58 protein-coding genes and 4 pseudogenes (2 of these 62 cut by a window edge) are annotated in these 55,478 nt (G+C 64.9%); 22 read left to right on the top strand and 40 right to left on the bottom strand.

Annotated features, from left to right (window positions below):
• The 4 genes from pyrH to rfbD form a co-directional block, all read right to left on the bottom strand.
• A protein-coding gene (gene pyrH, locus FK527_RS00945) for a UMP kinase (protein ID WP_144728765.1) crosses the window boundary here: on the bottom strand, positions 1-405 show its 5' portion. The gene continues 318 nt to the left of window position 1, outside the view; only the first 405 of its 723 coding nucleotides appear in the window; its start codon is at positions 403-405; its stop codon lies beyond the left edge, outside the window.
• 56 nt (positions 406-461) lie between these two features.
• Positions 462-1,385 carry a translation elongation factor Ts gene (gene tsf, locus FK527_RS00940; protein WP_144728763.1) on the bottom strand — a complete coding sequence of 308 codons (924 nt, stop codon included), beginning with the start codon at positions 1,383-1,385 and terminating at the stop codon, positions 462-464.
• Between the two features lie 110 nt (positions 1,386-1,495).
• Complete coding sequence (gene rpsB / locus FK527_RS00935; RefSeq protein WP_144728761.1) at positions 1,496-2,248, bottom strand: 30S ribosomal protein S2; 753 nt, start codon at positions 2,246-2,248, stop codon at positions 1,496-1,498.
• A 397-nt stretch (positions 2,249-2,645) separates the two neighbouring features.
• Positions 2,646-3,539 carry a dTDP-4-dehydrorhamnose reductase gene (gene rfbD / locus FK527_RS00930; RefSeq protein ID WP_144729392.1) on the bottom strand — a complete coding sequence of 298 codons (894 nt, stop codon included), beginning with the start codon at positions 3,537-3,539 and terminating at the stop codon, positions 2,646-2,648.
• A 453-nt stretch (positions 3,540-3,992) separates the two neighbouring features.
• Here rfbD and FK527_RS00925 point away from each other — a divergent pair, with 453 nt between their 5' ends.
• The 4 genes from FK527_RS00925 to FK527_RS00910 all read left to right on the top strand — a co-directional run bounded on the left by FK527_RS00925 (position 3,993) and on the right by FK527_RS00910 (position 7,755).
• A complete protein-coding gene (locus FK527_RS00925; protein WP_144728759.1) occupies positions 3,993-4,598 on the top strand; it encodes a phasin family protein in 606 nt (201 codons plus the stop codon).
• A 165-nt stretch (positions 4,599-4,763) separates the two neighbouring features.
• Positions 4,764-5,552: a TetR/AcrR family transcriptional regulator gene (locus tag FK527_RS00920; RefSeq protein ID WP_144728757.1), complete on the top strand. Its 789-nt coding sequence runs from the start codon at positions 4,764-4,766 to the stop codon at positions 5,550-5,552.
• Positions 5,492-6,265, top strand: a complete 774-nt coding sequence (locus FK527_RS00915) for a tetratricopeptide repeat protein (RefSeq protein ID WP_144728755.1) — start codon at positions 5,492-5,494, stop codon at positions 6,263-6,265. Before FK527_RS00920 ends, FK527_RS00915 begins: the two co-directional genes overlap by 61 nt.
• On the top strand, positions 6,265-7,755 hold the full coding sequence (locus tag FK527_RS00910; RefSeq protein WP_144728753.1) for a cryptochrome/photolyase family protein: 1,491 nt from the start codon (positions 6,265-6,267) through the stop codon (positions 7,753-7,755). Before FK527_RS00915 ends, FK527_RS00910 begins: the two co-directional genes overlap by 1 nt.
• A 20-nt stretch (positions 7,756-7,775) precedes the next feature.
• Here the strand turns inward: FK527_RS00910 and FK527_RS00905 are convergent, their stop codons facing one another.
• From FK527_RS00905 to FK527_RS17755, 4 genes and pseudogenes are all read right to left on the bottom strand, one after another.
• Entirely contained in the window at positions 7,776-8,549 is a 774-nt protein-coding gene (locus FK527_RS00905; protein WP_144728752.1) for a type III pantothenate kinase, read from the bottom strand.
• Positions 8,550-8,636: 87 nt separating this feature from the next.
• Positions 8,637-9,122 carry a rhodanese-like domain-containing protein gene (locus FK527_RS17410; RefSeq protein ID WP_342778952.1) on the bottom strand — a complete coding sequence of 162 codons (486 nt, stop codon included), beginning with the start codon at positions 9,120-9,122 and terminating at the stop codon, positions 8,637-8,639.
• 138 nt (positions 9,123-9,260) lie between these two features.
• Positions 9,261-9,761: pseudogene (locus tag FK527_RS17405) on the bottom strand (MBL fold metallo-hydrolase); the annotation flags it as partial.
• A gap of 97 nt (positions 9,762-9,858) precedes the next feature.
• A complete protein-coding gene (locus tag FK527_RS17755; RefSeq protein ID WP_144729390.1) occupies positions 9,859-10,026 on the bottom strand; it encodes a transposase in 168 nt (55 codons plus the stop codon).
• A 197-nt stretch (positions 10,027-10,223) separates the two neighbouring features.
• Here FK527_RS17755 and imuA point away from each other — a divergent pair, with 197 nt between their 5' ends.
• The 6 genes and pseudogenes from imuA to mgtA all read left to right on the top strand — a co-directional run bounded on the left by imuA (position 10,224) and on the right by mgtA (position 18,674).
• Positions 10,224-10,952: a translesion DNA synthesis-associated protein ImuA gene (gene imuA / locus FK527_RS00890; protein ID WP_144728748.1), complete on the top strand. Its 729-nt coding sequence runs from the start codon at positions 10,224-10,226 to the stop codon at positions 10,950-10,952.
• 12 nt (positions 10,953-10,964) lie between these two features.
• Positions 10,965-12,272: a Y-family DNA polymerase gene (locus FK527_RS00885; RefSeq protein ID WP_144728746.1), complete on the top strand. Its 1,308-nt coding sequence runs from the start codon at positions 10,965-10,967 to the stop codon at positions 12,270-12,272.
• Between the two features lie 7 nt (positions 12,273-12,279).
• Entirely contained in the window at positions 12,280-15,411 is a 3,132-nt protein-coding gene (locus tag FK527_RS00880; RefSeq protein WP_144728744.1) for an error-prone DNA polymerase, read from the top strand.
• Between the two features lie 116 nt (positions 15,412-15,527).
• A pseudogene (locus FK527_RS00875) lies at positions 15,528-15,780 on the top strand (PFGI-1 class ICE element type IV pilus protein PilL2); the annotation flags it as partial.
• Between the two features lie 112 nt (positions 15,781-15,892).
• Positions 15,893-16,063, top strand: a pseudogene (locus FK527_RS00870) (IS481 family transposase); the annotation flags it as partial.
• Positions 16,064-16,091: 28 nt separating this feature from the next.
• Positions 16,092-18,674, top strand: a complete 2,583-nt coding sequence (mgtA, locus tag FK527_RS00865; protein ID WP_144728742.1) for a magnesium-translocating P-type ATPase — start codon at positions 16,092-16,094, stop codon at positions 18,672-18,674.
• A gap of 288 nt (positions 18,675-18,962) precedes the next feature.
• Here mgtA and FK527_RS00855 read toward each other — a convergent pair whose 3' ends face one another.
• Complete coding sequence (locus FK527_RS00855) at positions 18,963-20,801, bottom strand: glutamine--tRNA ligase/YqeY domain fusion protein (RefSeq protein WP_144728740.1); 1,839 nt, start codon at positions 20,799-20,801, stop codon at positions 18,963-18,965.
• Positions 20,802-21,012: 211 nt separating this feature from the next.
• Between FK527_RS00855 and FK527_RS00850 the strand changes: the two genes are divergently transcribed.
• The 7 genes from FK527_RS00850 (at position 21,013) to FK527_RS00820 (ending at position 27,728) form a co-directional block, all read left to right on the top strand.
• Positions 21,013-21,369 (top strand): hypothetical protein, encoded by a 357-nt coding sequence (locus FK527_RS00850; protein WP_144728738.1) that lies wholly within the window; start codon positions 21,013-21,015, stop codon positions 21,367-21,369.
• A 164-nt stretch (positions 21,370-21,533) separates the two neighbouring features.
• Positions 21,534-21,977, top strand: coding sequence for a type II 3-dehydroquinate dehydratase (aroQ, locus tag FK527_RS00845; RefSeq protein ID WP_144728736.1), 444 nt, complete (start codon positions 21,534-21,536; stop codon positions 21,975-21,977).
• A 10-nt stretch (positions 21,978-21,987) separates the two neighbouring features.
• A complete protein-coding gene (locus FK527_RS00840) occupies positions 21,988-22,845 on the top strand; it encodes an alpha/beta fold hydrolase (protein WP_144728734.1) in 858 nt (285 codons plus the stop codon).
• 109 nt (positions 22,846-22,954) lie between these two features.
• Complete coding sequence (locus FK527_RS00835) at positions 22,955-25,849, top strand: valine--tRNA ligase (protein ID WP_144728732.1); 2,895 nt, start codon at positions 22,955-22,957, stop codon at positions 25,847-25,849.
• Positions 25,850-25,905: 56 nt separating this feature from the next.
• Positions 25,906-26,793 carry a UTP--glucose-1-phosphate uridylyltransferase GalU gene (gene galU, locus FK527_RS00830; RefSeq protein ID WP_144728730.1) on the top strand — a complete coding sequence of 296 codons (888 nt, stop codon included), beginning with the start codon at positions 25,906-25,908 and terminating at the stop codon, positions 26,791-26,793.
• Between the two features lie 114 nt (positions 26,794-26,907).
• Positions 26,908-27,450: an NUDIX hydrolase gene (locus tag FK527_RS00825; RefSeq protein WP_144728728.1), complete on the top strand. Its 543-nt coding sequence runs from the start codon at positions 26,908-26,910 to the stop codon at positions 27,448-27,450.
• A 50-nt stretch (positions 27,451-27,500) separates the two neighbouring features.
• Positions 27,501-27,728 (top strand): sulfurtransferase TusA family protein, encoded by a 228-nt coding sequence (locus FK527_RS00820; RefSeq protein WP_144728726.1) that lies wholly within the window; start codon positions 27,501-27,503, stop codon positions 27,726-27,728.
• 81 nt (positions 27,729-27,809) lie between these two features.
• Here FK527_RS00820 and gshA read toward each other — a convergent pair whose 3' ends face one another.
• The 13 genes from gshA to FK527_RS00760 form a co-directional block, all read right to left on the bottom strand.
• A complete protein-coding gene (gshA, locus tag FK527_RS00815; RefSeq protein WP_144728724.1) occupies positions 27,810-29,372 on the bottom strand; it encodes a glutamate--cysteine ligase in 1,563 nt (520 codons plus the stop codon).
• Between the two features lie 110 nt (positions 29,373-29,482).
• Positions 29,483-30,730 (bottom strand): FAD-dependent monooxygenase, encoded by a 1,248-nt coding sequence (locus tag FK527_RS00810; RefSeq protein WP_144728722.1) that lies wholly within the window; start codon positions 30,728-30,730, stop codon positions 29,483-29,485.
• Positions 30,731-30,744: 14 nt separating this feature from the next.
• A complete protein-coding gene (gene acnA, locus FK527_RS00805) occupies positions 30,745-33,558 on the bottom strand; it encodes an aconitate hydratase AcnA (RefSeq protein ID WP_144728720.1) in 2,814 nt (937 codons plus the stop codon).
• 493 nt (positions 33,559-34,051) lie between these two features.
• A complete protein-coding gene (locus FK527_RS00800; protein ID WP_144728718.1) occupies positions 34,052-34,351 on the bottom strand; it encodes an H-NS histone family protein in 300 nt (99 codons plus the stop codon).
• Between the two features lie 368 nt (positions 34,352-34,719).
• Positions 34,720-35,265: a class I SAM-dependent methyltransferase gene (locus FK527_RS00795; RefSeq protein ID WP_144728716.1), complete on the bottom strand. Its 546-nt coding sequence runs from the start codon at positions 35,263-35,265 to the stop codon at positions 34,720-34,722.
• Between the two features lie 73 nt (positions 35,266-35,338).
• Entirely contained in the window at positions 35,339-35,506 is a 168-nt protein-coding gene (locus tag FK527_RS17175; RefSeq protein WP_186298363.1) for a hypothetical protein, read from the bottom strand.
• A 15-nt stretch (positions 35,507-35,521) separates the two neighbouring features.
• Positions 35,522-36,751, bottom strand: coding sequence for an MFS transporter (locus tag FK527_RS00790; RefSeq protein WP_246072612.1), 1,230 nt, complete (start codon positions 36,749-36,751; stop codon positions 35,522-35,524).
• 25 nt (positions 36,752-36,776) lie between these two features.
• Positions 36,777-37,226 carry a dUTP diphosphatase gene (gene dut, locus FK527_RS00785; protein WP_144729384.1) on the bottom strand — a complete coding sequence of 150 codons (450 nt, stop codon included), beginning with the start codon at positions 37,224-37,226 and terminating at the stop codon, positions 36,777-36,779.
• Between the two features lie 78 nt (positions 37,227-37,304).
• Positions 37,305-38,528, bottom strand: coding sequence for a bifunctional phosphopantothenoylcysteine decarboxylase/phosphopantothenate--cysteine ligase CoaBC (coaBC, locus tag FK527_RS00780; protein ID WP_186298347.1), 1,224 nt, complete (start codon positions 38,526-38,528; stop codon positions 37,305-37,307).
• A gap of 25 nt (positions 38,529-38,553) precedes the next feature.
• Entirely contained in the window at positions 38,554-39,771 is a 1,218-nt protein-coding gene (locus FK527_RS00775) for an NAD(P)H-dependent flavin oxidoreductase (protein WP_246072611.1), read from the bottom strand.
• Positions 39,772-39,893: 122 nt separating this feature from the next.
• Positions 39,894-40,886 (bottom strand): Bug family tripartite tricarboxylate transporter substrate binding protein, encoded by a 993-nt coding sequence (locus FK527_RS00770; protein ID WP_144728714.1) that lies wholly within the window; start codon positions 40,884-40,886, stop codon positions 39,894-39,896.
• Positions 40,887-40,970: 84 nt separating this feature from the next.
• Positions 40,971-41,714: a glycosyltransferase gene (locus FK527_RS00765; RefSeq protein ID WP_246072610.1), complete on the bottom strand. Its 744-nt coding sequence runs from the start codon at positions 41,712-41,714 to the stop codon at positions 40,971-40,973.
• Positions 41,715-41,735: 21 nt separating this feature from the next.
• Positions 41,736-42,209 carry a YhbY family RNA-binding protein gene (locus FK527_RS00760; protein WP_144728712.1) on the bottom strand — a complete coding sequence of 158 codons (474 nt, stop codon included), beginning with the start codon at positions 42,207-42,209 and terminating at the stop codon, positions 41,736-41,738.
• 66 nt (positions 42,210-42,275) lie between these two features.
• On the opposite strand from FK527_RS00760, the gene FK527_RS00755 reads away from it, so the two are divergent.
• The 4 genes and pseudogenes from FK527_RS00755 to istB all read left to right on the top strand — a co-directional run.
• Positions 42,276-42,458, top strand: a complete 183-nt coding sequence (locus FK527_RS00755) for a hypothetical protein (RefSeq protein ID WP_144728710.1) — start codon at positions 42,276-42,278, stop codon at positions 42,456-42,458.
• A 37-nt stretch (positions 42,459-42,495) separates the two neighbouring features.
• Positions 42,496-43,152 (top strand): RlmE family RNA methyltransferase, encoded by a 657-nt coding sequence (locus tag FK527_RS00750; protein WP_144728708.1) that lies wholly within the window; start codon positions 42,496-42,498, stop codon positions 43,150-43,152.
• A 65-nt stretch (positions 43,153-43,217) separates the two neighbouring features.
• Positions 43,218-43,649 carry a MerR family transcriptional regulator gene (locus FK527_RS00745; protein ID WP_144728706.1) on the top strand — a complete coding sequence of 144 codons (432 nt, stop codon included), beginning with the start codon at positions 43,218-43,220 and terminating at the stop codon, positions 43,647-43,649.
• Between the two features lie 82 nt (positions 43,650-43,731).
• Positions 43,732-44,383: pseudogene (istB, locus tag FK527_RS17750) on the top strand (IS21-like element helper ATPase IstB); the annotation flags it as partial.
• Positions 44,384-44,549: 166 nt separating this feature from the next.
• Here istB and rplQ read toward each other — a convergent pair.
• The 18 genes from rplQ to FK527_RS00650 form a co-directional block, all read right to left on the bottom strand.
• Positions 44,550-44,933, bottom strand: coding sequence for a 50S ribosomal protein L17 (gene rplQ, locus FK527_RS00735; protein WP_144728705.1), 384 nt, complete (start codon positions 44,931-44,933; stop codon positions 44,550-44,552).
• Positions 44,934-45,019: 86 nt separating this feature from the next.
• Positions 45,020-46,012 carry a DNA-directed RNA polymerase subunit alpha gene (locus FK527_RS00730; RefSeq protein WP_144728703.1) on the bottom strand — a complete coding sequence of 331 codons (993 nt, stop codon included), beginning with the start codon at positions 46,010-46,012 and terminating at the stop codon, positions 45,020-45,022.
• 108 nt (positions 46,013-46,120) lie between these two features.
• Positions 46,121-46,744, bottom strand: a complete 624-nt coding sequence (gene rpsD / locus FK527_RS00725; protein ID WP_144728700.1) for a 30S ribosomal protein S4 — start codon at positions 46,742-46,744, stop codon at positions 46,121-46,123.
• A gap of 89 nt (positions 46,745-46,833) precedes the next feature.
• Positions 46,834-47,238, bottom strand: coding sequence for a 30S ribosomal protein S11 (gene rpsK / locus FK527_RS00720; RefSeq protein ID WP_144728698.1), 405 nt, complete (start codon positions 47,236-47,238; stop codon positions 46,834-46,836).
• 13 nt (positions 47,239-47,251) lie between these two features.
• The gene (rpsM, locus tag FK527_RS00715; RefSeq protein ID WP_144728697.1) at positions 47,252-47,617 is read right to left on the bottom strand and encodes a 30S ribosomal protein S13; all 366 of its coding nucleotides are present in this window, start codon (positions 47,615-47,617) and stop codon (positions 47,252-47,254) included.
• A gap of 22 nt (positions 47,618-47,639) precedes the next feature.
• Complete coding sequence (gene rpmJ, locus FK527_RS00710) at positions 47,640-47,753, bottom strand: 50S ribosomal protein L36 (protein WP_114482899.1); 114 nt, start codon at positions 47,751-47,753, stop codon at positions 47,640-47,642.
• Positions 47,754-47,824: 71 nt separating this feature from the next.
• Complete coding sequence (gene secY / locus FK527_RS00705; protein WP_144728694.1) at positions 47,825-49,135, bottom strand: preprotein translocase subunit SecY; 1,311 nt, start codon at positions 49,133-49,135, stop codon at positions 47,825-47,827.
• A 35-nt stretch (positions 49,136-49,170) separates the two neighbouring features.
• Positions 49,171-49,602 carry a 50S ribosomal protein L15 gene (gene rplO, locus FK527_RS00700; RefSeq protein WP_144728692.1) on the bottom strand — a complete coding sequence of 144 codons (432 nt, stop codon included), beginning with the start codon at positions 49,600-49,602 and terminating at the stop codon, positions 49,171-49,173.
• Between the two features lie 10 nt (positions 49,603-49,612).
• Positions 49,613-49,795, bottom strand: coding sequence for a 50S ribosomal protein L30 (gene rpmD / locus FK527_RS00695; protein ID WP_144728690.1), 183 nt, complete (start codon positions 49,793-49,795; stop codon positions 49,613-49,615).
• 14 nt (positions 49,796-49,809) lie between these two features.
• Entirely contained in the window at positions 49,810-50,328 is a 519-nt protein-coding gene (rpsE, locus tag FK527_RS00690; RefSeq protein ID WP_144728688.1) for a 30S ribosomal protein S5, read from the bottom strand.
• Between the two features lie 17 nt (positions 50,329-50,345).
• Positions 50,346-50,711 carry a 50S ribosomal protein L18 gene (gene rplR / locus FK527_RS00685; RefSeq protein WP_144728686.1) on the bottom strand — a complete coding sequence of 122 codons (366 nt, stop codon included), beginning with the start codon at positions 50,709-50,711 and terminating at the stop codon, positions 50,346-50,348.
• A gap of 11 nt (positions 50,712-50,722) precedes the next feature.
• Positions 50,723-51,256: a 50S ribosomal protein L6 gene (gene rplF / locus FK527_RS00680; protein WP_144728683.1), complete on the bottom strand. Its 534-nt coding sequence runs from the start codon at positions 51,254-51,256 to the stop codon at positions 50,723-50,725.
• Between the two features lie 22 nt (positions 51,257-51,278).
• Complete coding sequence (gene rpsH, locus FK527_RS00675) at positions 51,279-51,674, bottom strand: 30S ribosomal protein S8 (protein WP_144728681.1); 396 nt, start codon at positions 51,672-51,674, stop codon at positions 51,279-51,281.
• 20 nt (positions 51,675-51,694) lie between these two features.
• Positions 51,695-52,000, bottom strand: coding sequence for a 30S ribosomal protein S14 (gene rpsN, locus FK527_RS00670; protein WP_144728679.1), 306 nt, complete (start codon positions 51,998-52,000; stop codon positions 51,695-51,697).
• Between the two features lie 8 nt (positions 52,001-52,008).
• Positions 52,009-52,548 carry a 50S ribosomal protein L5 gene (gene rplE, locus FK527_RS00665; protein WP_144728677.1) on the bottom strand — a complete coding sequence of 180 codons (540 nt, stop codon included), beginning with the start codon at positions 52,546-52,548 and terminating at the stop codon, positions 52,009-52,011.
• 9 nt (positions 52,549-52,557) lie between these two features.
• Positions 52,558-52,878 carry a 50S ribosomal protein L24 gene (rplX, locus tag FK527_RS00660; protein ID WP_144728675.1) on the bottom strand — a complete coding sequence of 107 codons (321 nt, stop codon included), beginning with the start codon at positions 52,876-52,878 and terminating at the stop codon, positions 52,558-52,560.
• 9 nt (positions 52,879-52,887) lie between these two features.
• Complete coding sequence (gene rplN, locus FK527_RS00655) at positions 52,888-53,256, bottom strand: 50S ribosomal protein L14 (protein WP_144728672.1); 369 nt, start codon at positions 53,254-53,256, stop codon at positions 52,888-52,890.
• A gap of 292 nt (positions 53,257-53,548) precedes the next feature.
• Entirely contained in the window at positions 53,549-54,829 is a 1,281-nt protein-coding gene (locus FK527_RS00650; RefSeq protein ID WP_144728670.1) for a glutamate-5-semialdehyde dehydrogenase, read from the bottom strand.
• A gap of 115 nt (positions 54,830-54,944) precedes the next feature.
• Between FK527_RS00650 and FK527_RS00645 the strand changes: the two genes are divergently transcribed.
• Positions 54,945-55,478, top strand: the 5' end (the start) of a protein-coding gene (locus FK527_RS00645) for a flagellar basal body P-ring protein FlgI (protein ID WP_144728668.1). The gene runs 594 nt beyond the window's last position; only the first 534 of its 1,128 coding nucleotides appear in the window; its start codon is at positions 54,945-54,947; its stop codon lies off the right edge, out of view.

Here is a 55,478-nt window from a genome sequence, read left to right as displayed (position 1 = left end):
GGCCGCGAACACCACCACCTTGCCCTCCTCGAGGTACTGCAAGGCCTTGGGGCGTACGTAGGGCTCCACCACCTGCTCGATGGCAATCGCGGACATCACGCGCGCCGTCAGTCCATTCTTTTCCATGGCGTCAGCCAGCGCGAGCGCATTCATGACTGTGGCCAGCATGCCCATGTAATCGGCCGTGGCCCGGTCCATGCCGGCCGAGCCACCCGCGACGCCACGGAAGATGTTGCCGCCGCCGATCACGACCGCCACCTCCACACCGAGGCGCGTGACCTCGGCGATTTCCTCGACGATGCGCCCTATGGTTGCGCGGTTGATGCCGAAGGCGTCCTCGCCCATGAGCGCCTCACCAGACAACTTGAGCAAAATGCGCTTGTGGACTGGTGTGGCAATGGACATGGATCGCTCCCAAAAAGATGGACAGAGGTTGGCAGGGGTTGGCAGACGGACCGCAATCAGGCGGAAGCCTTGGCAGCAGCCACCTGGGCGGCGACTTCGGCCGCAAAGTCGTCCGCCTTCTTCTCTATGCCCTCGCCGACCACGTAGAGCGTAAAGGCCTTCACCGAGGTGCCACGCTCCTTGAGCATCTGCTCCACGGTCTGCTTGTCGTTCTTCACGAAAGCCTGGTTCATCAAGGACACTTCCTTGAGGAACTTCTGCACCGCGCCCTCGATGCGCTTGGACACGATCTCGGGCGACTGCACGGGCTTGCCCTCGGCCTGCGCCTTGGCGGCATCTTCGGCGGCCTTGCCTGCGGCCACGGCGCGTTCTTTCTCGATCAACTCAGCCGGCACCTCGGCGCTGGTCAGCGCCACGGGCTTCATCGCGGCGATGTGCATGGCCACGTCCTTGGCGGCGACTTCATCGCCCTCGTACTCGACCACTACGCCGATGCGCGTGCCGTGCAGGTAGGAGGCGAGCTTGTTGCCACCTTGGAACGCCTTGAAGCGGCGGAAGGTCATGTTTTCGCCGATCTTGCCGATCAGGCCCTTGCGCACGTCTTCCAGCGTGGGGCCGAAGCTGTCCTGGCTGTAGGGCAGCGCGCCGAGCGCCACCACGTCGGCCGGGCCGTGCTTGGCCACGAGTTCGGCCGCGGCCTTGGCCATGGCGATGAAGCTGTCGTTCTTGCTGACGAAGTCGGTCTCGCTGTTGACCTCGATCATGCCGCCCGTGCTGCCTTCGATGAAGATGGCGACCACGCCTTCGGCCGTGATGCGCGAGGCCGCCTTGCCGGCCTTGGTGCCGAGCTTGACGCGCAGCAGCTCTTCGGCCTTGGCCATGTCACCGTCGGCTTCGGTGAGGGCTTTTTTGCACTCCATCATGGGGGCGTCGGTCTTGGCACGCAGCTCAGCCACCATGCTTGCGGTAATTGCAGCCATTTGTATTCCTTCCGTAGTCAATAGCAATAGGGGTGAATCAGATTTCGGGCTCAAAAAAGGGGCCCGCCATGAGCCCCTTTCGTTTGGCGCAGCAGCGCATGGGCCTTGCGTCAGGCCGCAGACTCTTCCACTTCGACGAACTCATCGGAACTTTCGGCGGCAACGGCCTTGACCACTTCGTTCACCGCGTTCGCACGGCCTTCGAGGATCGCGTCGGCGATACCACGCGCGTAGAGCGCCACGGCCTTGGCCGAATCGTCGTTGCCGGGGATCACGTAATCGATGCCCTCGGGCGAGTGGTTGGTGTCCACCACGCCGATCAGCGGGATGCCGAGCTTTTTGGCCTCAGCCACGGCAATCTTGTGGTAGCCCACGTCGATCACGAAGATGGCGTCGGGCAATGCTGCCATGTCCTGGATGCCGCCGATGTCACGCTCGAGCTTGGCGAGTTCGCGGTTGAAGTTGAGCTGCTCTTTCTTGCTCATGTTGTCGAGCCCAGCCTCGATCTGGGCCTTCATGTCCTTGAGCCGCTTGATCGAGCTCTTGACGGTTTTGAAGTTGGTCAACATGCCGCCCAGCCAGCGCTGATCCACGAAGGGAACGCCAGCGCGCCGCGCCTCGGCGGCCACGAGCTCGCGCGCCTGGCGCTTGGTGCCCACCATCAAAATGGTGCCGCGGTTGGCGGTGAGCTGGCGTGCAAATTTCTGCGCCTCCTCGAACATCGGCAGGGTTTTTTCGAGGTTGATGATGTGGATTTTGTTGCGCTGCCCGAAGATGAAGGGAGCCATCTTGGGGTTCCAAAAGCGCGTCTGGTGACCGAAATGGACGCCAGCTTCCAGCATTTCGCGCATGGTGATAGACATAAAAATTCTCCAAAGGTTGGGTCTGAAATCCAGCCCCCTTCTTTGCCCGCCATGCCCGGCCTTGTTCAGGCCATCGACAGCGGTGCAACACCTTTACGGGGCTGGTTTGCGATTGGTTTTGCTGTGGGGCATGCGCCCGCAAGGGTGACGCCCAGAGCAAAACCTGCGGATTTTAGCATTGTCGGCCTCGCCCAACGGCAGACACTACACCGGCTCGTGCACTGAGGCTCCCCTAGGAGCCTGTCGGACTTTGGGCGTCGATAGCGAGAACGCGCCCCAGCGAGGCCAGTTTTTGCCGGATTCGCAGCCCCATAGTGGCGCTATGGGGCAAGAAGCCGGTAAAAAATGGGCCGCTGCGGCGCATTCGCAGCCGACGACTCCAAAGTCCGACAAGCTCCTAGCCCAGGACTTCCATGAGCATGCGCGCAACGCCCTGTTGCCACGGCGGCAAGACCAGGTCGAAGGTGGACTGGAATCTGGCGCAGTCCAGGCGCGAATTGTGCGGGCGCGGCGCCGGCAGCGGGTAAGCGCTCGCGGGGATGGGGAGCAGCTCATTTGCTTTGATTTCGAGAGCTGGCTGCGCTTGCTGCGCCTGCTCCAGCACGTATTTTGCATACGAAAACCAGGTGGCCTCGCCCGCCGCGGCGAGGTGGTACAGACCGGCATCCTGCGGGTGCGTCAGCAGGTGGCGAATGGCGTGGGCGCTGCAGTCGGCCAGCAGCTCAGCCCCCGTGGGCGCGCCCCACTGATCGTCGATGACGGTGAGGCGCTCGCGCTCCTGCGCGAGGCGCAGCATGGTCTTGGCAAAGTTGCCGCCGCGCGCGCCGTACACCCAGCTCGTACGCACGATGAGGTGCCGCGCGCCAGAGTGCACGATGCGCTGTTCGCCCTCCCACTTGCTGCGACCATACACGCTCAGCGGTGCCGGGGCATCGGTTTCGCGCCAGGGGCGGCTGCCGCTGCCATCGAAGACATAGTCGGTGCTGTAGTGCACGAGCCAGGCGCCCAGGCGCGCGGCTTCTTCTGCAAGCACGCCAGGCGCGACGGCGTTCACGGTGTGCGCCAGCTCGGGCTCGCTCTCGGCGCGATCGACGGCGGTGTACGCGGCAGCGTTCACGATGACCTGCGGGCGCAGGGCGCGCACGGTGGCCGCCAGATCGGCCGGGCGCGACAGGTCGCCGCAGTGGTCGCGGCTGTGGCGGTCTAGCATGGTGAGCTGGCCCAGCGGCGCCAGGCTGCGCTGCAGCTCCCAGCCGAGCTGGCCGTTTTTGCCCAAAAGCAGGATGTTCATGGGTGGGTGCAAGTTGGTGGGCGCACGGCGGGTGTGCGCCGCTCGCGTGCAAAAAAGCGCTGGCGCAGCAGCGCCTAGGAGCCTGTCGGACTTTGGAATCGTCGGCTGCGAATGCGCCGCAGCGGCCCATTTTTCACCGGCTTCTTGCCCCATAGTCCCGCTATGGGGCGGCGAATCCGGCAAAAACTGGTCTCGCTGGGGCGCATTCTCGCTTTCGACGCCCAAAGCCCGACAGGCTCCTAGCGAAAGGCGCCGTCGAATCGGCCGCTCGAGCCATTATCCATGCTGCATGGCAGGCCATCGAGGCGTCGCGCAGACGGCACAAAACCGCGCAACCAGACACAGCGCCGCATTCGCGCATTACACTTTCAGGAGCATGCAGCCGCCCATTGTCCTTGGACTGCGTGCCGCTGCGCCAGGAGGGCTTGCTCTTGGCAATTCCTCGGAGGACCTATGGCGAAAAGCTTGCAAAGCGTCGGTAACGACAAGAAAAAGAGCGAAAAAAGTGCAAAAAGCGATGCCCGGCTCGCGCGCACCGTGCAGGACTCGGCGCAGCAGATCTGGCTTGCCGGCTTGGGCGCCTTTGCCAAGGCACAAGAAGAAGGCAGCAAAGTGTTCGAGGCCCTGGTGAAAGAAGGCCTGGACATGCAGCGCAAGACGCAGAAAGCGGCGCAGGACAAAATCACCGAGGCAGCCAACCGCATGGGCTCGCTGACCAGCGAACTGGGCTCGCACACCTTTGGCGGCCTGGACAAGCTCGAATCGATTTTCGAGGAGCGCGTGTCCCAAGCGCTGGGCAAGCTCGGCGTGCCCACGGCCCACGATCTGCGTGCGCTGCAGGATCGCATGGACGCGCTCACGCACAGCCTGAACCGGGCCACGGCCCAGCGCAGCGCTGCCGCTGCGCCCCGCGCCACCACGGCACGCCGCAGCGCCGAACAAGCGCCCGCCGAAGCCGCGCCAACGCAAAAACCGGCGGCTGCGCCCGTTCAGTCCACGCCACGCGCACGCAAAACCGCGGCGGCGGCCAAAAGCGCCGCGCCCTCAGCCAAGACCTGACGCATCGGGCAATGCGCCAGCGGCTGCGTCCTTGCGGGCGGGCGCAGCCGCTGCATGCAGCGCAAGGGCTGCACCAATATTGCTGCATTGCACAAGACAGGCTCGGTTAGAGTAAGCGCTGGAGACAACGAGCAAGGCATCAAGCCCCCATCGAGCGAGCCCACAATGACCAAAAAAGCGCCACGCCGCACTGCTCAGCGCATTCTCGAAACGGCGCTGGAATTGTTCAATCGCTTTGGCGAGCCCCATGTCTCGACCACGCTGCTCGCGGCCGAGCTGCGCATCAGCCCTGGCAACCTTTATTACCACTACGCCGGCAAAGATGCGCTGGTGAATGCGCTGTTCGACCGCCACGCGCATGCGCTGTCGGGCTTGCTGGACGCGAGCAGCAGTGTGCGCCAGATCGAGGATGCGTGGTTTTTCATGCACACGCTGTTCGAGCAAATGTGGCAATTTCGCTTTCTGTACCGCGACCTCAACGAGTTGCTGTCGCGCAACCGCCATCTGGAAACGCACTTCCAGCCGCTGCTGGTGCGCAAAGTCGCGGCACTGCGCACCTTGCTGGGCAACTTGGGCGACTCCGGCGCCTTGCAGCAAGCGCTCGCCCAGGCAGAACTGCAAGCCACCGCCACCAACATGGCCGTGGTGCTGTGCTACTGGCTGAGCTTCGAGTATGTGCGCGACCCGCGCCACGCGCTCGAGCCCACAGGCGCCCAGAGCGCTTTGCTGCGCGGCGCACAGCAAGTGCTGCACCTGCTCACGCCCTATCTGGCAGAACGCCCCCGCGCCCATCTGCGCAGCCTGGCCCAGGCCTATGCCGCACCCTGGCCCGCCGCGCCGCAAATGGCCCATGGCATGCCCCCCGACGCCCCACTTTTTGCAGGAGACCCATCATGGCGCAGTGGACCCCCTTCCCCTACCGAGACCTGTACCGCTTCGACCCCGCGCGCCTGACGCAACTGTGGCCGCGCCTGCACGCAGGCGACGCCGAGCCCTGTCCCGACAATGACAAGCTGCTGCACGCCTGGTTGCTGCTGCACAGCGGCCAGTTCCAGGAGGCGGCCGAGCTTGGGCAGCGCCTGGGCGGCGCGGGCCTCACTGTGGCGAACAAGGCCACGGCGCTCTACGCCAACTACCTCGAACCCAGCGAGTCGGCGCGCCAGGACTTGCTGCTGCAGGTGGCCGAACGCGCCCAGGCACAAGCCGCCGACGCCCCCGACAACCCCAATGCCTGGTTCTGGCGCGCGTATGCGCTCGCCCGCTACGGCCAGAGCATCAGCGTCGCCAAGGCCGTCGCGCAGGGCCTGGGCAACGCGGTCAAGGAGGCGCTGCAAAAAACTCTGGCGCTTGCGCCGCAGCATGCGCACGCGCACATCGCACTCGGCGCCTTCGACGCCGAAGTCATCGACAAGCTCGGGCCGCTCGTGGGGCAGATGACCTTCGGCGCGAAGAAAGAAACCGCGCTCGAGCACCTGCGCCAAGGGCTTGCGCTGCACCCGCAATCGACCATCGGCCTGCTCGAATACGCGAACGCGCTGCTGATGCTCGAGGGTGATGAGAAGATGGACGAAGCGACCAGGCTTTACGAGCAGGCTGCTGCCAGCACGCCGCTGGATGCCTCCGAGCACCTGGACGTGGAACTGGCGCGCGCAGAACTCGAAGGCTGATGCCCACACGCAACGCCGCTACGACGCCGCCCACGCTCGTGTGGTTCCGGCGTGACCTGCGCGACGACGACCACGCCGCCCTCAGCGCGGCGCTGCGCACGGGCGGCGCGGTGTATTGCGCCTTCGTCTTCGACACCGACATCCTTGACGCGCTGCCCAGCCGGCGCGACCGGCGTGTGCATTTCATCCACGGCAGCCTGCAAGCGCTCGACGCCGCCTTGCGTGCGCGCGGCGGTGCGCTGATCGTACGCCATGGCCGCGCCACGCAGCACATTCCGGCGCTCGCGCAGGCACTGGGCGTGGGCGCCGTGCACGCGAACCGCGACTACGAACCCGCCGCCAAGGCGCGCGACGCGGCCGTGGCCCGCGCGCTCGCGGCGCTGGGCATCGCGCTGCACCTGCACAAAGACCAGGTCATCTTCGACGGCGACGCCGTGTGCACGCGCGCGGGCACGCCGTTCACCGTCTTCACGCCGTACAAAAATGCCTGGCGCCAGCGCCTGCTGCAGCAGGCACCGCCTGGCGCACCGCCCGACGAGCTCCCGGACCTTGCCGCGCACGGCTGCGCAGGCCGGCTTGCGAGCCCGCCGCCTGACCTATCCACAGGCGTGCCTGCGCTCGCCGACATCGGCTTTGCAGCGACGAACTTGCCCGAACTCGGCATCACGCCCGGCATGCAAGGCGCGCGGACGCTGTGGGAGGCGTTCGCGCAGGGGCGCATCCAGCGCTACGCAGAGCTGCGCGACTACCCGGCGCGCCGCGGCGTGAGCTACCTCTCGGTGCATTTGCGCTTTGGCACCATCGCGATCCGCGCACTCGTGCGCCAAGCGCTCGCCCTGCGCGCCGACGCCTGGCTCGACGAGCTCATCTGGCGCGAGTTCTATTTCATGATCCTCGACCACTTCCCACATGTGACCGTGCGCGCCTTCAAACCCGCGTATGACGCGATCGCGTGGGACGACTGGCCGCAGGGCCTGGCCGCGTGGCAAGCGGGGCGCACCGGCTACCCGCTCGTCGATGCCGCGATGCGGCAACTGCTGCACTGCGGCTGGATGCACAACCGCCTGCGCATGCTCACGGCCTCGTTCCTGTGCAAAGACCTGGGGCTCGACTGGCGTCTGGGCGAGCGCCACTTTGCCGCGCAGCTCAACGACTTCGACCTCGCCGCGAACAACGGCAACTGGCAATGGGCCGCTTCGAGCGGCTGCGACGCGCAGCCGTACTTTCGCATCTTCAACCCCGTGACCCAGTCGCAAAAGTTCGACCCGCAGGGCAACTTCATCCGCCGCTACGTCCCTGAACTCGCGCGCGTGCCGCTACCCTTTTTGCACGCCCCGCGGACCATGGATCGCCGCACCCAGCAGGCCGCCGGCATCACGCTGGGGCAGGACTACCCGCTCCCCATCGTCGAGCACGCAAGCGCCCGCCAACGAACCCTCGCGCGCTACGCGGTGGTGAAGGCGCCTGGGAGCAAGGTAATTGGAATCTGACCCCAATTACGGTTTTTTGCTCAGTCCGCGTCGCCAAAGCGCCGCAGCGCAATTTGCAGCAGGCCGTCGAAGATCAGGTTCTCGACGAGCTCGAAGGGGCGCGTCATGCTCGGCGCCATCTTCCAGCCTGCGCCGCCGGTCATGAGGCAGGCGGGCTCTGCGCCGCAGTGCTGCAGCAGGTGCTGGTACATGCGCTCGACCGCGCCGGCGATCGCGTAGGTGCTGCCGCTCGTGAGCGCGTCGCTCGTGTTCGTGGGAAAGAGCCGCACCTCGCCCGTGGGCACGTGCAGGCCCGCGGTGCCGGCCTCAAGCGCGCGCAGCATGATGCCGTGGCCCGGCAGGATCAGGCCACCGAGAAAATTGCCCGCAGCGTCTATGCACTCCACGGTCACGGCCGTGCCCACCATCACGAGCACGATGGGGCGTGACGCGCCCTGCGCGAGCACGTGGTGGCGCGCGCCTATCATGGCCACCCAACGGTCTGCGCCCAGGCGCGAGGGGTAGTCGTAGCCGTTGGTCAGGCCCGCTTCCTGCGCCGAGGGCACGACCCAGTGCGGCGTCACGTCCCACAGCTCCATCTGCTCGACCACGCGGCGCCGCGCGATGTCGCCCGCCACCACGCAGCCGAGCATGCGCTTGGGCGCCGGCAGATTCGCCCAACTGCCCTCGGCCAGGCGATCGATGTGTTCGAGGAACTCGGTGCCCTGCGCGAGCAGCGCGGCGCCCGGGCGGTGCGCGTCGTACAAGGCCCACTTGAGGCGCGTGTTGCCCACGTCTATGGCGAGGAATGTCATGGAGCGCGATTATGGGGTTTTGTGCCGTGCGCGCGGCCTCGGGGCGCACGCTGCAAACTTCGCGAGGGAGGGATGCCCCCTGAGCGTTCAGCTCTGGCGCCAGGGCAAGCCATGAAAGCGCCAGCCGCCCAGGCGCCCGCGCTGCGCATGCGTGTCGAGGTCGCCCTCGAAGCCTTCGAGCACGTTGTAGGCCGTCAGGCCCAGCTCGGTGGCGCGGCGTGCGGCGGCGATGGAGCGCACACCGCTGCGGCAGATCAGCAGCGCCGGCATGCCGCGCGGCACGGCGGCGCACAGCAGCGCGTCGAAGTCCGGGTTGGGCAGCATGTCGGGCCACTGCTTCCAGGGCACGGCAAGGGCGCCGGGCACTTCGCCGACCCAGGCGCGCTCGGCGTCGCTGCGCACATCGACGAGCACGCCGCGGCCCTGCTGCACCCACTGCCAGGCCAGCTGGGGCGGGATGTCGCCCGCGTAACCGCTCGCGGGGCGCGGCGCCTGCAGCGCGGCGCCGTCGGCATCGTGGCGCACCTGCGGAGACAGGCCCGAGTGCAGATTCGCTGGCACGGCGGTGTCCATGCGCGCGGGGCGCGGCAGCTGCAGTTGCGCCATGAGCGCGACGAACTCCTCCTCGCTATGGCCCGCGAGGCGTGCGTTGCCGGCTTTCTCGGCGCCTATGGTCGAGTGGCTGCGGCCGCGGTAGTCGTGGCCGGGCCAGACCATGGTGTCGTCTGGCAAGGTAAACAGCTGCTCGTGGATGCTGCGGTACAGCGCTGCGGCACTGCCCGATTGGAAGTCGGTACGCCCGCAGCCGTCGATGAGCAGCGTATCGCCCGTGAATACATGCCCGCGCCAGAGGTAGCACATGCTGCCTGCCGTGTGCCCCGGCGTGTGCAGCGCGCGCAGCGTCTCGGCGCCGAACGCCAGCGTGTCACCGTGCTGCAGCTGCACCGCGGCCGTGCCTATGCCGCAGCCCGCAGGCGCGGCCAGGCGTGCGCCCGTGTGCTCGGCCAGGCGCGCCGCGCTCGTCACGTGGTCGGCGTGCGCGTGCGTCTCGAGCACCCAGCGCAGGCGCAAGCGCTGCGCCTGCAGCACGCCGAGGTCGCGCTCGAGCTGCTCATCGACCGGGTCGATGATGAGCGCCTCGCGCGTGGCCGGGTCATGCAGCACATAGGTGTAGGTGCTCGATGCGGGGTCGAAGAGTTGCTGCGGGATCATGGGAAGGGATTTTTGCAAATTCGGTCTACCGCGCTCACCGGGGGCTACGCAGATCACTCCCACTCGATTATCAACAGGTCGCCTAAACCCAGATTGTTCACGAGGACGCGGGATGATGGCGAGGCGGCTGGCCGTGTCGAGCGCGCTGCGCCCGGTTTGCCAGTGATTTGCCGGGCATCTCCAGCGAGCGCGCTACTGCCACGATGGAGCGGCCTGCCTCGATCACCTGCTTGATCGCCGCTTCCCGAAATTCCGGCCTGTGTATCTACGATCTGTTCCTGTATTCATCTTTTTCCCACAAGCTTACAAACCTCGTGGTGTCCATTTTTCGGGAGCCAGTTCAGTTTTCACTGCTCCCTTCGGGGACCTTTTTCTTGGGTCCGCGTTCGGCGTGAAAGGTATCCGCAACCAGCCTAATTTCGAGGTCATGGGAAAATACTGTATAAAACATCAGTATTCGCCATGAACACCTCTGCTGTCACCCATCCTCACGATCCTGCCGCGCGGTTTCCGCGCGCGGCTGACGCTGCGCGAGCGGTAGCCGGCGTGTGGCTCGGCACCGAGATCGGCCGGCAGGCCACGGCCGTGGTCTCCACGGGCTGGACGCAGCTCGACCGTGAACTGCCCGGCGGCGGCTGGCCCAGCCAGTCGATCATCGAAGTGCTGGCCTCGCAGCCCGCAGTTGTCGAATGGCGCCTGCTCGGGCCGGTTCTGCGCCGGGTCGCCGAGCGCGGCGGCCAGATCGTGGTCGTCGCGCCGCCGCGCCAGCCTTATCTGCCGGGGTTGCAGCAGGAGGGTCTGGACGAGCGCAGCTTCGTGTGGATCGAGGCGCAGACACCTGCCGAGCGCCTGTGGACGACGGAGCAGTTGGTAAAGACCAATTCCTGCGGGGCGGTCGTCGCTTGGCTTGCGCAGGCGCGTGCGGAGCAAATCCGCCGCCTGCAGGTCTGTGCGCAGAACTGCGAGGGCCTGGTGTTCCTGTGCCGTCCCGAAGCTGCGCGACACGAATCCTCGGCCGCGCCACTGCGCGTGCATGCCGGTTTCGCGCTGGACTGGGAGCTGCGCCTGCAGATCCTCAAGCGCCGCGGTCCGTCGCTGGACGCGCCGATTGTCTTGCCGTCGATGCCTGGAGGCTTGGCCTCCATCATCACGCCCAGGCTGCTGCGTCCGAGCCAGCTCTTTTCTCGGTAGGGGTGCCCGCCGATGCTGTGGGCAGCCCTGTCATTGCCTTTCGGCCCCGACGAGACACCGCCGTCCAGTGATGACCTTCACGGACTGGCGAACTGGGCCTTGCAGTTCACCCCCCGCGTTGCCATTGCCGATGAAGCCGTCGTCCTGGAGGTAGAGGCCAGCACACGCCTGTTCGGCGGGCGCCGGAAACTGCACGAGCGCATCGCGAGTGAAGGCCGCGAACTGGGCATGGCCGCGCTCGCCTGGGCGCCCAACAGCCTGGCAGCGCTGGCGTGCGTGCGCGCCGGGGTGCTCAATGGGGTGCATCGCCCACTGCCAGAGGTACTGGACGCACTGCCGATGGGCACGCTGTCGGCCATCAGGTCCCACCACCTGACCTTGGCCCAGTTGGGATGCCGGACGCTTGGCGACGTACGGCGCCTGCCACGAGGCGGGATAAGCCGGCGTTTCGGCAAGGAACTGCTGGGCGCGCTCGACCAGGCCTACGGCCTGCGGCCCGAGGCGCACGGCTGGATCGAGTTGTCCGAGACCTTCCGTGCGCGGCTGGAGCTGATGAGCCGGGTGGAGACCGCCCCCGCGCTGCTCTTGGGTGCGCGGCGGCTTCTGGTTCAATTGTGCGGCTGGCTGGCTGCCCGGCATGCGGGCACGACGGCGTTCACGCTGCGCTGGGCGCACGACACCATGCGCTCGCACGATGCCGGCGAAGGCGGCGAGCTGACGATCCGCATTGCGCATCCCATGCGCCAGGTCGAGCACCTGTGCCGCCTGCTGGCCGAGCATCTGGCCCGCGTCGAACTGCTCGCCCCCGTGGGCGATCTTGCCCTGGAGGCGATCGACGTGGTGCCGCTGGAGGAGCGCAGCGCCTCGCTGCTGCCCGACGAAAAAAGCGAGAGCGAATCGCTGGCCCTCGTGCTGGAGCGCATCGCGGCGCGCCTGGGGCCGGAGCGCGTGCGCCGGCCCGTGCTGTGCGAGGACGAACGGCCCGAATGGGCTCAGCACTGGCAACCGGCACCACAACCGCTGCCGCGCCAGCGCATCGCGCCGCCCGACGTGCCGCAGCCTACTTTCATCCTGGCCGAACCACAGCGGCTGGCGGTGCGCGACCATCGGCCCATCTACCAGGGGCCGCTCATGCTGCTGTCCGGGCCGCATCGCGTGGAAGGCGGCTGGTGGCACCTCGGCGAGGATGATGCGTCCACCCGCCACGTCGAGCGCGACTACTGGGTTGCGCTGAGCCAGTACGCCGGCGTGCTGTGGGTCTACCAGGAGCGTCTGGCTGGTGACGCCACGGCTTGGTACTTGCATGGGTCGTTTGCGTGAGCACGCCATGGCCAGCGCATCCACCACCTTGCCGGACTACGCGGAACTCCGGTGCCTCAGCAACTTCTCCTTCCTGCGTGGCGCGAGCCACCCGGAAGAACTGGTCGAGCGGGCCAGCAAGCTCGGCTACGCCGCGCTGACCATCGCCGATGAGTGCTCGATGGCGGGCGTGGTGCGCGCCCACGTCGCCGCCAAGGAGCATGGCCTCAAGCTGCTGATCGGCAGCCAGTTCGAGGTCGAAGCCGAGGAACCGCTGGCGCCATTCACACTGGTCGTGATCGCATGCAACGGCAATGGTTACGGGAATCTCTGCGAATTCATCACCCGCCTGCGTCGTGCGTCGCCGACGAAGGGCACCTACCGGCTGCGCGCAGCCGACCTCGATCCGCAGGCGCTGACCGATTGCGTGGTGCTGGCCTCGCTGCGGCGTCCTGCCACCCCCGAACAGTTGCTCGCCATCGCACGCTGGGTGCTGGACCGCTTCATCGGCCGCTGCTGGCTGGCCGTTGAGTTGCTGCGGCGCCTGGACGATGAAATGTGGCTACACCGGCTGCGCGAGGTCAGCGACCTGACCTTAATTCCACTGGTCGCGTGTGGCGACGTCCACATGCACCTGCGCTCGCGCAAGATGCTGCAGGACGTCCTCACCGCCACGCGCCTGGGCAAGGCGCTGACGCACTGCGGCCGAGGTTTGCAGCCGAACGCGGAGCGGCATCTGCGCTCGCGCCTGCGCCTGGCGCAGACCTATCCGCCCGAACTGCTGGCCGAGACGCTGCGCGTGGCGGCGCGCTGCAACTTCTCGCTCGATGAACTGTGCTACCAGTATCCCGAGGAAGTCGTTCCCCCTGGAGAGACACCGGCTAGCCATCTGCGCCGCATCACATACGAAGGTGCCGGGCGGCGTTGGCCCGATGGCATTCCGGCCAAGGTGCAGGAACAGATCGAGCACGAGCTGGCGCTGATCTCGGAACTGAACTACGAGCCGTATTTCCTTACCGTTGCCGACATCGTGGCCTTCGCGCGCTCGCGCCATATCCTTTGCCAAGGCCGGGGCAGCGCGGCCAATTCGGTGGTCTGCTACTGCACGGGGATCACGGAGGTGGACCCTGCCCGCATGGCGATGCTGTTCGAGCGCTTCATCAGCAAGGAACGCGGCGAACCGCCCGACATCGACGTGGACTTCGAGCACGAGCGCCGTGAAGAAGTCATCCAGTACCTGTACCACAAGTACGGCCGCGAGCGCGCCGCGCTGACGGCCGTGGTGATCAGCTACCGGCCCAAGAGCGCGATCCGCGACGTGGGCAAGGCGCTGGGATTCGAGCCCGAGACGCTGGACGCGCTCGCCAAGGGCCATCAATGGTGGGACGGCAAGAAGATCGCACCCGAGCGGCTGGCCGAGGTGGGCCTGTCCCTGGACAGCCTGAAGGTGCGCCAGCTGGTGCGCCTGGCCAGCCAGTTGCTGGGCTTCCCCCGCCACCTGAGCCAGCACGTGGGCGGATTCGTGCTCACGCGCGGACCGCTGTCGCGCACGGTGCCGATCGAGAACGCGGCAATGGAAGACCGCACGGTGATCGAGTGGGACAAGGATGACTTGGACGCCATGGGCTTGCTGAAGGTGGACGTGCTGGCGCTGGGCATGCTCACCGCGATCCGCAAGGCACTGACCTTCATCGGCGAACGCCGGGGCCATGCCTTCGAGATGCAGGACATCCCGGCGGAAGACCCGCAGACCTACGAGATGATCAGCCGGGCCGACACGGTGGGCGTGTTCCAGATCGAGTCGCGCGCCCAGAAGAGCATGCTTGCGCGCCTGCGGCCGCAGTGCTTCTACGACTTAGTGATCGAGGTGGCGATCATCCGGCCCGGGCCAATCCAGGGTGGTATGGTGCATCCCTACCTCAACCGGCGCCAGGGCATCGAGCCGGTGAGCTATCCGAGCGAGGCACTGCGCGAGGCGCTGGGCCGCACGCTGGGCGTGCCCATCTTCCAGGAACAGGTGATGCAAATCGCCGTGCTCGCTGCGGGCTTCAGTCCCGGCGAGGCCGACCAGCTACGTCGCTCGATGGCGGCTTGGAAGCGCAAGGGGGGCCTGGAGAAGTACTACGCCAAGCTAGTGGACGGCATGACCGCGCGCGGCTACGAGCGCGAATTCGCCGAGTCGATCTTCGACCAGATTCAAGGGTTTAGCGAATACGGCTTTCCCGAAAGCCATGCGGCGAGCTTCGCGCTGCTGGTCTACGCCTCGTGCTGGATCAAGCGGCACCACCCCGCCGAGTTCCTGGCCGCGATGCTCAACAGCCAACCGCTGGGCTTCTACTCACCCTCGCAGTTGGTGCAGGACGCGCACCGCCACGGCGTGGAGGTACGCCCGGCCGACGTGCTGGCCAGCGACTGGGACTGCACCCTGGAAGGCTTGGAAGATCCGCCCGCAGTGCGACTGGGCCTACGCATGATCGCAGGGATGCCGGGCATGGCAGCCGAGCGCATCGTGGCCGCACGGGCGCAAAGCCTGTTCGAGGACGCCGAGGACCTGGCGCGGCGCGCGGCACTGGATGAGCAGGACATGCGCCGGCTCGCCGGCGCGGACGCACTCGCCAGCTTGGCCGGACACCGACGCCAGCAGGTTTGGGAGGCTTCTGCACTCAAGGCCACGCCAAGGCTCTTGCGCGATGCGCCGGTGAACGAAGACTTCCTGGAGCTGCCCGCCGCGCCCGAGGGCGAGGAGATCGTCTTCGACTACGTCAGCACCGGCCTCACCCTGCGACGCCACCCGCTGGCGCTACTGCGGCCGATGCTGCGCAAGCGCCGCCTGCAAAGCGCGCAGGAACTGCAAGACCTGCCCGATGGCCGGCTGGTGCGCTGCTGCGGGATCGTCACGCTGCGCCAGCAGCCACAGACGGCCAAGGGCGTGATCTTCGTCTCGTTGGAAGACGAAACCGGGGTGGTCCAGGTGATCGTGTGGAAGAGCGTGCGTGAGCGCCAGCGCGCGGCGCTGCTGCAATCGAGGCTGCTGGCCGTACAGGGCCGATGGCAACGCGAGGGCGACGTGTGCAACGTGGTGGCAGCACGACTGGTGGATCTGACGCCGCTGCTGGGTCGGCTGGCCGAGGCGACGAACAAGAGCCGGGATTTTCACTGACCCGGCAGTGGATAGCGCCCGAGCCGGGAATGCGGAAGGCCCCAGTTCGCATTCCTGGCTGACCGCACTGCGGCGCGCCGCGAAGGTATCGGTATCGCAACATAAGAGCCGATGCCATACCTGCAATTCACCCATACCTGCGACTGTTCGGCGCCGGCCTGCTAACCGCAGACCTGGCCAGAGGCTGCGCAACAACCTCGACGCCAGTCGCGTTCGATATCCGCGGAGGAAGCGCCTGTGGCGCTCGAACCCGCGGCGCCCGAATACATCCCCGTCACACGCTATGGCCGCCACACCCTCGTGGAACTTGCACCGACAGCAGCACAGCGTGATCTGCTGTTGCAGACCATCGACGCTTCCATGACCGAGCTTCCCGAAATTTCGGCCTGTGTATCTACGATCTGCTCCTCTATTCATCTTTTTCCCGCAAGCTTACAAACCTCGTGGCGTCCATTTTCCGGGGGCCAGTTCAGTTTCACAGCGGTATGACTTGAGGCAGACTTTGCTGCGGTATGTGCAGCTCTACAACCACCACTTGCCCCAATCAGCCCTGCAGAGCAAGACGCCTATGCAGGCTATGAGTGGGTGGTACGATTCACACCCTCATTTGTTCCATCGGCGGCCTTATGATCGTCCGGGACTGGACAACTAGCCCTCCCCCACACCCGAGGAGCTTACCCATGAGCCCAGCGCCCGCGCCCCAGTTGCCTTTTTGGCAACAACCGCCCGAGGCGCTCTATGCCCAGCTGCGGTGCAGCACCGCAGGGCTCAGCGCGAGCGAGGCGCAGGCGCGGCTTGCACGTTACGGGCCCAACAGCGACGCAGCACCGCCCAGCCGTGGCCTGCTGCGCGCCATAGGGCGGCGCCTTTTGGAGCCGCTTTCGCTGATCCTGCTGGGCGCAGGCGCCATCTCGGCCGCCACGGGCGACAACGTGGGCGGAGGCATCATCGTGGCGATTCTTTGCCTCTCGATCGGCCTGGACACGCTGCAGGAAGGACGCGCCACGCGCGCTGCCGAGATGCTGCGCCAGTCCGTGGCGCTGCGCGCCGAGGTGCTGCGCGACGGCACTTTTCGCCAAGTGCCGGTGCAGGACATCGTGCCTGGCGACGTGATCCGCGTGCGCGCGGGCGACATCATCCCCGCCGACGCGCTGGTGCTGCAGGCCGACGCCTTCACTGCCGGCGAGGCGGCGCTCACGGGCGAGCCCTATCCCGTCGAAAAGCGCCCCGGCGTGGTCGATTCCAGCAGCCCGGCCGAGGCGCGCAACGCGCTGTTTCGCGGCGCCGTGGCGCAAACGGGTGAGGCGCTGGCGCTGGTCGCTGGCACGGGGCGCAATACGGTGTTCGGCGCGGCCGCGCTGGTGCTCGGCGAGGCGCAGCAGCCCTCGCCGTTCGAGCGCGACATGCACGCCTTCGGCCTGATGACGGCGCGCCTGACGCTCGCGCTCGTGCTGTTGGTGCTCACGGCGCACACGCTGTTCGGCCGGGCTGTGCTCGAATCGCTGCTGTTCGCCGTGGCGCTGGCCGTGGGGCTCACGCCCGAACTGCTGCCCATGATCACCACCGTGACGCTCTCGCGCGGGGCGCTGCGCATGGCGGCGCGCAAGGTGATCGTCAAGCGCCTCGCGAGCATCCACGACCTGGGCGCGATGACGGTGCTGTGCACCGACAAGACCGGCACGCTGACGCGCGCCGAGATCGCGCTCGACCGCAGCCTGGGCGCAGACGGCAGCCCCGACCCGCGCGCCGCGCAGCTCGCCGCCATCGCTGCCGATCTGGGCGGCGACCGCGGCGCGCTCGACGCGGCGCTACAGACCGCGCACCCCGAGGCGGCGCAGGGCTGGACGCTGCTGCGCCGCCAGGCGTTCGACTTCAGCCGGCGCCTGGGGAGCGTGCTGGCCGAACGCCAAACTGCACATAACGCTAATGGTGCAGCGCATGATGCGCTATCGAACACAGAGCGCCTGCTGATCGTCAAAGGCGCCCCGGAGGCCGTTTTGCCGCTGTGCACGCAGCGGCGCGTGGGCGACCAGCTGCTGCCGCAGGGCGAAGCCGAACGCGCGCAGGACGCCGCGCGCCTGCGCCAGCTCGCGCAGCAGGGCCTGCGCGTGCTCGCCGTGGCCTCGCGGCGCTGGGCGCCGCAGGATGCCGTGCCGCAGGAACTCGGCCCCGAGGAGGAGTCGGAGCTCGTCTTCGAGGGCTTGTGCGCCTTCGCCGATCCGCCCAAGCCGAGCGCGCCCGCGGCGATCGCGCGGCTCGCCGCGGCCGGAGTGCGGCTCAAGATACTCTCGGGCGACGACCCCGTCGTGGTGCAGCGGCTCGCGCAGCAGATGGGGCTGCGCGCCGAGCAGGTGCTCACGGGCGCCGAGGTCGCGCAGCTCAGCAACGAGGCGCTCGCGGTGCAGGTACAGGCTGTGGACGTCTATGGCCGCCTCACGCCCGACCAGAAGGCGCGCATCGTGCATGCGCTGCAGGCACGCGGTACGGTCACGGGCTTTCTGGGCGACGGCATCAACGACGCACCCGCGCTCAAGGCGGCCGACGTGGGCCTGTCGGTGGAGGGCGCGAGCGGCGTGGCGCAGGCCGCGGCGGACATGATCCTGCTGGCCTCGGACCTGCAAGTCGTGGCCGACGGCGTCGAGGAAGGGCGGCGCACCTTCGTCAACATCCTCAAGTACGTGCGCATGGGGGCGAGCTCCAATTTCGGCAACATGCTGTCCATGGCCGTGGCCTCGCTGCTGCTGCCCTTTTTGCCCATGCTGCCCACGCAGGTGCTGCTCAACAACCTGCTGTACGACTTTTCCGAGGTCGGCATCCCCTTCGACACCGTGCGTCCCGAAGCCCTGGCGCGCCCGCAGGTGTGGGACATGCACGGCCTGCTGCGCTTTGCGGGCATCATGGGGCCGCTGTCCTCGCTGTTCGACCTGGCCACATTCGCGGGCCTGCTGTGGCTCTACCACGCGACGCCCGAGGCGTTTCACACGCTGTGGTTCATGGAATCCATGGCCACGCAGATTCTGGTGATCTTCATCATCCGCACGCGCGCCCTGCCCTGGCAGGACAGGCCGCACCCCGCGCTCACGGCATCGTCCCTGGTGGCGCTCGCCGTGGCCCTGGTGCTGCCGTTCACGCCGCTGGGCGGGTGGTTCGGCTTCGTGCAGCCGGGCTGGGACATGCTCGGCGGGATGGCGCTGCTGGTGCTCGTCTATCTGCTGTGCGCGCAGCTGCTCAAGGGGTTTGCCCTGACCGGGAAATTTGGATAAAAAAGGCGTCCTATGCAGTCAGGGAAAGCGTTGGCAGCTATTGTTTTTTATGTTCACCTGCAGGCTTCGTAGGCGTAAAACCCAGCGCTTCCAAGTCTTCTGCTGAAAGGTGCAACTCCTCGACCTCGGGCTGGCGCCTTTCGATCGTGCGCCGCCGCTCGTGGCGCGTGGGTGGGCCTTGCTCCAGCTGGCGTCTGTCCGTGGCTGTTCTTTTGTCACCCGTCGCTGGCGCGTTGGCTGGGGGTGTCGCGGGTTGATCTTTGCCCATGGAAAGTCCTTTTGCCAGGCTCACTTGCCCCAGCTGTCCTTGAGCCCCACGGCCAGGTTGAACACGGGGTGCTGCGGCGTGTGTTCGACGCGGTCGGCGACGAAGTAGCCATGGCGCTCGAACTGGAACTTGTCGTCGGCCCGTGCCGTGGCGAGTGAAGGCTCGACGATGGCCTGCAGCACGCGCAGGCTCTGCGGGTTGAGCAGCTGCAAAAAGTCTTTGCCGCCCGCGTCGGGCTGCGCGTCGGTGAACAGGCGGTCGTAAAGGCGCACTTCGGCGCTGATGCCGTCGGCCACGCCCACCCAGGTGATGGCCGCCTTGACCTTGACGCTGTCCGCGCCGGGCGTGCCGCTCTTGGTGTCCGGCAGCACGCTGGCGTGCACCTCGGTGACCTGGCCGTTCGCGTCCTTCACGCAGCCTGTGCATTCGATCACGAAGCCGCCTTTGAGGCGCACGCGGTTGCTCGGGAACAGGCGCTTGTAGCCCTTGGGCGGCAATTCGGTGAAGTCGTCGCGCTCTATCCAGACCTCTTTGCCCAGCGTGAAGCGGCGCGGCGGCGGCGCGGGCTGGTCTTGCGGCGCATGCGGCAGGGCCGGCAGCTCGCAGGGTTCGAGGTGGCCCGCGCCGAACAGATCGTCCCAGTTCGTGAGCACGAGCTTGAGCGGCTCGAGCACGGCCATCGCGCGCGGCGCCTTGTGCTCGAGGTCGTCGCGCAGCGCGCCTTCGAGGGCGCTGTATTCGATCCAACTGTAATCTTTGGTGACGCCGATGCGCTCGCAAAAAAGCTGGATCGCCTCGGGCGTGTAGCCGCGGCGGCGCAGGCCGACGATGGTGGGCATGCGCGGATCGTCCCAGCCTTGCACGATGCCGGTATCGACCAGGTGCTTGAGCTTGCGCTTGCTCGTGACCACATAGGTCAGATTCAAGCGTGCGAACTCGTACTGGCGCGGCTGCGGCGTGGCAATCAACCCGCCCGCGGCGAGGTGGTCGAGCAGCCAGTCGTAGAACGGGCGCTGGTCTTCGAATTCGAGCGTGCAGATGCTGTGCGTGATGCGCTCGAGCGCGTCCTCGATCGGGTGCGCAAAGGTGTACATCGGGTAGATGCACCAGCGCATGCCGGTGGCGTGGTGCGCGGCATGCTTGATGCGGTAGAGCGCCGGATCGCGCAGGTTGATGTTGGGCGAGGCCATGTCGATCCTGGCACGCAGCACCGCGGCGCCGTCGGGCAGCTCGCCCTCCTTCATCTGGCGAAAGCGCGCGAGGTTCTCGGCCACGCTGCGCGTGCGGTAGGGGCTGTCCACCCCCGGCGTGGCAAAGTCGCCGCGGCGCGCGCGCATCTCTTCGGGCGTTTGCTCATCGACGTAGGCCAAGCCCTGCTCGATCAGGTACTCGGCCGCGCGGTACATGAAGTCGAAATAGCTGCTCGCGTAGTAGAGGTGCTCGGTGCCGAAGGCGTGCCAGTCGAAGCCGAGCCAGCGCACCGCGTCGATGATGCCGTCCACGTACTCCTGGTCTTCTTTTTCGGGATTGGTGTCGTCGAAGCGCAGATGGCACACGCCGCCGTAGTCGCGCGCCAGGCCGAAATTCAGGCAGATGCTCTTGGCGTGGCCTATGTGCAAATAGCCGTTGGGCTCGGGCGGAAAGCGCGTGCGGATGCGCGCCGGGTCGAGCGGCCCTGTGGCATGGTGCGCCGCGTCGCCCGGGCTGCCGCCCCAGCGTGCCTGGGCGAATTTGCCTTGCGCGAGGTCGTGCTCGATGATCTGGCGCAGAAAATTGCTGGGCGGGGGCGACGGCGGGCGCGGTGCAGCGGCGTCTTGAGCGCTACCGGGGGCGTTGGCGGAGGAATGCGACGAACTCATGGCGGCGATTGTAGGCACGCTCCACGCGCGACACCGAGGCGCCGCTACACCTCCCGCACCCTGCGCCACGGCGTATCGCGTTTACGTGCAGAAACAAGCTTCACGCTGGCGTGTGACATCCTGGGGCGCAATTGCTGCGTTATATCCACAAGTCCGGCAGCCTTTGCAAGGCCCGGACAGCAAGACTAAAACGGTCTCGAAGGAGATTTCCATGAAAAAAGCTCGTTTTTCTTCCCGCTTTGCCATCGCCAGCCTGGGCTTGGGTGCAGCGTTGTTGTTGGGCGCTGGCGCCGCGCAGGCACGTGACTCGGTGTATTGGTCGGTCGGCGTGGCATCGCCGGGCGTGGCCGTAGGCGTGGGCAATGCCTACCCGGCCGTGGTAGCCCCAGTGATCGCGCCGGCACCGGTTTACTATGCGCCAGCACCCGTGGTTTACGCCCCGCGGCCCGTCTATTACGCTCCGCGCCCCGTCTATTACGGCGCGCCTGTGGTCGTGGCACCGCGCGGCTGGCACCACGGCGGCCACCACCATCGTCATGGGCACGGGTGGGAAGGCCATAGGCGCTGACTTTGCCTCTGCCAGTTGCCAATGCTTCGTTGCCCATGGTTTCTCTGGGCTGCCGCCGCAGCCCTGCCCTGAGCGGCCCGGCCGCTTTCCCGCGCACCGCATAATCGGCTCCCATCTTCCTTGCCACCGTTGCCAGTGGTGGCATCGTCTGGAGCCGATTCCCCGTGAAAACCGTTTTCGTCCTCAATGGCCCCAACCTGAACCTGCTGGGCACGCGCGAGCCCGCCATTTACGGCGCGCAGACCCTGGCCGACGTCGAACAGCTGTGCGCCGCGGCCTGCGCACGCCATGGTTTTGCGCTGCGCTTTCACCAAAGCAACCACGAAGGCGCGCTCGTGGACTGGCTGCACGAGGCCGGGCGCCTGCACGCCACGGGCGCACTCGCGGGCGTGGTGCTCAACGCCGGCGCCTACACGCACACCAGCATCGCGCTGCTCGACGCCATCAAGGGCACGGGCGTGCCGCTCGTCGAGCTGCACATCAGCAACGTGCATGCGCGCGAGCCATTTCGCCACCACTCCTACATCGCCGCTGCGGCCAGGGCGCAGCTGTGCGGCTTTGGCGTGCAAGGTTACGCGCTGGCCATAGACGGCCTGGCAGGTTTCTGATCGTTTTGGTATGGAACAAGATTTTTCCCTCCCCGAAGAAGCACGCGCCCTCGAGTCCCTGGCCACGCGCCACACCACGCCCTGCGGCACGGGCGCGCTGGTCTGGCATGTCTGGGGCCAGGCGCGGCCCGGCGCGGCGCCGCTCGTGCTGTTTCATGGCGGCGCCGGCAGCTGGACGCACTGGCTGCGCAACATCGAAGTGCTCGTGGACGCGGGGCACCAGGTCTGGGTACCCGATCTGCCCGGTTTTGGCGACTCGGCAAGCTCGCCGTTCGGTGGCGACGCCGACGGCGCGGTCGAGCCGCTGCGCGCGGGGCTCGTGCAATTGCTGGGCGGCCAGCCCTGCGATCTGGTCGGCTTTTCGTTCGGCGGGCTCACCGCGGGCCTGCTGCTGGCCGCGCACCCGCAGCTCGCGCGCCGCCTCGTGCTCGTGGGCGCGCCCGCGATGGGCGTGGTGCCCAAGCGCCAGTTCGAGCTCAAGGCCTGGCGCCATCTGCCCACGCTTGAGGAGCAGCTTGACATTCACCGCTACAACCTCGGCGCGCTGATGCTCTGGGACAAGGCGCGCATCGACGACTTCGCGCTGCGGCTGCACGTGGCCAACGTGCTGCGCGATCGTGCGCCGCACCGGCGGCTGTCGCACACCGACATCCTCGCGCGCTCGCTGCCGCGCGTGCCCTGCCCCGTGCACGCCATCTATGGCCAGTACGACGCACTCTACAAAGACTGGATCCACCAGCTCGAAGACGCCTACGCCGCAGCCGCGCCCGACTTCCGCGGCCTGACGCTGATCCCGGACGCGGGCCACTGGGTGCAGTTCGAGCGCGCGCAGGCGTTCGACGCCGCGCTGCTCGCGGCATTGGCCTGAGCGTCTGCTCGGATGGAGCGCTCGCAGGAAAGGGCTCGCTAGAATCTTTGTCTTTCCTGCCTATCAACCCGACGGCATCCGCATGGGGTGCCGTTTTCACGTGCGACCGATGAGCGACACCCCCCAACAGCCCGGCCTGGCCAACCTGTCCAAATCCTTCGACCCCGCCCCGCTCGAGGCCTTCTGGGGCCCCGAGTGGGAGCGCCGCGGCTACGGCGCCGCGGGTTACCGCGGCACGGGCCGCCCGACGGAAGACGCGCCGCCGTTTTGCATCCAGCTGCCGCCGCCCAACGTCACGGGCACGCTGCACATGGGGCATGCGTTCAACCAGACCATCATGGACAGCCTCACGCGCTACCACCGCATGCGCGGCTGCAACACGGTGTGGGTGCCGGGCACCGACCACGCGGGCATCGCCACGCAGATCGTGGTCGAGCGCCAGCTGCAGGAGCAGGGCCTCTCGCGCCACGACCTCGGCGCCACGCCCGAGGAGGCGCGCCGCAACTTCGTCGCCAAAGTGTGGGAGTGGAAGGAGCGCAGCGGCAGCACCATCACGCAGCAGATGCGCCGCCTGGGCGACAGCGTGGACTGGAGCCGCGAATACTTCACCATGGACGCGCGCCTGTCGCAGGTGGTCACCGAAACCTTCGTGCGCCTGCACGAACAGGGCCTGATCTACCGCGGCAAGCGGCTCGTCAACTGGGACCCGAAGCTGCAATCGGCCGTCTCCGACCTCGAGGTCGAAAATGAAGAGCGCGACGGCTTCCTCTGGCACATCGCCTACCCGCTCGCCGACGGCAGCGGCAGCCTCACGGTGGCGACGACGCGGCCCGAAACCATGCTCGGCGACGTGGCCGTGATGGTGCACCCCGAGGACGAGCGCTACCGCCATCTTGTCGGCAAAAGCGTGATCCTGCCGCTCGTGGGACGCGAGATCCCGGTGATCGCCGACAGCTACGTGGACAAGGAATTCGGCACCGGCGTGGTCAAGGTCACGCCCGCGCACGACGCCAACGACTACGCCGTGGGCCAGCGCCACGGCCTGCCGCTTTTGTGCGTGCTCACGCTGCAGGCCACGATCAACGACAACGCGCCCGAAAAATACCGCGGCCTGGACCGCTTCGTGGCGCGCAAGCGCATCGTCGAAGACCTGCAGGCCGCGGGTGCGCTGGTCGAGACCAAAAAACACAAGCTCATGGTGCCGGTCTGCACGCGCACCGGCGAAGTGGTCGAGCCCATGCTGACCGACCAGTGGTTCGTGGCCCTCGAAAAAGTGAGCGAGCAAGACCCCACGGGCAAGAGCATCGCGCAAAAGGCGCGCGACGCGGTGGCGTCGGGCGCGGTGCGCTTCGTACCCGAGCAATGGGTCAACACTTACAACCAGTGGATGCACAACATCCAGGACTGGTGCATCAGCCGCCAGCTCTGGTGGGGGCACCAGATTCCGGCCTGGTACGCTGAAGATGGTACAGTTTTTGTAGCGCGCAGCGCAGACGAGGCGGCCGCTAAAGCGCAAAAAGCTGGTTACACCGGCGCGCTGCGGCGTGACCCCGACGTGCTCGACACCTGGTATTCGTCGGCGCTCGTGCCCTTCAGCACCATGGGCTGGCCGCACCAGACCGACGCGCCCACCGACGACTACAACCTCTACCTGCCCAGCAGCGTGCTCGTCACAGGCTACGACATCATCTTCTTCTGGGTGGCGCGCATGATCATGATGACCACCCACTTCACGGGGCGCGTGCCGTTTCGCGATGTGTATATCCACGGCCTGGTGCTGGACGCGCACGGCAAGAAGATGAGCAAGAGCGAGGGCAACGTGCTCGACCCGGTGGACTTGATCGACGGCATCGCGCTCGAGCCACTGATCGCCAAGCGCACTACGGGCCTGCGCCGCCCCGAGACGGCACCCAAGGTGCGCGAGGCGACGATCAAGGAATTCCCGCAGGGCATCCCGGCCTACGGCGCCGATGCGCTGCGCTTTACCTTCGCGGCGCTCGCGAGCCTGGGGCGCAGCATCAACTTCGACAGCAAGCGCTGCGAGGGTTACCGCAATTTCTGCAACAAGCTCTGGAACGCGAGCCGCTTCGTGCTCATGCACTGCGAGGGGCAGGACTGCGGGCTCGATGCGCACAGTGCGGCGGGCTGCAAGGAGGGCTATCTGGATTTCAGCCAGCCCGACCGCTGGATCGTCTCGCGCCTGCAGCGCGCCGAGGCCGAAGTCGCGCAGGGCTTTGCCGAGTACCGCCTGGACCATGTCGCGCACGCACTCTACGACTTCGTCTGGAACGAGTTCTGCGACTGGTACCTCGAGATCGCCAAGGTGCAGATCCAGTGCGGCAACGTAGCGCAGCAGCGCGCCACGCGGCGCACGCTGATCCGCACGCTCGAGACCGTGTTGCGCCTCGCGCACCCCTTGATTCCGTTCATCACCGAGGCGCTGTGGCAGGCCGTCGCACCCGTGGCAGGCCGCGCGGGCCCGTCGGTGAGCATTGCCGAATACCCGCAGGCGCAGCCCGAACGCATCGACACCGCAGCCGAGGCGTACATGGAGAAGCTCAAGGCGCTGGTCGATGCCTGCCGCACGCTGCGCGGCGAGATGAACGTCTCGCCCGCGCAACGCCTGCCGCTGTACGCCGTGGGCCAGGCGGACTTCGTGTGCGGCGTGGCGCCGCTGTTGCAGGCGCTGGCCAAGCTCAGCGAGGTGCAGGTGTTCGACGACGAGGCCGCCTGGGCGCAGGCTGCGCAGGCCGCGCCCGTGGCCGTGGTCAGCGAAGCGCGCCTGTGCCTGCACATGGAGATCGACGTCGCCGCCGAAAAAGCCCGCCTCGGTAAAGAGGTGGCGCGGCTCGAAGCCGAAATCGCCAAGGCCCAGGGCAAGCTGGGCAACGCCGCTTTCGTCGCCAAGGCTCCGCCCGCGGTGATCGCGCAGGAGCAAAAGCGCGTGGCCGACTTCGGCGCCACGCTCGCGCGCCTGCGCGACCAGCTCGCGCGGCTCGGCTGAGCGGGCCCGATCGTCTGTCAACTCCCGAATCTGCAGCACTCTCTGAAAGGCCCACCATGCCCCAAAGTTCCCGCGTCCAAAAAGCCGTGTTTCCCGTCGCCGGCCTGGGCACACGCTTTCTGCCCGCCACCAAGGCATCGCCCAAGGAGATGCTGCCCATCGTGGACAAACCGCTGATCCAGTACGCCGTCGAAGAAGCCTACGCCGCGGGCATACGGCACATGATCTTCGTCACCGGGCGCAGCAAGCGCGCGATCGAGGACCACTTCGACACCGCCTACGAGCTCGAGGCGGAGCTCGAAGCTGCGGGCAAAGACGAACTGCTTGCGCTCGTGCGCTCGGTGCAGCCCAGCGACATGGACTGCGCCTTCGTGCGCCAGCCGCGCTCGCTGGGCCTGGGCCATGCGGTGCTGTGTGCCGAGCCGCTCGTGGGCCGCGAACCCTTCGCCGTGCTGCTCGCCGACGACCTCATGGTCGGCCCGCCGGGTGGCGCGCCCGTGCTCGCGCAGATGATGAGCGCGTTCCGCCAGCAGGGCCGCTCGGTCATCGCCGTGCAGGAGGTGCCCGCCGACCAGGTGCACCGCTACGGCATCGTCGCGGGCGAGAGCGCCGGCGGCCCGCTGATCCGCATTGAGCGCATCGTCGAAAAACCCAAGGCCGCCGACGCGCCCTCGCGCATGGGCGTGGCGGGCCGCTACATCCTCACGCCCGGCGTGTTCGAGGAAATCCGCCAGCAGCCGCGCGGCGTGGGCGGCGAGATCCAGCTCACCGACGGCATCGCCAGACTCCTCGGAAAAGAGGCCGTTTACGCTTACCAATACAGCGGAAAGCGCTACGATTGCGGGAGCAAAGAGGGTTTTTTGGAAGCGACCGTGGAGCTGGCCTTGCAGCATCCGCAAGTGGGCGCATCGTTCCGCGAGTACCTGCGCGGCCTCGAACTCTGAGAATCCGCACGACGGGCGCGGGATGCGCGAGAATCGCTTTTGCTCCCCGGGCCGTTTTTCGCCCCCTTTCCGCTCCTTTCCGCTCTCATTGCGACTTCGAAGGTTGAAACATCCATGCGCTACGAAACCCGCTACTGCACCCACTGCGGCACGCCGCTGATGCTGCTGGCCGTCGCCGAAGACGACGGCATCCACAAAGAACGCCTGCGCTGCCCGGCCTGCGGCTGGACGCATTGGAACAACCCCACGCCCGTGCTCGCCGCGGTGATCGAGCTCGAAGGGCGCGTGCTGCTCGCGCGCAACGCGGCCTGGCCCAACAAGCAGGCTTTTGGGCTCATCACGGGTTTCATGGAGGCGGGCGAGTCGCCGCAGGAAGGGCTGGTGCGCGAGGTCAAGGAAGAAACCAACCTCGACGTGAGCGCGCTCTCGCTGATCGGCGCCTACGACTTCCAGCGCATGAACCAGGTCATCATCGCCTACCACGCCGTCGCGCAGGGCGAGGTGCAGCTCTCGCCCGAGCTCGTCGAATACCGCCTCGAAGCGCCTGAAGAGGTGCGCTGCTGGCGCGCGGGCACGGGCTTTGCACTCGCCGACTGGCTGCGCGCACGCGGGCACGAGCCAGAGTTCGTCGATTTCGCCACGCGCCGCCCCGCCTGAAAAGGTGTGAGAGGCCGAGCGCCCCCGCACCGCACCACCTGGAACACGCCATGCACATCGACAAAGAAATCGACACCCGCGGCCTCAACTGCCCGCTGCCCATCCTCAAGGCCAAAAAAGCCCTGGCCGACATGGCCAGCGGCCAGCTGCTCAAGGTGGTGGCCACCGACGGCGGTTCGCTGCGCGACTTCCAGGCCTTTGCCAAGCAGACCGGCAACGAACTGGTCGAGCAGCAAACCGTGGGCGAGGAATACATCCACATCCTGCGCCGGCGCTGAGCGGGGAATAGCTCCTAAAGTAGGAGCTGCTCGCGCTTGATGGACAAGCGCCATTGCCCATTTTTATGCTTATTTTCTAGATCAAAGCCCCGGCCCCAGCGCAGATGCACCGGCATGGCCGGGCGCGTTCAGCGCATCCACGGCGACGTAAAGCTGGCGCCAGTCTTCGAAGGGCAGCGTGTCCGCCGCTTCGATGGCCTTTTGTTCGGCCAGCGAGGCCTGCGCCATCGCGAGGTAGCGCGCCTGCTGCGCATCCGACCATGGCAGCGCGAGCAAGGCGTCGCGCGCGACCATCGACTGGTACAGCGCAAAGTCGGCATAACTGTTGCCGTGCGCCTGGGCCATGCGTGCGAGCACGCGCGCCGAGGGCGTCTGCTCTGGCGCCCGCACGCGCGCGCACGCCTGCTGCAAGGCGTCGCTGTAATCGCTGCCGCCCTGCGCGGCGTCGAGCGCTGCAGCCAACGGCACGCAGGCGTCCAGCACCTCCTGCGCCCAGGCCGTCAGCGGCACGCTCTGGCCCCGGCGCTGCAGGCACAGGCCGGGCTCACGCCCGCGCTCGGCGGCCAGCTGCTGGTTGCGCTGCAGCTCGGTGATCTCGGCGGGCGTGTCGGGTGGGCTGTCGCTGAGCAGGCAGTGCAGCAAAAACACGTCGAGCACGCGCATGGTCGCCGCGCTGATGCCCACGGGCTCGAACGGGTCTATGTCCATCAGGCGCACTTCGACGTATTCGACGCCGCGCTCGCGCAGCGCGTGCAAGGGACGCTCGCCGCTGCGCGTGGTGCGCTTGGGACGGATCGTGCTGTAAAACTCGTTTTCGATCTGCAGCAGGCTGGTGCCAAGCTGGTTGTAGTCGCCCCCCGGATTGCGCACGCCCACGGCCTCATAAGGCGGATAGGGGCGTGTGAGCGCTTCATATAACGAGGCAGCGTAGCCCTCGAGGCTGTTGTAGCTCACCGCGAGGCTGGCCTGCGCCTCGCTCTGGTAGCCCAGCCGCCCCATGCGCAGCGAAGTCGCATGCGGCAGGTACAAGGCGTTTGGCCCCAAGGGCTGCAGGCTGTGCGTGCGCCCCTGCACGAAGCACGGGCACAGCGCCGGCGAAGCGCCGAACAAATACAGCAGCACGAACGCATGACGGCGGAAGTTGCGAATCAACGCAAAATAGCCCGCGCTGTCCACGCCCGGCAGCGACCAGTTGTAGTGCACGCCCGAAATGGTCTGCATGCGCCGCCCGTAGCGGTGCCCCAGGCCCATGCGGTAGATGCTCTTGGCGCGGCCGATGTTGGACGAGCCAAAGCGCGCGAGCGGTATGGTTTCGTCGGTGGGCAGCGTGCAGGGCATGCTCGCATTCCATAGCAGCTCGCCCTGCGCGTGCAGCGTGCGGGCGACGTATTGGTGGATTTCGGTGAGCTCGTCCACGCATGCGCCGACGCCCACGCGCGCGCTCGTGACGAGTTCGAGCTGCGACTCGCTGTAGTCGGTCGTGATGTGCGGGTGCGTGAGCGCCGAGCCCAGCGCGAGCGGATGCGGCGTGAGCGCGAGGCTGCCGTCGGGCAGCACGCGCAGTCCCTCTTTTTCGATGCCGCGGCGCATGCCCGCGATGGCTTGGGGCGCGAGGGCCCGGATTTTTTCTTGCAAGGTGCTCATTGTCGGGATCGCATTGAATTCGGCCCGGAACTTACCACGACACCCATGACTGTGCTGAATGGGGCCGAAATGGCGGGCCGGCCCCCGCAGCGGCGCAGACCCGCGAGAACTCACACGCCGCGCAATGCGCCCACACTGCCCACACCGCCCCCGTACAACCATGGTTGGTCGAGCAATTGCGCGCCCAGCAGGCGCAGCGCCCCGTCGCGCGCCCAGCGCAGGGGCCCGCGCACGTGAAAGATCTGGCCGTTGCGCACCGCGCGCGCCTGCACGCGCGCCGCGCGCTGCCAGCGGTTGAGCGCATAGCGGCGCAGGCGCAAGGGCAATTCCAGCGCGTCCATGGCCAGTGCGCGCTCGAGCTCGGCCGCATCCTCGATGGCCATGCCCGCACCTTGCGCGAGGTAGGGGCGCATGGGATGGGCCGCGTCGCCCAGCAGCGCGACCAGACCGCGCGCCATCTCGTGCGGCCCGCGCAACGGCGGGCGGTCGCACAGCGGCCACAGGCGCCAGCCGCAACCCGCCGCGGCCACGCCGTGCACGAGGTGCTGCAGCGCGCTGCAGCTGCCGTGCAGCGCGGCGGCGAGGTCGGCGGCGTTCGCGGCGTGGTCCCAGGATTCGAGGTCTTGCGGCGCTGGGCCTTCGACGATCACCACGAGGTTGTGCAGCTCGCCGCGGCGCACCGGGTAGTGCACCGCGTGCAGCCGCGGGCCAAGCCAGAGCGTGACCTGCGCTGCATAGTCGCGCCCCGCAAAGCCCGGCAAATCCGCCAGGGCCTGCTGCGGCACGAGCGCGCGGTAGGCGAGGTGCCCCGAGACGCGCGGGGGCATGTCGCCGAGCAGCTGCGCGCGCGTGCGGCTCCACAGGCCGTCGGCGCCGAGCAGCGCATCGCCTTCGATCGGCTTGCCGGCGCTGCCGTCGCCGGTCAAGGTGACGGTGACGGCGCTGCCGTCGTCGCTGAAGCGCTCCAGGCGCTGGCCCAGATGCAGCGCGATGTCCGGGTGCGCGCACGCCGCGGCGTGCAGCAGACCGTGCAGATCGGCACGGTGGATGGTCACATACGGCGCGCCGTAGCGCTGCTGCATCGTGGCACCCAGCGGCAGCACCGCGAGCGCATGCCCCGAGAGCGCGCAGCGCACCTGGATGCGCTGGGGCAGCGCCGCCACGGCCTGCAGCGCCTGCCCTAGCCCCCAGCCGTGCAGGATACGCACGACGTTGGGCCCGAGCTGCACGCCCGCGCCGACTTCGCTGAACGCCGCAGTACGCTCATAAAGGCGCACCTGCCAGCCCGCGCGCGCCGCGGCGAGCGCACCTGCCAGGCCGCCGATGCCGCCGCCCGCGATCAGCAGTTGTTTTTGCATACGCGCACTTGTTCTCAGGCAGCCAGCAGCTGGCGCAGCACGAAGGGCAGGATGCCGCCCGCGCGGTAGTAGTCCACCTCGATGGGCGTGTCTATGCGCAGCGTCACGCGCACCTGCTCGCGCGTGCCGTCGGGGCGGTGGATCACCAAGGTGGCGTCGCTTTGCGGCGTGAGCGCCGGGTCGGGCAGCACGTCGATGACTTCGCGGCCCGTGAGCCCGAGCGATTGCCACGAATCGGCGCCCTGGAACTGCAGCGGCAGCACGCCCATGCCGACCAGGTTGGAGCGGTGGATGCGCTCAAAGCTGCGCGCCACCACGGCCTTGATGCCCAAGAGCTGCGTGCCCTTGGCCGCCCAGTCGCGGCTCGAGCCCGTGCCGTATTCCTCGCCCGCGAACACCACCGTGGGCGTGTGCTCAGCCTGGTAGCGCATGGCGGCGTCGAAAATGAACATCTTTTCACCCTGCTGCGGGCCGGGGTTTTGGTAGAGCGTGAAGCCGCCCTCCTCGCGCGCGCCGTCGGGCAGCGGCGGCAGCATGAGGTTCTTGATGCGCACGTTCGCGAAGGTGCCGCGCATCATGACCTCGTGGTTGCCGCGGCGTGCGCCATAGCTGTTGAAGTCCTCTTTCTTCACGCCGTGCGCGAGCAGCCATTGCCCCGCGGGCGAGTTGACGGGGATGGAGCCCGCGGGCGAGATGTGGTCGGTGGTGATCGAGTCGCCAAACAAGGCCATGATGCGCGCGCCGCGCACGGCGATGGAATCTGCATCATTTTGGCCTTTTACGCCCGCCCCGCCTGCGCTGACAGCTCCTTGATCGAGAGTAAAGTTGGCGAAAAACGGTGGTTCGGCGATGTAGGTGCTGGGCGGCCAGGTGTACGTCGTGCCTTGCACGCCCTGGATGTTTTGCCACAGCGCGCCGGGGTCGGACTGCAGCTTGGCGTAGTTGGCGCGGAACGCCTCGCCGTTGAGCGCGAAGCGCAGCAGCGCGTGGATTTCTTCGCTGCTGGGCCAGATGTCGCGCAGATAGACGGCGCGCCCGTCCTTGCCCTGGCCGAGCGGCTCGCGCGTCAAGTCGCGCAAGAGCGAGCCGGCAATCGCATAGGCCACGACCAGCGGCGGGCTCGCGAGGTAGTTGGCTTTGAGGTTGGGGTGGATGCGCGCCTCGAAGTTGCGGTTGCCCGAGAGCACTGCCGCGCACACGAGCTTGTGCGCCGTGATGGCCTCGTTGATCTCGGGCGCAAGGTCGCCCGCGTTGCCTATGCAGGTGGTGCAGCCGTAGCCCGCGAGCGCAAAGCCGAGCTGCTCGAGGTAGGGCAGCAAGCCCGTCTGCGTGAGGTATTCGGTCACCACCCGCGAGCCCGGCGCGAGCGAAGTCTTGATGTGCGGCGGCACCGTAAGGCCGGCCTCCACGGCCTTTTTGGCGAGCAGGCCCGCCGCGAGCATCACGCTCGGGTTGGAGGTATTGGTGCAGCTCGTGATCGCGGCGATCAGCACGTCGCCATTGGCTAGCGTCACGTCGGCGGCGCGCTGCGTGGGCAGCGCCTGGGCGCCCACGTGCACGGGGTAGCGCTCGCGCAGCTGTTCGGCCGGGCGGTTGAAGCCGTTTTCGGCTGCGGGCTTGCTGAACAGCTCGGTGAACTGCGCCGCCACCTGGGCGAGCTCGACGCGGTCTTGCGGGCGCTTGGGGCCGGCCAGACTGGGCGCGATACTGCCCAGATCGAGCCGCAGCACCTGCGAGTATTCGACCTCGCCCGCGCCCGGCACGCCGAACAGCCCCTGCGCCTTGAAGTAGGCTTCAAAGGCCTCGATCTCGTCGGCGCTGCGGCCCGTGCCGCGGAAATACTCGATGGTCTTTTCATCGACCGGGAAAAAGCCCATGGTCGCGCCGTATTCGGGCGCCATGTTGCCCAGCGTGGCGCGGTCGGGCACCGAGAGGGTGCGCGCGCCTTCGCCGAAAAATTCGACGAACTTGCCCACCACCTTGTGGCGGCGCAGCAGTTCGGTCACGGTGAGCACCAGATCGGTCGCCGTGACGCCCTCGCGCAGCTGGCCCGTGAGCTCCAGCCCCACCACGTCGGGCGTGAGGAAATACACGGGCTGCCCGAGCATCGCAGCCTCGGCCTCGATGCCGCCCACGCCCCAGCCGACCACGCCGATGCCGTTGATCATGGTCGTGTGGCTGTCGGTGCCCACGAGTGTGTCGGGGTACACCACGCCGTCCGCCCCCTGGTGCACGCCACGCGCGAGGTATTCGAGGTTGACCTGGTGCACGATGCCAAAGCCCGGCGGCACCACGCCGAAGGTCTTGAAGGCCTGCATGCCCCATTTCATGAACTGGTAGCGCTCGCGGTTGCGCTGGAATTCGAGCTTCATGTTCAGATCGAGCGCATTGCGCGTGCCGTAGTAGTCCACCATGACGGAGTGATCCACCACCAGATCGACGGGCACGAGCGGCTCGATCTTTTGCGGGTCTTGGCCGAGCCGTGCGGCCGCGCTGCGCATCGCCGCCAGATCGGCCAGCAGCGGCACGCCCGTGAAGTCCTGCAGCACAACGCGCGCGACGACGAAGGGAATTTCGTCCTTGCGCTCGGCCTGCGGCGCCCAGTTCGCGAGCTGCTCCACGTGCTCAGGCAGCACCTTGCGGCCGTCGCAATGGCGCAGCACCGCCTCGAGCACGATGCGCAGCGACACCGGCAGACGCGCGATGCGCGGAAACCGCTGCGCAAGTGCAGGCAATGAATAAAAGCGCCCGGTTTTCCCCGAGGCGGTGCGGAACTCAGCCAGCACCGCCGAATACGGATGTACGAACGTGCGATCAGAAGCAGTCATCACCCATTCTCCCAATGAAACCCAAGAATCGCGCTATTGTGGCAAACCAGCATTGAGCGCAAGCGCAAAAGCCCACAAAACACCAGCCCCAACTCAGGCATGGCATATCGCGGCAGCGCCGGCGGGCTGATCTTTGCCACACACGCGCCGGTCAGCCCTGCCGCACCAAGGGCAAAAATAACGAGAATCCGCGCAAAATCAATGCAACACCCATCCCCGCGCGCCCAACCCCAGGCAAACAAAAAGCCAGACGCATCGATTGCGTCTGGCTTTTACTGCGGCACCAAAATCAGAACTCACGGTGCGCAGATGCAAGAACATGCACCAATATCCCCAACGCACCCCGATGAAACTCAAATCGCAAGGCGCTGCGCTGCCATCACCCTAATAAAAAGCCGACTTTTCCAATCGATCCTGCCAAGTTGGCCCTATCGCCACAGGACAGCAAACGGGCGCGGCGCACAGCCGCGAATCCGGACTGAAAATCAGAGGTTCAGATCAAGAACTGCTCACGATTTTCTTTGGGCATCCAGTTTGGCGGCTTGCCACGCCCCGTCCAGGTTTTGCCCGTGACGGGATCACGGTATTTGGGCGGCACCTTGGAGCCCGCCATAGGGCCGCGGCCGCGCGTGGAAGCGCGCCCGGAGGGGAACACTTCTTGCTCCGTCAAACCGAATTCAGCCACCAAAGACCGCACCTGCGCCAGGGCATCCGCCACTTCACGCTGCCGCGCTTCATTGATTTGCTGCTCGAGGGCCTCGCGTTGCTTCAAAAGTTCTTTGTAGCTGATCATGGTATCGAATAAAGAAAAATGTGGAAGGAGCGCTCATTATAAACACGGATTTTGCGCCAGGCTGAAACGCCCCCCTTCTTTGCCAAGAGAAGCCGCGATTATCGCCAGCACCCACTGGCCTTGCCAGACTTGGCCTTGCAAATGAATCGCCGCGGATTTACAAGCTAGGAGCCTGCCGGGCTTTGGGCGTCGAAAGCGAGAATGCGCCCCGGCGAGGCCAGTTTTTGCCGGATTCGCCGCCCCATAGCGGGACTATGGGGCAAGAAGACGGTAAAAAATGGGCCGCTGCGGCGCATTCGCAGCCGACGATTCCAAAGCCCGACAGGCTCCTGGCAGCCTGCCTCGGCATGGGCACTGCAAAGCATGCATCAAGATTGCAACGAATATCGCAAAGGCGCGTCGCCCGCATCCATCCCACGCACCGCGGCAATGCGCTGCACGAAGCGATCTGGTTGCGCAAGAAACCCATCCTCGTAAGCAACGATATGCAAACCCACACAGACTTGCAGCAATTCGCCCGGCCGCAGCAAAAACTCCGGCCGCGCCGGGCGCCCCACGGATTCATTGCCCTGCGCAAAGCTCTCGTAAATCAACACCCCGCCGGGCGCCAGGCTTTGCACGAGTACGGGAAACAAAGGCCGCCACAAATAATTCGTGACGACCACCGCGCCGAAACTGCGCCCGGCAAAAGGCCAGGGGCCGTTTTCGAGATCGGCGCACACCAATTCGCCCAGCCCCGTGCAGGCAGACAAGGCCTGTTGCGACATATCCACGCCAACCACCGCGTACCCCTGGGCACGCAGCCAGCGCAGGTGCCGCCCGGCCCCGCACGCCACATCGAGCACCGTGCTGCCGGACGGCACCAGATGCGTCCAACGGCATACCCAGTCCGACGGAAGCTGCGTTGCGTGCACCTGCAAATACTCCTGACAAATGAGCTGCGCGCGCTTATTCTGCCTTGGTTTTAGCTGAAAAAGACCCACAATTTCAAAAACAAGCCCACACCTGGTTCGCGAGCAGCACCATGAAGTCGGGGTTGGTGTAGCCGGCAAACGCTGCAAGCAATGCCAGGCACACCAGGCCCCAGGCCAGCCAGCGCCACCAAGGCCTTTGCCGGGTTTCAGTTGGATCGCGCCGCAACCTCATCTCGTTCATGGCTGCGCTGTACGCTCACACCGGCTGAGCCGCGCTGCGGTAGGGCGCCTCTTTGACAGGCAGGTTCACCAGCCCCGCAAACACGCCCAGCACGATCGCGATGAGCCACACGATGTCATAGCTGCCCGTGCGGTCATACAAATAACCGCCGAGCCAGACGCCGAAAAAGCTGCCGATCTGGTGGCTGAAAAACACCAGCCCGCCGAGCATTGAAAGATGCTGCACGCCAAAAATCTGCGCCACCGTGGCATTGGTCGGCGGGACGGTGGAAAGCCACAGCAACCCGATCACGGCAGAAAACACATACACCGAAAGCGGACTGAGCGGCAGCAGCAGGAACACGCCGATCGCCACGGCGCGCGCAAAATAAATGGCCGCCAGGATGAAGCGCTTGGGCATGCGCTGCCCCAGCACGCCGGCCGCATAGCTGCCCAGCACGTTGAAAAGGCCGATCAGCGCGAGCGCCTGGCTGCCCACCTGCAGCGACAAGCCATGGTCTTTGAGGTAGCTGGGCATGTGCACACCGATGAACACCACCTGGAAGCCGCACACGAAGTAGCCCGCCATCAGCAACAGGTAGCTCGGGCAGGCCAGCGCCTCGCGCAGCGCCTGCCCCGCGCTCTGCGCGCGTGGCGCGTGTGCGGCGCCCTGCATTTGCGGCTCGCGCAAGCCCCAGGCCAGCGGCACGATCAAGAGCGCCAGCAGGGCCAGGGCGAGCAGCGCCTGCTGCCAGCCCAGGTGCAAGAGCAGGTCGCCTTCCACCGGCACCATGAGAAACTGCCCGAACGAGCCCGCAGCCGCCGTCACGCCCATGGCCCAGGAGCGCTTGTGCGGCGCGATCTGCCGCCCCAGCACGCCATAGACCACGGCATACGTGGTGCCCGCCTGCGCGGCGCCGATGAGCACGCCCGCGCTCAGGGCAAACAGCAGCGGCGTGCGCGCCCAGGCCATGCCCGCGAGCCCGAGCGCGTACAGCAGCGCCCCGCCGACGAGCACGCGAAAAGCGCCAAAGCGGTCGGCCAGCATGCCCGCGAGCACGCCGAGCAGGCCCCAGGCCAGGTTCTGGATCGCGATCGCGAGCGCAAAGCTCTGGCGCGTCCAGCCCAGGTCCTGCGTGATCGGCTGCAGCCACAGTCCGAAGCCGTGGCGTATGCCCATCGACAAGGTGACGATGGCCGCGCCACAGGCGAGCACCTGCAGCATGGGCAGGCTGCCCGCAGAGGAGGAATGGTTTGCTTGTGTCATGAAAAAACCTTGCCCCCATCCACCCTCACGCCGTGCCCGTGGAGCCGTAGCCGCCCGTGCCGCGCGCGCTCGGCGCGGCGAAATCGGACACCACGTTGAACTCGGCCTGCAGCACCGGCACGATGACCAGCTGCGCAATGCGCTCCAGGGGCTGCAGCGTGTAGGCCTGGGCGCTGCGGTTCCAGGCGCTGACCATCAGCTGTCCCTGGTAGTCGCTGTCGATCAAGCCCACGAGGTTGCCGAGCACGACGCCGTGCTTGTGCCCCAACCCCGAGCGCGGCAGGATCAAGGCGGCGTAGCCCGGGTCTTGCAAATGGATGGCAATCCCCGTGGGCACGAGCGCGCAGGCGCCCGCTTCCAGCGTGAGCGGCGCGTCCAGGCAGGCGCGCAAGTCCAGGCCTGCGCTGCCGGGGGTGGCATAGGCGGGCAGCTGCTGCGCCATGCGCGCGTCCAAAATCTTCACATCGACCTTCACGGCGTCCTCTCGCAAAAAATCCGAACAAAAATGGGCACGCGCTGCGCCCCAGGCACATCGGGGCCGCACCGGGCGGTGTCAATTCCGCGGCAGGCGCGCAGCGATCTCGGCCACGAGCTGCTGCGCGAGCACGCGCTTGGACGCGCGCGGCAGCTCGCGGTGGCCATTCGCATCGACGAGCAGCAAGGCGTTGTCGTCCTGCCCGAAGGTCGCCGGGCCGATGTTGCCCACGAGCAGCGGCACGCCCTTGCGCACGCGCTTGGCGCTGGCCTGGGCGAGCAAGTCCTCGCTCTCGGCGGCAAAACCCACGCAATACAGCGCGCCGCTACGGGCCTGCGGCAGCTGCGCCACGGTCGCGAGGATGTCGGGGTTTTCCACGAAGCGCAGCAGCGGCGGCTCGCCCGAGCCGTTCTTCTTGATCTTGTGCGCCGCCTGCGTGGCCGGGCGCCAGTCGGCCACGGCCGCAGTGGCGATGAAGACCGAAGCGCTTTGCACCTGCTGCAGCACGGCGTCAAGCATTTGCTGCGCCGACTGCACGTCGATGCGCCGCACGCCGCGCGGCGTGGGCAGGTGCACCGGCCCGGCGACCAGCGTGACCTCGGCCCCGGCCGCGCGCGCCGCGCGCGCAATGGCAAAACCCATCTTGCCGCTCGAGTGGTTGGTGATGCCGCGCACCGGGTCTATGGCCTCGAAGGTCGGCCCCGCCGTGACCAGCACCTTGTGCCCGGCAAGCAGCTTGGGGGTGAAGAAAGCCGTCAACTCCTCGACCAGCTCGTGCGGCTCGAGCATGCGCCCGTCGCCGGTCTCGCCGCAGGCCTGGTCGCCGCAACCCACGCCGAGCACCGTGGCGCCGTCCTGCGCCACCTGCGCGAGGTTGCGCTGCGTCGCGGGGTGGGCCCACATCTCACGGTTCATGGCCGGCGCGAGCAGCAGCGGCACGCGCTCGCGCGGGCGCGCGAGGCACAACAGGCTGAGCAGCTCGTCGGCGCGGCCCTGCGCGAGCCGCGCGATGAAGTCGGCGCTCGCGGGCGCGATCAGCACCGCATCGGCGTTGCGGCTCAGATTGATGTGCGGCATGTTGTTGGGCTCGCGCGCATCCCACTGCGAGCCATAGACGGGCCGCCCCGACAGCGCCTGCATGGTCACGGGCGTGATGAACTGCGCCGCCGCCTCGGTCATCACCACCTGCACCGTGGCGCCCGCGCGCTGCAGCTGGCGGCACAGCTCCGCAGCCTTGTAACAGGCCACGCCGCCGCTCAGGCCCAAGACGATGTGTTTCCCCGCAAGTTCCTCATCAATCATGGCGGCGAATGTAGCAGAGCACACGTCAAAATCCCGCCTCGCGCGCCAGCTGGGCCAGCAACTGCGCCGCCGGCAGCGCACGCGCCAGCGGCGCGCCCTGCCCCGCCCAATGTGCAGCAAATTCATGCACGCCTTGCCGCGCGGCGGCTGCATGCAACTGCTTGGCCGCGTCGTAGGCCACCGGATAGGCCGGCGGTGGCGGTGCGCCTGCAGCCTCGCCCCATGCGATCAGGCGGTTGACCAGGCCGCGCGCGGGGCGCCCCGAGAGCACGCGCGTGAGCCGCGTGTGCGATGCGCGCTCACTCTGCAACTGCGCGCGGTAGGCCTCGGAGGCCGCGGACTCGGGGCACAAGAGGAACGCCGTGCCCAATTGCACGCCCGACGCACCGAGGTCGAGCGCGGCCCGAATGCCCTGCCCGTCCATGATCCCGCCGGCCGCGATCACGGGCAGGCGCGTGCGCTGCACCAAAAGCCGCACGAGCACGGCGGTGCTCAAGCCCTCGTCCTGCGCCTCGGGGTCGAACACGCCGCGGTGTCCACCCGCCTCTATGCCTTGCGCCACGATCGCATCCAGCCCTGCGCGCTCGATCTGCAGCGCCTCGTGCACATCGGTCGCCGTGGCCAGCAAAAAGATACCCGCCGCGCGCAACGCCTGAATCCGCGCCGCGTCGGGCAGCCCGAAGTGAAAGCTCACCACCGCCGGACGCAGCTGCAGCAGCAGCTCCAAAGTTTGCGCATCGTCGCGGAACGTCGGGTAGATTTCCCGCAAAGCCGCGGGCGGCGTCGCACCCACTTCGGCAAACAGCGGTGCCAGATGCTGCACCCACGCGGCTTCACGTTGGGCATCGCGCTTTGCATGGGCATGGCAAAACACGTTCACGTTGAACGGCCGGCCCGTGCGCGCGCGGGTCGCTTCGAGCATGCCGCGCGCCTGCGCGGCACTGCTCGCGCCAATGCCCAAGGAGCCTAGGAGCCTGTCGGACTTTGGGCGTCGAAAGCGAGAATGCGCCCCGGCGAGGCCAGTTTTTGCCGGATTCGCCGCCCCATAGTGGCGCCATGGGGCAAGAAGACGGTAAAAAATGGGCCGCTGCGGCGCATTCGCAGCCGACGATTCCAAAGTCCGATAGGCTCCCAGACCGCCCGCATTCGAAACCGCTGCCGCGAGCTGCGGCGTGGACACGCCGGCCATGGGCGCCTGGATGATGGGCCACTGCAGGCCGAGCCGGGTTTGCATATCCGCCATGCGTGTGCTTTCCTGTTTTCGGTGCAAGGATGACTGGACTTACGCAAACAAGGATGCCGTGAGCTGTTTTGCCTTGGGGCGAACGCCTTGCCTAACCCCGATTTGCGCAAGTCGTGGATGATTCACTGCGGCCGGAATCCGCTGCCGCGAATGATGCGCGCCCAAGCCGCGCGGTAGGCGCGTTCGCGCGCGTCGAGCTGCTCGGGTGCCATGAAGCCCACGCTCAAACCCATGTCGGTGAGCTGCTGGTGCACGTCCGGCAGGGCCAACACCTTGGCGAGCGCGCGCGAAAAGTCGGCAACGAACGGCGCCGGCACGCCACGCGGCGCCCAGACGCCATAAAAAGGCGTGTCCTCCAGCCCCGCAAAGCCCAGCTCGCCAAACGTGGGCACGTCGGGCAAGACCGCCTGGCGCTGGGCGCCGACCACGGCCAGCATGTGCAGCTTGCCGCTGCGCAAGTGCTCGATGAAGTCCGCCGACGAGCCTATGCCGGCCGGAATCTGCTGGCCCAGCATGTCGGCGATCATCGGCGCGCTCCCCTTGTAGGGCACGGCCACCAGGTCCAGCCGATAGCGTTTGGCGAGCAGTTGCACCAAAAATTCGGGCGTGGACGCCGGCGCAGGGATGCCGACGGCGCTTTTGCCGCCCTGCGCCTTCACCCACGCCACGTACTGCGCCAGACTGCGCGCCGGCGTACCGGGGGCGACGGCCAGGCCGTTGACGAAGCTGGCCACACCGCCCAGCGGCACGAAGTCGGCGTGCGGGTCGTATCCCGGATGCGCGAGCACCAGCGGCAGGATGGAAATCGTATGGTCGTGCGACAGCAGCACCGCAGTGCCATCGGCGGGCGCAGCCTTGAGCCACTGCGCCGCGAGCTGCCCACCCGCGCCGGGGCGGTTGTCCACCATGACGGGGCGCTGCAGCACGTCTTTGAGCTTTTCGGCGAGCAGGCGTGCGATCACGTCCGAGCCACCGCCGGGCGGAAAACCCACGAGGATGCGCAAGGGTTTGTCCTGCGCCGCAGCCCAAACAGTCGGCCACGCCGCAAAGACGGCAAGCGCGGCGCCAGTGGCAATGAGGCGGCGACGAGAGTCGATGGGCAGAGTGGGTGACATGGCGTTGCAACGTTCGGCTAAATTGCTGTGTTTCAGGAGCCTGTCGGACTTTGGGCGTCCACCCGTTTGCAGCGAGCGAAACCCCTATTCCTGCCAAGCCTGGGCGACCCAGGTGGCAGGCTCGATGTGGGCAAAGCGCTTGTTGCGCCTGCCGGCCAGTGCATCGGGCGGGTTGACTTCGCCATGGAAGACGATGATGCGCGCCCCTTCGGGAATGAAGGGCGCACGCCAATGGTTGCTGGGCCAGGGCGGGATGCAGTGGTACTTGAAGCTCGGGCACCATTCGGCCGGCCAGTACGAGAGCTTGCCCTGCCTGTGCAGAAAGTCGGAGAGGTAATCCTGCTCGTTGCGAAAGCGCGCCATCACCTCGTCCATGTGCGCACGAAAATGCCCCAGCACGTCGGCATGCGCGCCGAGCTCGAAACGATAGACCGACGAATTGCCCGTGACGCGCTCGCCAAAGCGCCAAAAACGCGGGTAATCGCGGATGATGAAAAACGCGCCCGCTTGCGTGAAAAAGTCGTCGAGGCTGCCGACGACGACCACGTCCAGGTCCAGAAACAGCGCCGTGCCGCGCAAGCCGTACAAGTCGGCTTCGAAGGTGGTGAGCTTTTTCCAGGCGCCGTCGCGCTGGCCCGGGGCCAGGTGCAGGTTCAGCGGCGGGATAGCAAAGCACTGCACTTCAGGCCGGATGCCGCGCGCGTCGTCGGTCAGGCAGTTGAACTGAAACTCGCCCGAAAGATGGCGGCGCACCATGCCGTAGAGGCGGTTGACATATTCGGGGCCGTACTTGGTGCCCCATTTCATGCACAGGATGTGACGCTGCATGGCGGGTTCGTTCACACCTTCTCAGCCCTGCTGCTTTTTGATGGACTTGGGCTTGCGCTTTTTCGCTCGCTTGATCTTGCCCCCCGGCGTCAGGCGCTGGTTGCCGAGCACGCGCAGACGCTGCACCTCGGGCTTTTGACCGCCGCGCTGGCTGAACTTGAGCACCTTGACCTCGCGCGGGCCGGGCATGCGATTTTCGTCGCTCTGGCGCTCCTTGGGGGGCACGGGACGCCACAGCACGAGCAATTTGCCGATATGCTGCACGGGCGCGGCGCTGAGCTCGTCGGCAAGTTGCTGATACATCAGCTCGCGCGCGGCGCGGTCGTCTAAAAAGACGCGCACCTTGATCAAGCCATGGGCCGTCAGTGCGACATCGATTTCTTTTTTGACGGCGGCGGTGAGGCCGTCGGCACCGACCATGACCACTGGCTCCAGATGGTGGGCCAGTGCGCGTTGTTCCCGGCGCTCGGCCGGGGTCAGTTGAATTTGCGGCATGGGCTGTATTATCCTAATTCCGGCAGCCCACCGCTGCATTTTGTATGCAACCCTTTGATTTTTTGAATGATTTCTCACTCTGCGAGACTCACCCCCTCGGGTGAGAGCGCTGCGCGCCCGATCGCGCCGCCCTCGGGCACGCTGGCCGCGTTGCAAATCCTCGCCATGGCACCCGCCATGGCGAAGATTTGCGCCTTGCCAGTGCGCCCGATGACGACACGCTCGGGCGCGCTCAACTGCCGGATTTAGGATAACGCGGCAGGCACGCAAGCCCCACGCAAACCGCATGAAAGTAAAAACCAAAAGCAAGAAGGTCAACAAGGCTTGGCTCCACGACCACGTCAGTGACCCCTACGTCAAACTCGCGCAGAAAGAGGGCTACCGCGCGCGCGCCGCGTACAAGCTGCAAGAGATCGACGCGCAGTTCGGCCTGATCCACCCCGGCCAGACGGTGGTGGACCTGGGCGCCGCACCCGGTGCCTGGAGCCAGTACCTGCGCCGCCGCCTCACGCCCCGTGGCGCAGGGGGCGCACTGGATGGCTGCATCATCGCGCTCGACATCCTGCCCATGGAGCCGATCGAGGGCGTGCACTTTTTGCAGGGCGACTTTCGCGAGCCCGAGGTGCTGCAGCGCCTGGAGCAGACGCTCGCGGGGCGCAAGGTTGACGTGGTGGTCTCGGACATGGCGCCCAACCTCTCGGGCATTGCCGCGGCCGATGCGGCGCGCGTCACGCACCTCATCGAGCTCGCGCTCGACTTTGCGCGCGCACACCTGCAGCCCGAGGGCACGCTGGTGGTCAAGCTCTTTCATGGCAGCGGCTACGCCGAACTGGTGCAACAGTTCCGGCAGACCTTCAAAGTCGTCAAGCCCCTCAAACCCAAGGCATCACGCGACCGCTCGGCCGAAACCTTTCTGCTCGGCCGCAGCCTCAAAAATGCGTGAAACTTCACGCCGTCTGCGGTACGCTAACGCGCCATTTCCCTATCCCCTACGAGTCCGCACAAGCCATGGGCAACCCGCTTCCCGCCATTCCTGCCAAACGCTATTTCACCATTGGCGAGGTTGCCGAACTGTGCGGCGTGAAGCCCCATGTGCTGCGCTATTGGGAGCAGGAATTCACCCAATTGCGCCCCATGAAGCGGCGCGGCAACCGGCGTTACTACCAGCACCACGAGGTGCTCATGATCCGCCGCATCCGCGAGCTGCTGTACGAGCAGGGCTTCACCATCCAGGGCGCGCGCAACCGCCTGCAGGAGCTCGCACAGCAGGGCCGCGCAGACTCTCAGATGCCGAGTGCCGCCGACCCCGACGAAGTGGCCGATCCCATGCTCCTGTCGGCCCAGACCCAGCCGACTTGCGCAGGCAGCGGTGAATACGGCATGTTGGACGCGCAAGCCGTGCGCGCGGAGCTATTTGCCATTCGGGCCTTGCTCTCGTGAGAGCGCTCTTGCAAGCAAAGTGGGTGTCCCTTTGTTAGTCGGAACCGTTCTTACTAATGAGAATACGCGACTTTAAAACTACTGGCCCGCACAGCGCTTCCTGGGCGCGCTGCTGGAGCACGAGATGACCGAGCGCGAGACCCGGCGACTGGCGCGCGCATGCATCGACAGTCAGCTGCCGCCGGGCAAGAGCCTGTCCGAGTTCGACTTCGCGGCCGTGCCGACCGTCTCCAAAGCCCACGTTATGGCGCTGGCAGAGGCCGACAACTGGTTAGCGCAAGGCCACAACCTGCTGGCCTTCGGCCCACCAGGCGCTGGTAAGACGCACTTGATGGCCGGCATCGGCCACGCCCTCATCGACCGGGCCCACAAGGTGCTGTTCGGCCGCACCAGCGAACTGGTGCAGCGTCTGCAGGCAGCACGCCGAGATCTGCGACTGCCCGCCCGCCGAGCTGGCCAAGCTCGACCGCTTCGACCTGCTGGTGCTTGATGACTTCAGCTATGCCAAGCGGGACCAGGCCCAGACATCGGTGCTGTTCGAGCTCATATCCGAGCGCTATGAGCGCAAGAGCATCGCCATCACGACCAACGCGCCGTTCTCAGAATGGGATCAGGTGTTCCCGGACAAGGCCATGACGGTGGCCGCCGTCGACCGCCTGGTCCATCACGCAACAATCCTGGAGATGAACGTGCAGAGTTACCGACGCCGCGCTGCGTTGCCGGCGGAGCAATGATCACCGCCTGACCGCACCGCTCAGGATAATTGAGCGTTGACCGCTCAAGATAGTTGACGCCGGACAGCACAGCCAACCTCCGAGATGAGCAGACTTTCCAATACGCTTCATGCCATCTATAGCGAGTCGACTCGTGGCGCCACGCTGTTTTCCGACTCCTTCAGACTCATGCCTGATTGGAAAAACTTTCCTCGGCACGCTCCACGAACTCTACGTAGGCCATAGCCGCATTGTCTCCAACACGAAATCCCATTTTCAGAATGCGCGTGTAACCACCAGGACGCGTCTTGAAGCGCGGTCCCAATTCATTGAACAGCTTGGTGACGCTATCACGATTGCGCAGACGGTTGAAAGCGAGGCGCCGATTGGGAACGCTATCTTCCTTTGCCAAGGTGATCATGGGCTCAATCACGCGGCGCAGCTCCTTAGCTTTGGGCAGCGTTGTTTTGATGGCCTCGTGCTCAATGAGCGAGTTCATCATGTTTTGCAGCATAGCTAGTCGATGCGAGCTGGTGCGATTGAGTTTGCGAAGTCCATGTCCGTGGCGCATAGTGCTTTCCTTCTAGATAATTTATTGAATCAGACAGCCGTATCAGGTACTGCCCGAGGCACTCTTCCCATTGAATAGAGGGAAATTTATCGTTTCTCGAGACCAGCGGGAGGCCAGTTCTCCAAGCGCATACCCAAGGTCAAACCACGTGAAGCAAGAACCTCTTTGATTTCATTGAGCGACTTGCGACCGAGGTTAGGGGTCTTGAGCAGTTCATTCTCGGTGCGCTGAATAAGGTCACCGATGTAGTAGATATTTTCCGCCTTGAGGCAGTTGGCGGAGCGAACGGTGAGTTCCAATTCATCCACAGGGCGCAGCAATATGGGATCAAACGCTGAAGCCCCCCGGGCTTCGCCGCCAACCGCACCAGGAGGAACTTCACCACCTTCCAGCTGGGCAAAAACCGCCAGCTGTTCAACCAATATTTTCGCCGACGTGCGCACGGCGTCTTCCGCTGAGATCACACCATTGGTTTCGATTTCGAGCACCAACTTATCCAGATCCGTACGCTGCTCGACACGAGCACTCTCCACCGTGTAGCTCACGCGCTTGACGGGGGAGAACGAGGCATCCAGAACAATCCGACCTATAGCCTTGTTCGGCTCATCGCCATAGCGGCGCACAGTTCCAGGCACGTATCCACGCCCCTTCTCGATCTTGATCTGCATGTCCAATTTGCCGCCCTGCGACAAGTGTGCGATCGTATGACCCGGATTGACTATTTCGACATCGTGCGGCGTTTGAATATCGCCCGCCGTCACCGCACCTTCACCCTCTTTGCGAAGGCTCAGGGTTACTTCGTCGCGATGGTGCAGTTTGAAAACTACACCCTTCAAATTTAGCAAGAGGTTCACCACATCCTCCTGAACACCGTCGATCGAGGAATATTCGTGAAGCACTCCGGCAATGGTCACTTCAGTCGCTGCATACCCCACCATAGACGACAGCAATACGCGCCGCAAGGCATTGCCCAGCGTATGGCCATAGCCCCGCTCGAAAGGTTCCAGCACCACACGGGCGCGGTTATTTCCCAACTGCTCCACGGCAATCGTCTTGGGTTTCAGCAAATTGGTTTGCATGCAGACTTCCTCTCAATGCCCCCAGCTCGTTACACCGGTAAGGCTGATGACGCCCCGCACCGCGATGTCGCACGGCGCCAAAGGCTTATAAACTGAACCGTCGCTTTATTAACGCGAATAAAGCTCGACGATCAACGATTCGTTGATGTCAGCACCGAATTCATCGCGATCCGGGGTTTTCTTGAATACACCCTCAGCCTTATCGGCATTCACCTCAACCCATCCAGGCATTCCAACCTGTGCGGCCAACTGCAAGGCTTCGATCACACGGTTTTGTTTCTTGGATTTTTCGCGCACGGCAACCACATCGCCGGGTTTGACCATGTAGGAAGGAATGTTCACCGACTGGCCATTCACCGTGATGGCCTTGTGCGACACGAGTTGGCGCGCCTCGGCACGCGTAGACCCAAATCCCATGCGATAAACCACGTTGTCGAGACGCGATTCAAGCAAGAAAAGAAGGTTCGCGCCGGTGTTGCCCTTGCGACTTCCCGCGGCTTCGAAATAGCGGCGGAATTGCTTTTCGAGCACTCCATACATGCGCTTGACTTTTTGCTTCTCACGCAGTTGCAAGCCATAGCCAGACGTGCGCGCACCGGAGGTGCGTCCATGCTGACCCGGCTTGGAGTCGAATTTCGCCTTGTCAGCAATAGAGCGCCGCGCGCTCTTGAGGAACAAGTCAGTGCCTTCACGACGGGAGAGTTTGGCCTTGGGACCGAGATAACGTGCCACTTGAATTTCCTTTTTTCATCTACCGCAAGTGATTGCGGGAGCCCCCTGCCGTGCAAAAGCGTACACAGGAGGCGGTGGTCTTGAAAGAATCAGATACGACGGCGCTTTTGAGGGCGGCACCCATTGTGCGGGACAGGGGTAACGTCAGAGATAGACGTGATTCGAATCCCCAACGCACCCAACGCACGCACCGAGGACTCCCGACCTGGACCAGGGCCCTTGATCTCCACATCGAGGTTCTTGATGCCCTGTTCTATAGCCGCACGACCCGCAACCTCGGAGGCAACCTGCGCAGCAAAGGGCGTAGATTTGCGAGAGCCCTTAAAGCCTTGGCCACCGGACGATGCCCAGGACAAGGCGTTGCCCTGACGGTCCGTGATCGTGATGATGGTGTTGTTGAATGAAGCATGCACATGGGCAATGCCATCCGAAACGTTCTTGCGAACCTTCTTGCGTACACGCTGTGCAGCGCTATTGGAAGGAGATTTGGCCATACAAGTCTTTCAATTACTTCTTCAATGCCGCTGCGCCCTTACGGGGACCTTTGCGGGTACGCGCATTGGTGCGAGTCCGCTGCCCCCGCACAGGCAACCCACGGCGATGCCGGAAGCCGCGATAGCAGCCGATGTCCATCAAACGCTTGATGTTCATCGTGGTTTCACGACGCAAATCACCTTCGATGGTGTATTGTGCAATTTGATCGCGAATTTTTTCGAGGTCTGCGTCCGTGAGGTCTTTGATCTTTTTGGAATAAACAATTCCACAAGCGTCGCAAATCTGACGTGCGCGCGTACGGCCAATTCCATAGATAGCCGTCAGTCCGATCTCAGCATGTTTATGCGGAGGAATATTGATACCAGCGATACGTGCCATGTGCGTCCTCTATTACTCTTTATCAACCTTGACGCTGCTTATGACGCAGGTCAGTGCAGATCACACGCACCACCCCTTTGCGGCGGATGATCTTGCAGTTGCGGCAAATTTTCTTGACCGAAGCCGAAACTTTCATTTCACTCTCCTAAAACTTGTCCACCCATCTCCTGACGCTGCAGGTCAGGCACGATGGAATCCTAAAAAACCTCATTGGGCCTTGAAACTAGCCTTCTTGAGCAACGACTCATACTGCTGCGACATCAGATAGTTCTGCACTTGTGCCATGAAGTCCATCGTCACAACTACAATGATCAGCAATGATGTGCCCCCGAAATAAAAAGGGACGTTGTATTTAATAATCAAGAATTCCGGCAACAGGCACACAAAGGTGATGTAACCGGCTCCTGCGAGCGTCAGGCGCACTAGAATCTTGTCAATATATCTTGCCGTTTGCTCGCCCGGACGGATACCTGGGATGAATGCACCACTTTTCTTCAGATTATCCGCAGTTTCTCTACTGTTGAAAACCAAGGCCGTGTAGAAAAAGCAAAAGAAAATGATGGCCGCCGCGTACAACAATGTATAAATTGGCTGCCCTGGCGTCAGGGCGCCCGCCATATCACGCAACCAACGCATCGAATCGCCGGCACCGAACCAATTCATGATCGTAGCGGGCAGCAAAATAATGGACGAGGCGAATATTGGCGGAATCACGCCAGCCATATTCAGCTTCAACGGCAAATGCGAGGATTGCCCAGCATACACTTTGTTCCCCACCTGGCGCCGCGCATAGTTCACGAGAATCTTGCGCTGACCACGTTCAACGAACACCACGAAGTAAGTGACTACACCCACCACTGCCACGATGAATATAGCCGAGAGGATACTCATCGCGCCGGTACGCACTAACTCGAGCAAGCCACCTATAGAGCCAGGAAGGCCTGCCGCAATACCGCCAAAGATCAGGATGGAAATCCCGTTACCCAAACCGCGTTCCGTGATTTGTTCGCCGAGCCACATCAAAAACATTGTCCCGGCAGACAGACTCACGACGGCGGTCATGCGAAAAGCAAAGCCAGGGCTCAATACCAAACCAGGCGAGCTTTCCAAGGCGACAGCGATTCCCATCGACTGAAACAAGGCCAGCGCCAAAGCACCATACCGCGTATATTGCGTGATCTTGCGGCGTCCTGCTTCTCCTTCTTTTTTCAACTGCTCAAACGTGGGTACGACGTACGTCATCAATTGCATGATGATGGACGCCGAAATATACGGCATGATCCCCAGGGCAAAGACGGTAAAGCGCGAAAGCGCCCCGCCCGAGAACATGTTGAACAGGTTCAAAATGCCGCCCTGCTGCCCACTGAACAATTTCTGCAGCTGCACCGGGTCAATGCCGGGCACAGGAATATGCGCTCCGATACGATATACCACCAGCGCCAGCAACAAAAATACCAAGCGGCGCCGCAAATCGCCGAACTTACCGCTTTTTGCAAGCGAAACAGCGTTAGTAGCCACAGGTGCCTTCTTTCAGCGTGGAGCAGAAGACGAGTTCAGGCGACGCAGCCACCGGCAGCCTCGATAGCAACTTTGGCGCCTGCCGAAGCCCGAATGCCATTGAGCTTGACCGCTTTCGTGATGCTCCCGGTCTGGATCACCTTGGCCGCCTTGATCATCTCACCAACCAGCCCGGCTTGCTTGAGCGCCAGCAGATCAACCTCGCCCAGACCAAGTTTTTCCAGGTCCGTCAGAGTCACCTCGGCATTGAACTTCAACTGCTGCGACTTGAAGCCGCGCTTTGGCAAACGGCGCTGCAGCGGCATCTGCCCACCCTCGAAGCCTACTTTGTGGTAACCACCAGCACGCGACTTTTGACCCTTGTGGCCACGACCCGCAGTTTTTCCGAGCCCAGAGCCAATGCCGCGGCCAACGCGGCGTTTGGCGTGCTTGGCGCCATCTGCAGGCTTGATGCTATTGAGTTGCATGATCGATCTCTCAGAGGACTTTGACCAGGTAACTGATCTTGTTAATCATGCCGCGCACCTCAGGGGTATCCTTCAGTTCACGAACACTGTTCAGCTTGCGCAGTCCGAGACCACGCACCGTGGCACGATGCGACTCTTTGGTGCCAATAGGGCTGCGCACCAATTGAACCTTGACGGTTTGTTGGGTTGTCATATGCAGACTCCAGTTCAGGCAAAGATGTCTTCGATGGCCTTGCCACGCTTGGCGGCGACCTCTGAGGGCGTGGTGGACTTATTCAGCGCATCGAAAGTGGCGCGTACCATGTTGTACGGATTGGACGAGCCATGGCTTTTCGCCACGATGTCGGTAATCCCCATTACCTCGAAAACGGCGCGCATAGGACCGCCTGCAATGATGCCCGTACCTTTGGGCGCAGGCATCATCATCACTACGGCAGCACCATGAACCCCCATCACGTTGTGGTGAATCGTGCCACTTTTCAGCGACACCTTCACCATATTGCGACGCGCTTCTTCCATGGCTTTTTGCACTGCAGCAGGGACTTCTTTCGACTTCCCCTTGCCCATGCCTACGCGACCATCTCCATCACCGACCACCGTCAGGGCCGCGAAACCGAGAATACGGCCACCTTTGACGACTTTGGTCACGCGGTTCACCGCGATCATTTTCTCGCGCAAACCGTCGTCGCGACCTTCGTCTTGTACCTTGGGTTGAAATTTTGCCATTTTGTATCTCGCTTCGCTTAGAACTGCAGACCAGCTTCGCGCGCCGCCTCAGCCAAGGCCTTGACGCGACCGTGGTAGGCAAAACCTGAACGATCAAATGCCACCTTCTCTATGCCCGCAGCTTTGGCCTTTTCGGCAATCCGCTTGCCTATCAATTGGGCCGCGGCCGCATTGCCACCTTTTCCCGCGCCACCGAGCGACTGGCGCACTTCGGCTTCCAAGGTAGAGGCACTGGCGAGCACCCTGCTTCCGTCGCCGGAGATGACGCTGGCGTAAATATGAAGATTCGTGCGATTCACGGTCAGTCGCGCAACCCCTTGCTGGGCAATACGAATACGTGTCTGGCGTGCACGACGAAGACGCTGCTCTTTTTTGTTCAGCATGGTGCAGCTCCTTATTTCTTCTTGGTCTCTTTGATCGTGATCTTTTCGTCCGCATAGCGAATACCCTTGCCTTTGTAAGGCTCGGGCGGACGAACGGCGCGGATCTCAGCGGCTATTTGGCCTACACGCTGGCGGTCTGCGCCTTTGATGACGACCTCCGTCGGCGAAGGCGTGGCCACGGTGATCCCAGCGGGCATTTCAATATCCACAGGATGCGAAAAACCCACACTCAGATTCAGCTTGGAGCCGCTGGCTTGCGCTTTATAGCCCACGCCAACGAGACTCAGCTTCTTCTCGAAGCCTTTACTGACGCCAACCACCATGTTATTGACCAACTGGCGCAAAGTTCCGCTCATGGCATTGGCCTCGCGGGATTCATTCGCCGGCTCGAAGCTCAGCTTATCATTATTGTGGAGCACCTTGACCAAGATGTTTTGCCCCAGCGACAAAGTACCGCCGGCGCCTTTCACACTGATTTGGTCTTCTTTAATGGACACATCCACGCCTGCGGGAATGACCACAGGCAATTTTCCTACGCGGGACATTCAGTTTCTCCTCAATGCCACGTTAAGCCACATAGCAAAGCACTTCGCCGCCGACACCGACAGCACGCGCCTTGCGATCGGTCATCACGCCCTTGGGCGTGGTGACGATGGCGACACCCAAACCATTCATGACCTGCGGAATGGCATCACGCCCCTTGTAGACGCGAAGGCCAGGACGGCTAACGCGCTCAATACGCTCAATCACAGGACGACCGGCGTAGTATTTCAGGGCAATTTCAAGTTCAGACTTGCCAGCTTCGGACTTCACCTGAAAACCGTCGATATACCCCTCGTCCTTCAGCACTTGGGCGATGGCCACCTTCACCTTGGAAGCGGGCACCTTCACCGTGGCCTTGGAGACCATCTGGGCATTGCGAATGCGGGTCAGCAAGTCAGCGATAGGATCACTCATGCTCATGTTGAATCTCTCCTGCCTGCTTACCAGCTGGCCTTGGTGATGCCAGGAATTTCACCCGCAAAAGCCATTTCGCGGATCTTTGCACGGCCCAGTCCGAATTGACGGAAAGTACCACGCGGACGGCCCGTGATTTCGCAGCGATTGCGTTGACGCGTTGGATTTGCGTTACGCGGCAACTTTTGCAGAGCGAGACGCGCGGAATCGCGCTCTTCGTCACTTCGCTTGGCGTCGCCGGCAATGGCCTTCAGTTCCGCATATTTGCCTGCGTACTTGGCCGCCAATTTTGCGCGTTTTTGCTCGCGCTGAATCAAAGCTACTTTAGCCATGCGCCACCTCAGTTTTTGAAGGGAAAACGGAAACCTGCGAGCAGCGCCTTGGCTTCTGCGTCGTTTTTGGCCGTCGTGGTGATGCTGATATTGAGGCCGCGCAAGGCATCCACCTTGTCGTATTCGATCTCAGGGAAAATGATTTGTTCTTTGACGCCGACGTTGTAATTCCCACGTCCATCAAAAGCGCGTCCGGATATCCCACGGAAGTCGCGCACCCGCGGCAACGCAACCGTCACGAAACGGTCCAGAAACTCGTACATCTGGACGCCGCGCAGCGTCACCATGCAACCTATGGGCTGACCTTCCCGGATCTTGAACCCGGCGATGGCCTTTCTGGCCTTGGTCACTATGGGTTTTTGCCCGGCAATCTTGGTCAGATCAGCCACGGCGTTGTCCATGACTTTTTTATCGGCCACAGCCTCACCCACCCCCATGTTGAGCGTGATCTTGACCAGTCGAGGAACCTCCATGGGCGAGGTATACCCGAATTGCTTCATCAATTCGGGGGCGATTTGTTCGCGGTAAATTTGCTGGAGTCGTGCCATTTTTTTTCCTTAGGCCGCCTTGATTTCCGCGCCGCTGGACTTGTACACGCGAACGCGCACCCCATCGGCCTGAACCTTGATGCCAACGCGATCCCCCTTGCCAGTGGCCGGATTGAAAATGGCCACATTGGACTGGTGGATAGGCATCGCCTTCTCCACAATACCGCCGGACTCGCCCTTGAGCGGATTCGGCTTGACGTGCTTCTTTACGACATTGACACCATCGACAATGAGATGGGAATCGTCTTTGCGCAACGCCACGGTGCCGCGCTTACCCTTATCCCGCCCCGTCAACACGATGACTTCATCGCCTTTGCGAATTTTGTTCATGGCGCCACCTCAAAGAACTTCAGGAGCCAAGGAGACGATCTTCATGAAGCGCTCGGTACGCAGCTCACGCGTAACAGGCCCGAAGATGCGCGTGCCAATCGGCTCCAGCTTGCTGTTGAGCAACACCGCAGCGTTGCCATCGAATTTGACAAGGGAGCCATCTCCGCGCCGAATACCCTTGGCCGTACGAACCACTACTGCGTTGTAGATCTCGCCCTTTTTGACGCGACCACGCGGAGCAGCCTCCTTGACGCTCACTTTGATGATGTCACCGACGCTTGCATAGCGACGCTTAGACCCGCCCAGCACCTTGATGCAAAGGACGGACTTGGCGCCAGTGTTGTCGGCAACCTCTAACCGAGATTCTGTTTGGATCATTGCAATATTCCCAACTTGTACCGGCACACCTGAAACCCCCGAACCCGGAGCTACAAGCCAACCAGTCAGTCTTGGGCCCGCCGTCTGCACCGCAAACCACTTGCAGTGCTTCCTGTTGGGCAAGAAACTCGCGCCTCACAACGCGAAGCGGCGAATTATGGCACAAAAAAATAATGGCTGTCAACAGGGAGTCTTATCCAACGAGGTATGAGCCTGAAGCCCACCTGGCCCCACCTCATGATTCCAAGGCAGAATGAGCCTGTGCACAAGCCCGCCACTGCGGCGCCAGTTTTCAACCACGCACCTCGCCCTCGCCCAGCACCACCCATTTGAGCGAAGTCAGCCCCTCTATGCCCACGGGGCCGCGGGCGTGGAATTTGTCGGTGCTGATGCCGATTTCGGCGCCCAGGCCGTATTCGAAGCCGTCGGCAAAGCGCGTGCTGGCGTTCACCATCACGCTGGCCGAATCGACGGCGCGCAAAAAGCGTTGCGCGTGCATGTGGTGACTCGTGACGATGGCGTCGGTGTGGTGGCTCGAATAGTGGTTGATGTGCGCAATGGCTTCTTCCACGTCGGCCACGACCTTCACGCTGATGATGGGCGCGAGGTATTCCACGAACCAGTCCTGCTCGGTCGCGGGTACGACGCGTGCGCCGCTCAGGGGCGCGAGCAGCGCGAGGCTTTCGGGGCAGGCGCGCATTTCCACGCCTTTTTGCGCGTAGATCGCGCCTATGCGTGGCAAGAACGCCGCCGCCACGCCGCGCGCCACGAGCAGGCTTTCGGTGGCGTTGCAGGGGCTGTATTTTTGCGTCTTGGCGTTGTCGGCGAGCTTCACGGCCATGGCTAGGTCGCAGGGGTCATCGACGTAGGTGTGGCAGTTGCCGTCGAGGTGCTTGATCACGGGCACCTTGGCGCCGGCGCTGATGCGCTCGATCAGGCCCTTGCCGCCGCGCGGGATGATCACATCGACGTACTGCGGCATGGCGATGAGCTGGCCCACGACTTCGCGGTCGGTGGTTTGCACGAGCTGCACGGCCTCGGGCGGCAGGCCGGCCTCGGTGAGCGCCTGCTGCACGAGGCGCGCGAGCGCCTGGTTCGAGTGGATGGCCTCGGAGCCGCCGCGCAGGATGCAGGCGTTGCCGCTTTTGATCGACAGGCTCGCGGCCTCTATGGTCACGTTCGGGCGGCTTTCGTAGATCATGCCGAACACGCCTATGGGCACACGCATGCGGCCCACGCGGATGCCGCTGGGCTGCTGGCGCAGCTCGAGCACCTCGCCGACGATGTCGGGCATGGCGGCCAGTTGCTCGCAGCCCTGCGCGCAGGTCTCGATGGCGGCGGGCGTGAGCTTGAGCCGGTCGACGAGCGGCGCCGCCAGGCCCGCGGCGCGCGCGCGCTCGAGGTCTTGCGCGTTGTCGACCTGCAGCGCGGCGCTGTGCGTGCGCAGCAACGTGGCCAGCGCCGTCAGCGCTTTGTTTTTAGTAGCTACTGACGCTCTCGCCATAAGGGCTGAGGCCGTTTTTGCTTGCAAACCCAGGGTTTGCGTGTAGTGCACGATGTCGGTAGCGTTCATGGGCGGATTTTGCCGCAGCATTGCACCTGCCGCGCATACCAATACTGCAATTGGCCGGTTTTCGTGCTGCTTTTTGGGGCTTGCGGCGTGCGCGCAGGTGTCCACAATCGGGGGCATGAAAGCCTTGTCCTCTCTTGCTGTGTTGCGCGGTCTGCTGCTTTCCCTGATGCTGGCGGGCGCGGCCTGGCCCGCGCAGGCGCTGCGCATCAAGGAAGTGGCGGCCGTGCAGGGCGTGCGCAGCAACCAGCTCACGGGCTACGGCATCGTCGTGGGGCTGGACGGCACGGGCGACCAGACCACGCAGATGCCGATCACCACGCAGAGCGTGTCGAACTATCTGCAACAGCTGGGCATCACGCTGCCGGCGTCCATGGCCTCGCAGCTGCAGTTCAAGAATGTGGCCGCAGTGATCGTGACGGCGCAGCTGCCCGCGTTTGCCCAGCCGGGGCAGATGATAGATGTGGTCGTTTCCTCCATGGGCAACGCCAAGTCGCTCAAGGGCGGCACGCTGATCGCCACGCCGCTGCGCGGCGCGGACGGCGAGATTTACGCGCTCGCGCAGGGCAACCTCGTGGTCGGCGGCGCGGGCGCGGCTGCGGGCGGCAGCAAGGTGCAGATCAACCACTTGAGCGCGGGCCGCATCCCGCAG

Origin of the sequence: Extensimonas perlucida (assembly GCF_007655255.1) — a bacterium.
In the GTDB taxonomy this organism is placed as follows: Bacteria; Pseudomonadota; Gammaproteobacteria; order Burkholderiales; family Burkholderiaceae_C; genus Extensimonas; species Extensimonas perlucida.
Note: the sequence above shows the minus strand (reverse complement) of the source record. Positions and strands in the feature narration are given on the sequence as shown.

Bases quoted from the DNA above. Each gene is read 5' to 3' on its own strand.
- FK527_RS00820 (WP_144728726.1), top strand. From the start codon at position 27,501: ATGCACATCGACAAAGAAATCGACACCCGCGGCCTCAACTGCCCGCTG.
- FK527_RS00825 (WP_144728728.1), top strand. From the start codon at position 26,908: ATGCGCTACGAAACCCGCTACTGCACCCACTGCGGCACGCCGCTGATG.
- rpsH (WP_144728681.1), bottom strand. From the start codon at position 51,674: ATGAGCATGAGTGATCCTATCGCTGACTTGCTGACCCGCATTCGCAAT.
- FK527_RS00775 (WP_246072611.1), bottom strand. From the start codon at position 39,771: ATGGCGGATATGCAAACCCGGCTCGGCCTGCAGTGGCCCATCATCCAG.
- FK527_RS17410 (WP_342778952.1), bottom strand. From the start codon at position 9,122: ATGGACACCGCCGTGCCAGCGAATCTGCACTCGGGCCTGTCTCCGCAG.
- FK527_RS00745 (WP_144728706.1), top strand. From the start codon at position 43,218: ATGGGCAACCCGCTTCCCGCCATTCCTGCCAAACGCTATTTCACCATT.
- FK527_RS00925 (WP_144728759.1), top strand. From the start codon at position 3,993: ATGGCGAAAAGCTTGCAAAGCGTCGGTAACGACAAGAAAAAGAGCGAA.
- FK527_RS00835 (WP_144728732.1), top strand. From the start codon at position 22,955: ATGAGCGACACCCCCCAACAGCCCGGCCTGGCCAACCTGTCCAAATCC.
- FK527_RS00650 (WP_144728670.1), bottom strand. From the start codon at position 54,829: ATGAACGCTACCGACATCGTGCACTACACGCAAACCCTGGGTTTGCAA.
- rpsM (WP_144728697.1), bottom strand. From the start codon at position 47,617: ATGGCACGTATCGCTGGTATCAATATTCCTCCGCATAAACATGCTGAG.
- FK527_RS00770 (WP_144728714.1), bottom strand. From the start codon at position 40,886: ATGTCACCCACTCTGCCCATCGACTCTCGTCGCCGCCTCATTGCCACT.
- FK527_RS17175 (WP_186298363.1), bottom strand. From the start codon at position 35,506: ATGAACGAGATGAGGTTGCGGCGCGATCCAACTGAAACCCGGCAAAGG.
- FK527_RS00910 (WP_144728753.1), top strand. From the start codon at position 6,265: ATGCCCACACGCAACGCCGCTACGACGCCGCCCACGCTCGTGTGGTTC.
- tsf (WP_144728763.1), bottom strand. From the start codon at position 1,385: ATGGCTGCAATTACCGCAAGCATGGTGGCTGAGCTGCGTGCCAAGACC.
- FK527_RS00730 (WP_144728703.1), bottom strand. From the start codon at position 46,012: ATGCAAACCAATTTGCTGAAACCCAAGACGATTGCCGTGGAGCAGTTG.
- FK527_RS00810 (WP_144728722.1), bottom strand. From the start codon at position 30,730: ATGCAAAAACAACTGCTGATCGCGGGCGGCGGCATCGGCGGCCTGGCA.
- rplN (WP_144728672.1), bottom strand. From the start codon at position 53,256: ATGATCCAAACAGAATCTCGGTTAGAGGTTGCCGACAACACTGGCGCC.
- rplX (WP_144728675.1), bottom strand. From the start codon at position 52,878: ATGAACAAAATTCGCAAAGGCGATGAAGTCATCGTGTTGACGGGGCGG.
- coaBC (WP_186298347.1), bottom strand. From the start codon at position 38,528: ATGATTGATGAGGAACTTGCGGGGAAACACATCGTCTTGGGCCTGAGC.
- rpsK (WP_144728698.1), bottom strand. From the start codon at position 47,238: ATGGCCAAATCTCCTTCCAATAGCGCTGCACAGCGTGTACGCAAGAAG.
- rfbD (WP_144729392.1), bottom strand. From the start codon at position 3,539: ATGAACATCCTGCTTTTGGGCAAAAACGGCCAGCTCGGCTGGGAGCTG.
- gshA (WP_144728724.1), bottom strand. From the start codon at position 29,372: ATGAGCACCTTGCAAGAAAAAATCCGGGCCCTCGCGCCCCAAGCCATC.
- FK527_RS00905 (WP_144728752.1), bottom strand. From the start codon at position 8,549: ATGACATTCCTCGCCATAGACGTGGGCAACACGCGCCTCAAGTGGGCC.
- rplF (WP_144728683.1), bottom strand. From the start codon at position 51,256: ATGTCCCGCGTAGGAAAATTGCCTGTGGTCATTCCCGCAGGCGTGGAT.
- rpsE (WP_144728688.1), bottom strand. From the start codon at position 50,328: ATGGCAAAATTTCAACCCAAGGTACAAGACGAAGGTCGCGACGACGGT.
- rplR (WP_144728686.1), bottom strand. From the start codon at position 50,711: ATGCTGAACAAAAAAGAGCAGCGTCTTCGTCGTGCACGCCAGACACGT.
- FK527_RS00920 (WP_144728757.1), top strand. From the start codon at position 4,764: ATGACCAAAAAAGCGCCACGCCGCACTGCTCAGCGCATTCTCGAAACG.
- FK527_RS00880 (WP_144728744.1), top strand. From the start codon at position 12,280: ATGGCCAGCGCATCCACCACCTTGCCGGACTACGCGGAACTCCGGTGC.
- galU (WP_144728730.1), top strand. From the start codon at position 25,906: ATGCCCCAAAGTTCCCGCGTCCAAAAAGCCGTGTTTCCCGTCGCCGGC.
- rplE (WP_144728677.1), bottom strand. From the start codon at position 52,548: ATGGCACGACTCCAGCAAATTTACCGCGAACAAATCGCCCCCGAATTG.
- acnA (WP_144728720.1), bottom strand. From the start codon at position 33,558: ATGACTGCTTCTGATCGCACGTTCGTACATCCGTATTCGGCGGTGCTG.
- mgtA (WP_144728742.1), top strand. From the start codon at position 16,092: ATGAGCCCAGCGCCCGCGCCCCAGTTGCCTTTTTGGCAACAACCGCCC.
- FK527_RS00750 (WP_144728708.1), top strand. From the start codon at position 42,496: ATGAAAGTAAAAACCAAAAGCAAGAAGGTCAACAAGGCTTGGCTCCAC.
- FK527_RS00765 (WP_246072610.1), bottom strand. From the start codon at position 41,714: ATGCAGCGTCACATCCTGTGCATGAAATGGGGCACCAAGTACGGCCCC.
- rpmD (WP_144728690.1), bottom strand. From the start codon at position 49,795: ATGACAACCCAACAAACCGTCAAGGTTCAATTGGTGCGCAGCCCTATT.
- FK527_RS00855 (WP_144728740.1), bottom strand. From the start codon at position 20,801: ATGAGTTCGTCGCATTCCTCCGCCAACGCCCCCGGTAGCGCTCAAGAC.
- rpmJ (WP_114482899.1), bottom strand. From the start codon at position 47,753: ATGAAAGTTTCGGCTTCGGTCAAGAAAATTTGCCGCAACTGCAAGATC.
- FK527_RS00790 (WP_246072612.1), bottom strand. From the start codon at position 36,751: ATGACACAAGCAAACCATTCCTCCTCTGCGGGCAGCCTGCCCATGCTG.
- FK527_RS00850 (WP_144728738.1), top strand. From the start codon at position 21,013: ATGAAAAAAGCTCGTTTTTCTTCCCGCTTTGCCATCGCCAGCCTGGGC.
- rpsB (WP_144728761.1), bottom strand. From the start codon at position 2,248: ATGTCTATCACCATGCGCGAAATGCTGGAAGCTGGCGTCCATTTCGGT.
- imuA (WP_144728748.1), top strand. From the start codon at position 10,224: ATGAACACCTCTGCTGTCACCCATCCTCACGATCCTGCCGCGCGGTTT.
- FK527_RS00840 (WP_144728734.1), top strand. From the start codon at position 21,988: ATGGAACAAGATTTTTCCCTCCCCGAAGAAGCACGCGCCCTCGAGTCC.
- rplO (WP_144728692.1), bottom strand. From the start codon at position 49,602: ATGCAACTCAATAGCATCAAGCCTGCAGATGGCGCCAAGCACGCCAAA.
- FK527_RS00915 (WP_144728755.1), top strand. From the start codon at position 5,492: ATGGCGCAGTGGACCCCCTTCCCCTACCGAGACCTGTACCGCTTCGAC.
- rplQ (WP_144728705.1), bottom strand. From the start codon at position 44,933: ATGCGCCACGGACATGGACTTCGCAAACTCAATCGCACCAGCTCGCAT.
- rpsN (WP_144728679.1), bottom strand. From the start codon at position 52,000: ATGGCTAAAGTAGCTTTGATTCAGCGCGAGCAAAAACGCGCAAAATTG.
- FK527_RS00755 (WP_144728710.1), top strand. From the start codon at position 42,276: ATGATTTCTCACTCTGCGAGACTCACCCCCTCGGGTGAGAGCGCTGCG.
- FK527_RS00885 (WP_144728746.1), top strand. From the start codon at position 10,965: ATGCTGTGGGCAGCCCTGTCATTGCCTTTCGGCCCCGACGAGACACCG.
- FK527_RS00800 (WP_144728718.1), bottom strand. From the start codon at position 34,351: ATGATCAGCTACAAAGAACTTTTGAAGCAACGCGAGGCCCTCGAGCAG.
- FK527_RS00760 (WP_144728712.1), bottom strand. From the start codon at position 42,209: ATGCCGCAAATTCAACTGACCCCGGCCGAGCGCCGGGAACAACGCGCA.